44 protein-coding genes and 3 pseudogenes are annotated in these 49670 nt (G+C 73.6%); 25 read left to right on the top strand and 22 right to left on the bottom strand.

What is annotated here, in order from left to right; all coding sequences use genetic code 11:
- The coding region (locus ACFC02_RS21815; RefSeq protein ID WP_376359680.1) for a cellulose-binding protein at positions 1-1033 on the bottom strand (1033 nt) is incomplete at its 3' end.
- 414 nt (positions 1034-1447) lie between these two features.
- Positions 1448-2773, bottom strand: coding sequence for a radical SAM protein (locus ACFC02_RS21820; protein WP_376359683.1), 1326 nt, complete (start codon positions 2771-2773; stop codon positions 1448-1450).
- A gap of 278 nt (positions 2774-3051) precedes the next feature.
- Here ACFC02_RS21820 and ACFC02_RS21825 point away from each other — a divergent pair, with 278 nt between their 5' ends.
- The 3 genes from ACFC02_RS21825 (at position 3052) to ACFC02_RS21835 (ending at position 5860) form a co-directional block, all read left to right on the top strand.
- On the top strand, positions 3052-4320 hold the full coding sequence (locus ACFC02_RS21825) for an FAD-binding protein (RefSeq protein WP_376359686.1): 1269 nt from the start codon (positions 3052-3054) through the stop codon (positions 4318-4320).
- Positions 4321-4440: 120 nt separating this feature from the next.
- Complete coding sequence (locus tag ACFC02_RS21830) at positions 4441-5025, top strand: TetR/AcrR family transcriptional regulator (RefSeq protein WP_376359689.1); 585 nt, start codon at positions 4441-4443, stop codon at positions 5023-5025.
- A complete protein-coding gene (locus tag ACFC02_RS21835) occupies positions 5018-5860 on the top strand; it encodes an alpha/beta fold hydrolase (RefSeq protein WP_376359692.1) in 843 nt (280 codons plus the stop codon). The genes ACFC02_RS21830 and ACFC02_RS21835 overlap by 8 nt, the downstream gene beginning before the upstream one ends.
- Here the strand turns inward: ACFC02_RS21835 and ACFC02_RS21840 are convergent.
- From ACFC02_RS21840 to ACFC02_RS21850, 3 genes are all read right to left on the bottom strand, one after another.
- Positions 5830-6291 carry a hypothetical protein gene (locus tag ACFC02_RS21840; protein WP_376359695.1) on the bottom strand — a complete coding sequence of 154 codons (462 nt, stop codon included), beginning with the start codon at positions 6289-6291 and terminating at the stop codon, positions 5830-5832. The two genes, ACFC02_RS21835 and ACFC02_RS21840, sit on opposite strands and share 31 nt — an antisense overlap.
- A 113-nt stretch (positions 6292-6404) precedes the next feature.
- On the bottom strand, positions 6405-6773 hold the full coding sequence (locus ACFC02_RS21845; RefSeq protein WP_376359697.1) for a VOC family protein: 369 nt from the start codon (positions 6771-6773) through the stop codon (positions 6405-6407).
- Between the two features lie 70 nt (positions 6774-6843).
- Complete coding sequence (locus ACFC02_RS21850; RefSeq protein WP_376359700.1) at positions 6844-8571, bottom strand: alpha/beta hydrolase; 1728 nt, start codon at positions 8569-8571, stop codon at positions 6844-6846.
- A gap of 80 nt (positions 8572-8651) precedes the next feature.
- Here ACFC02_RS21850 and mmuM point away from each other — a divergent pair, with 80 nt between their 5' ends.
- Positions 8652-9590: a homocysteine S-methyltransferase gene (gene mmuM, locus ACFC02_RS21855; protein ID WP_376359703.1), complete on the top strand. Its 939-nt coding sequence runs from the start codon at positions 8652-8654 to the stop codon at positions 9588-9590.
- A gap of 22 nt (positions 9591-9612) precedes the next feature.
- Here the strand turns inward: mmuM and ACFC02_RS21860 are convergent, their stop codons facing one another.
- The 3 genes from ACFC02_RS21860 to ACFC02_RS21870 all read right to left on the bottom strand — a co-directional run bounded on the left by ACFC02_RS21860 (position 9613) and on the right by ACFC02_RS21870 (position 12628).
- Positions 9613-11256 carry a carboxylesterase/lipase family protein gene (locus tag ACFC02_RS21860; protein WP_376359706.1) on the bottom strand — a complete coding sequence of 548 codons (1644 nt, stop codon included), beginning with the start codon at positions 11254-11256 and terminating at the stop codon, positions 9613-9615.
- Positions 11257-11501: 245 nt separating this feature from the next.
- Positions 11502-11762, bottom strand: coding sequence for a hypothetical protein (locus tag ACFC02_RS21865; RefSeq protein WP_376359709.1), 261 nt, complete (start codon positions 11760-11762; stop codon positions 11502-11504).
- The gene (locus ACFC02_RS21870; RefSeq protein WP_376359712.1) at positions 11759-12628 is read right to left on the bottom strand and encodes an oxaloacetate decarboxylase; all 870 of its coding nucleotides are present in this window, start codon (positions 12626-12628) and stop codon (positions 11759-11761) included. The genes ACFC02_RS21865 and ACFC02_RS21870 overlap by 4 nt, the downstream gene beginning before the upstream one ends.
- A 267-nt stretch (positions 12629-12895) precedes the next feature.
- Here ACFC02_RS21870 and ACFC02_RS21875 point away from each other — a divergent pair, with 267 nt between their 5' ends.
- Positions 12896-13300, top strand: a complete 405-nt coding sequence (locus ACFC02_RS21875; protein ID WP_376359715.1) for a VOC family protein — start codon at positions 12896-12898, stop codon at positions 13298-13300.
- Here ACFC02_RS21875 and ACFC02_RS21880 read toward each other — a convergent pair.
- Positions 13280-13993 carry a helix-turn-helix domain-containing protein gene (locus ACFC02_RS21880; protein WP_376359718.1) on the bottom strand — a complete coding sequence of 238 codons (714 nt, stop codon included), beginning with the start codon at positions 13991-13993 and terminating at the stop codon, positions 13280-13282. The two genes, ACFC02_RS21875 and ACFC02_RS21880, sit on opposite strands and share 21 nt — an antisense overlap.
- Before the next feature lie 62 nt (positions 13994-14055).
- A complete protein-coding gene (locus ACFC02_RS21885) occupies positions 14056-15012 on the bottom strand; it encodes an AraC family transcriptional regulator (protein ID WP_376359721.1) in 957 nt (318 codons plus the stop codon).
- Positions 15013-15105: 93 nt separating this feature from the next.
- Here ACFC02_RS21885 and ACFC02_RS21890 point away from each other — a divergent pair, with 93 nt between their 5' ends.
- On the top strand, positions 15106-15984 hold the full coding sequence (locus ACFC02_RS21890) for an NmrA family NAD(P)-binding protein (protein WP_376359724.1): 879 nt from the start codon (positions 15106-15108) through the stop codon (positions 15982-15984).
- A gap of 25 nt (positions 15985-16009) precedes the next feature.
- Here the strand turns inward: ACFC02_RS21890 and ACFC02_RS21895 are convergent, their stop codons facing one another.
- Positions 16010-17224 carry a YihY/virulence factor BrkB family protein gene (locus ACFC02_RS21895; protein ID WP_376359727.1) on the bottom strand — a complete coding sequence of 405 codons (1215 nt, stop codon included), beginning with the start codon at positions 17222-17224 and terminating at the stop codon, positions 16010-16012.
- 155 nt (positions 17225-17379) lie between these two features.
- On the opposite strand from ACFC02_RS21895, the gene ACFC02_RS21900 reads away from it, so the two are divergent.
- From ACFC02_RS21900 to ACFC02_RS21910, 3 genes and pseudogenes are all read left to right on the top strand, one after another.
- Positions 17380-19020: an acyl-CoA dehydrogenase family protein gene (locus tag ACFC02_RS21900; protein ID WP_376359730.1), complete on the top strand. Its 1641-nt coding sequence runs from the start codon at positions 17380-17382 to the stop codon at positions 19018-19020.
- A 114-nt stretch (positions 19021-19134) separates the two neighbouring features.
- Positions 19135-20207: pseudogene (locus tag ACFC02_RS21905) on the top strand (GAF domain-containing protein); the annotation flags it as partial.
- Between the two features lie 373 nt (positions 20208-20580).
- On the top strand, positions 20581-21996 hold the full coding sequence (locus ACFC02_RS21910; RefSeq protein WP_376359732.1) for a hypothetical protein: 1416 nt from the start codon (positions 20581-20583) through the stop codon (positions 21994-21996).
- A gap of 22 nt (positions 21997-22018) precedes the next feature.
- Here the strand turns inward: ACFC02_RS21910 and ACFC02_RS21915 are convergent.
- A pseudogene (locus ACFC02_RS21915) lies at positions 22019-22555 on the bottom strand (transposase); the annotation flags it as partial.
- A gap of 80 nt (positions 22556-22635) precedes the next feature.
- Between ACFC02_RS21915 and ACFC02_RS21920 the strand changes: the two are divergent.
- The 12 genes from ACFC02_RS21920 (at position 22636) to ACFC02_RS21975 (ending at position 34276) form a co-directional block, all read left to right on the top strand.
- Positions 22636-23832: a hypothetical protein gene (locus ACFC02_RS21920; protein WP_376359735.1), complete on the top strand. Its 1197-nt coding sequence runs from the start codon at positions 22636-22638 to the stop codon at positions 23830-23832.
- Between the two features lie 205 nt (positions 23833-24037).
- A complete protein-coding gene (locus ACFC02_RS21925; RefSeq protein WP_376359738.1) occupies positions 24038-24610 on the top strand; it encodes a GNAT family N-acetyltransferase in 573 nt (190 codons plus the stop codon).
- Positions 24611-25027: 417 nt separating this feature from the next.
- A complete protein-coding gene (locus ACFC02_RS21930; protein WP_376359741.1) occupies positions 25028-26722 on the top strand; it encodes a nitrite/sulfite reductase in 1695 nt (564 codons plus the stop codon).
- A complete protein-coding gene (locus ACFC02_RS21935; RefSeq protein ID WP_376359744.1) occupies positions 26719-26904 on the top strand; it encodes a hypothetical protein in 186 nt (61 codons plus the stop codon). The genes ACFC02_RS21930 and ACFC02_RS21935 overlap by 4 nt, the downstream gene beginning before the upstream one ends.
- Positions 26901-27611: a phosphoadenylyl-sulfate reductase gene (locus ACFC02_RS21940; protein ID WP_376359747.1), complete on the top strand. Its 711-nt coding sequence runs from the start codon at positions 26901-26903 to the stop codon at positions 27609-27611. Before ACFC02_RS21935 ends, ACFC02_RS21940 begins: the two co-directional genes overlap by 4 nt.
- 26 nt (positions 27612-27637) lie before the next feature.
- A complete protein-coding gene (cysC, locus tag ACFC02_RS21945) occupies positions 27638-28174 on the top strand; it encodes an adenylyl-sulfate kinase (protein ID WP_376359801.1) in 537 nt (178 codons plus the stop codon).
- Positions 28171-29109: a sulfate adenylyltransferase subunit CysD gene (gene cysD, locus ACFC02_RS21950; RefSeq protein ID WP_376359750.1), complete on the top strand. Its 939-nt coding sequence runs from the start codon at positions 28171-28173 to the stop codon at positions 29107-29109. Before cysC ends, cysD begins: the two co-directional genes overlap by 4 nt.
- Positions 29110-29111: 2 nt before the next feature.
- On the top strand, positions 29112-30467 hold the full coding sequence (locus ACFC02_RS21955) for a sulfate adenylyltransferase subunit 1 (RefSeq protein ID WP_376359753.1): 1356 nt from the start codon (positions 29112-29114) through the stop codon (positions 30465-30467).
- A 226-nt stretch (positions 30468-30693) separates the two neighbouring features.
- A complete protein-coding gene (locus tag ACFC02_RS21960) occupies positions 30694-31806 on the top strand; it encodes an aliphatic sulfonate ABC transporter substrate-binding protein (RefSeq protein WP_376359756.1) in 1113 nt (370 codons plus the stop codon).
- Between the two features lie 42 nt (positions 31807-31848).
- The gene (locus ACFC02_RS21965) at positions 31849-32631 is read left to right on the top strand and encodes an ABC transporter ATP-binding protein (protein WP_376359759.1); all 783 of its coding nucleotides are present in this window, start codon (positions 31849-31851) and stop codon (positions 32629-32631) included.
- Complete coding sequence (locus ACFC02_RS21970) at positions 32618-33529, top strand: ABC transporter permease (RefSeq protein ID WP_376359762.1); 912 nt, start codon at positions 32618-32620, stop codon at positions 33527-33529. Before ACFC02_RS21965 ends, ACFC02_RS21970 begins: the two co-directional genes overlap by 14 nt.
- A gap of 6 nt (positions 33530-33535) precedes the next feature.
- Positions 33536-34276: a sirohydrochlorin chelatase gene (locus ACFC02_RS21975; protein ID WP_376359765.1), complete on the top strand. Its 741-nt coding sequence runs from the start codon at positions 33536-33538 to the stop codon at positions 34274-34276.
- A 33-nt stretch (positions 34277-34309) separates the two neighbouring features.
- On the opposite strand, the gene ACFC02_RS21980 is transcribed toward ACFC02_RS21975, so the two are convergent.
- Together ACFC02_RS21980 and ACFC02_RS21985 are read right to left on the bottom strand one after the other, a co-directional pair.
- Positions 34310-34957: a DsbA family protein gene (locus ACFC02_RS21980; RefSeq protein WP_376359768.1), complete on the bottom strand. Its 648-nt coding sequence runs from the start codon at positions 34955-34957 to the stop codon at positions 34310-34312.
- A gap of 43 nt (positions 34958-35000) precedes the next feature.
- A complete protein-coding gene (locus tag ACFC02_RS21985; RefSeq protein WP_376359771.1) occupies positions 35001-36020 on the bottom strand; it encodes a ketopantoate reductase family protein in 1020 nt (339 codons plus the stop codon).
- 81 nt (positions 36021-36101) lie between these two features.
- Here ACFC02_RS21985 and ACFC02_RS21990 point away from each other — a divergent pair, with 81 nt between their 5' ends.
- Positions 36102-36944 (top strand): aldo/keto reductase, encoded by an 843-nt coding sequence (locus ACFC02_RS21990; RefSeq protein WP_376359773.1) that lies wholly within the window; start codon positions 36102-36104, stop codon positions 36942-36944.
- Positions 36945-36995: 51 nt separating this feature from the next.
- Positions 36996-37973: a transglutaminase domain-containing protein gene (locus tag ACFC02_RS21995; protein ID WP_376359776.1), complete on the top strand. Its 978-nt coding sequence runs from the start codon at positions 36996-36998 to the stop codon at positions 37971-37973.
- Here ACFC02_RS21995 and ACFC02_RS22000 read toward each other — a convergent pair.
- The 5 genes and pseudogenes from ACFC02_RS22000 to ACFC02_RS22020 form a co-directional block, all read right to left on the bottom strand.
- Positions 37945-38490, bottom strand: a complete 546-nt coding sequence (locus ACFC02_RS22000) for a DUF1697 domain-containing protein (protein ID WP_376359779.1) — start codon at positions 38488-38490, stop codon at positions 37945-37947. The genes ACFC02_RS21995 and ACFC02_RS22000 overlap by 29 nt on opposite strands.
- Before the next feature lie 83 nt (positions 38491-38573).
- Positions 38574-39837: pseudogene (gene mgt / locus ACFC02_RS22005) on the bottom strand (macrolide-inactivating glycosyltransferase).
- On the bottom strand, positions 39834-41120 hold the full coding sequence (locus tag ACFC02_RS22010) for an ABC transporter substrate-binding protein (protein WP_376359782.1): 1287 nt from the start codon (positions 41118-41120) through the stop codon (positions 39834-39836). The pseudogene mgt and the gene ACFC02_RS22010 overlap by 4 nt, the downstream one beginning before the upstream one ends.
- Entirely contained in the window at positions 41120-41953 is an 834-nt protein-coding gene (locus tag ACFC02_RS22015) for a carbohydrate ABC transporter permease (RefSeq protein WP_376359784.1), read from the bottom strand. The genes ACFC02_RS22010 and ACFC02_RS22015 overlap by 1 nt, the downstream gene beginning before the upstream one ends.
- Positions 41950-42885, bottom strand: coding sequence for a carbohydrate ABC transporter permease (locus ACFC02_RS22020; RefSeq protein ID WP_376359787.1), 936 nt, complete (start codon positions 42883-42885; stop codon positions 41950-41952). Before ACFC02_RS22020 ends, ACFC02_RS22015 begins: the two co-directional genes overlap by 4 nt.
- A 150-nt stretch (positions 42886-43035) precedes the next feature.
- Between ACFC02_RS22020 and ACFC02_RS22025 the strand changes: the two genes are divergently transcribed.
- Positions 43036-43896, top strand: coding sequence for a phosphotransferase enzyme family protein (locus tag ACFC02_RS22025; RefSeq protein WP_376359790.1), 861 nt, complete (start codon positions 43036-43038; stop codon positions 43894-43896).
- A 75-nt stretch (positions 43897-43971) separates the two neighbouring features.
- On the opposite strand, the gene ACFC02_RS22030 is transcribed toward ACFC02_RS22025, so the two are convergent.
- Together ACFC02_RS22030 and ACFC02_RS22035 are read right to left on the bottom strand one after the other, a co-directional pair.
- On the bottom strand, positions 43972-44694 hold the full coding sequence (locus tag ACFC02_RS22030) for a 3'-5' exonuclease (protein WP_376359793.1): 723 nt from the start codon (positions 44692-44694) through the stop codon (positions 43972-43974).
- Between the two features lie 124 nt (positions 44695-44818).
- Positions 44819-46087 (bottom strand): SAV2148 family HEPN domain-containing protein, encoded by a 1269-nt coding sequence (locus tag ACFC02_RS22035; protein WP_376359804.1) that lies wholly within the window; start codon positions 46085-46087, stop codon positions 44819-44821.
- A gap of 540 nt (positions 46088-46627) precedes the next feature.
- On the opposite strand from ACFC02_RS22035, the gene glgX reads away from it, so the two are divergent.
- On the top strand, positions 46628-48745 hold the full coding sequence (gene glgX / locus ACFC02_RS22040; RefSeq protein WP_376359796.1) for a glycogen debranching protein GlgX: 2118 nt from the start codon (positions 46628-46630) through the stop codon (positions 48743-48745).
- Positions 48746-48794: 49 nt separating this feature from the next.
- Here glgX and ACFC02_RS22045 read toward each other — a convergent pair.
- A partial coding sequence (locus ACFC02_RS22045; protein WP_376359799.1) for an MFS transporter occupies positions 48795-49670 on the bottom strand: 876 nt, incomplete at its 5' end.

Raw genomic sequence — 49670 nt, forward strand, 5'->3', positions numbered from 1 at the left:
GGCCGGGGGCCGGGGCCCCGCCGGCCGGTGACGGGCCGATCGAGGAGTCGGCGACCGCCTGCCGGTCCGCGTCGCCGTGCCCGGCGTCGCCTCCCTCACCACCGAACGGCATCAGCGACACGGTCAGGGCCAGCACCGAGAGCGCGACCGCGGTGACGAGCAGGCCGCCGCGCACGAGCCGTGCCCGCCCGGCGCCCTCTTCCGCGGGCTCGCGCCGCCCGGGGCCGGCCGCGGGCCTGCGCGCGCCGACGCGCACCTCGGCGGCCCGGCGGCGGCGCTCCAGGTAGGCGAGGCCGCCCCAGCCGAGCACGCCACCGGCCAGCGCGGCGGGCAGGGTGCCCGCGTGCGGGCGCAGGCAGGCGGCGGCCTGCGCGCACGGCACGCAGGTGGCGAGGTGCCGGGAGAGGTCCTCGGGGGTCTGCACGGGCGGCTCCGAACGGGTGACCGCGTCCAGCAGCCGGACGTAGCCCCGGCACTCCGTGTCCATCGGCGTGTCCAGGCGGTTGCGCCGGCACCGGTCCCGGAACAGGGCGCGTACCTGCTCCAGTTCCTCCGACACCGTGGCCGGGTCGAGCCCGAGCCTGCGGGCCACGACGACCAGTGGCAGCGCCTCGACCTCGGCCAGCCACAGCAGGGCCGCGTCCGCCTCCTGGAGGTCGCGCAGCGCGCGCAGTGCCGGCGGGCGCTGGAGCGGCGGGCCCGGATAGCGGGCCGCCTGCGGGGAGTTGAGCCAGAGCCGCAGGTCGGGGTCGAGCCGGTCACCGAGCCCGGCGGCCTCCCAGGCCGCGGCGGTGGTGCGCACCGCGGTCAGCATCAGCGGCAGCGCGGGCAGCCGGGGCGTACGGCGGCCCCGGGCCGCGCCGGCGCCCGCGGCGCGCACCTCGCGCAGGCCGAGCGCGAACGCCTCCCTGGCCAGTTCCCCGGCCGCCGGGGAACCCGCGGTGCACAGGTCGGCGTAGGAGAGCACCGCGTCCCAGTACTCGGCCGGCAGCACGGTCTCGGCGGCGTCCTGGGGGCTCGGCTGGTCGGGCATGGGACTCCTGCGTGCACGGAGGAGGGGCAACCGGCCCGGGGCGGAGCGGAGTTGGGGCGGTTCGCGGCGAAGCGCGAGCTTTTCACGTTCCCGGCACGACTGACAAGGCGCGCAACCGCGCGCCGTGACGCGCGGCGCGGCTTCGGCCCGCGGTGTGGTACGGACCGCAGCCGCCTCCCGTTTCAGAGTCACCGGGCACCGGCTGACCCAGGCCCCGCGCAGACAGCGCCACCCGATCGAGGCCCCGCTCGGACCCCCAGCGCCACCTGACCGAGGTCCGGCCGACCCCCGGCGCCATCTCACCGAGGCCGCGCTCGGGCCCCGGCGTCACCTGACCCAGGTCCCGCCTGACCCCCGGCACCACCTGGCCCAGGTCCCGCCTGACCCCCGGCACCTCCAGCGCCCCGGCCCCGCTCAGACTCCTTCGCCGGCCTCCTCCCGCGCGGGCAGGCTGTCCATGAACGAGCTGACCGAGAAGACGGCGCGGCCGGGTCCGGGCGGGCCGTAGCCGGGGGGCGAGGAGAGACCGAAGTCGTCCATGGTGGCGCGGTAGGCCTCCAGGAGCCGGATGTGGTACTCCAGCGGCGCGCCCTGCGGGTTGGCCTTGCCGAGCGGGGTGGTGGGCTCGGGGCACCAGGTGGTGAAGCGGGGCGTGATGCCGTGCGACATGAAGAAGCGCAGGCCCTCGGTGGTGGAGGCGATGGCCTCGTCGACGGTGGTGAAGCCGAACGGCTCGGCCATCTCGACGCCCGCCACGAAGTTCGGGATCACGTTGCGCGCGCCGAAGATGTCGGCGGAGTCGAGGATGCGCTTGTGCCACTCGTCCCGGCCGACGTAGCGCTCCTTGCCGGGGCAGTACAGCTCGAACAGGCGGCGGTCCCACACCTCGAAGTTGGGGTGGTAGATCTGCACGCCGTAGTCCTTGAACCGCTGCACGTCGTCCTTGGGCAGCGCCTGCGCGACGACCTTGCCGATCCAGCGGCCCGGGAAGCGCTCCTCGATGGCCTTGGCGTAGTGGCCGTAGAAGTCGGCCTCGTCGCGGCCCGCCACCTTCGACGTGATCGCGCCGCCGGTGAGGGTGTAGGCGGTGGACGCCTTCTGGGTGTCGTACCGGTCGATGATCTCCAGCGCCTCCAGCACCTCCTCGACGTCCTTGACGCCGGTGTAGGGCCGGCCGGCCGCCTTGTGCTGGCGCCAGTTGTGGTTGATGTCGCAGTACTGGCACTCCTCCTTGGCGCCGAAGTACTGGCAGACCCGGAAGACGGTGAGGTAGATCAGGTAGCCCCACTGGATGGTGGGCGCCACCTCCATCACGGACTTCCCGTTGGCGAGGGTGTGCCGGTAGTACTCCGGCATGGGCGGCACGCCGACGTCGGCGATCCGCTTGCCGTCGAGGTAGAGCCCGAGCAGGCCGTCGCCGTCGGCGGCGACCCGGTAGGGCGAGGCGGGATTCACCCGTACGGAGACGACGGTGCGCCTCAGGTCGTACGGTCCCCCCGTGAGGATGATCTCCTCGGGCGGGCGGCGCAGCGCGGCCTCGCCCAGCTCCGGGAGCGTGCCGTGGTCGAAGGAGAAGATGAAGTACGACTTGGGTTTCACCTCCCCGCCCTCGTTGTCGCTGAGAGCGGAGGGGTCGAAGGCCACACCGCCTCGCAGCAGGTCCTCCTTGAAGACCGCTTCCCTCGGCACGTGCGGGAAGCGGTCCATCAGATCCTCGACCAGCGCGGTACGGCTGCCCATCCCGTCTCTCCTCCTGGCTCGTACGTACGACTCCTCACGGTATGCCCCCGCGCCGGGGCGGAGTGTGCCGGGTCCCCCCTGACGAGGCCCACCGGCCGAGAGGGCCCACGGGAGCCCGCCAGGGCCCACCCGGGCCCACCGGGAGCCCATCGGCCGGGCACCCGGCCGACCTGCACCCCCGGGCTAATTAGTATTGTCAATTGACAAATACCGTGGCACCGTCGGCACCGGACAGGCCCCCGCTCCGGTCGGGCCTCGACCGCGGGAGGGACGACACGATGACCAAGGCCAGGACCGGCGCCGCGACCGACGCCGTGACCAACTGGGCGGGCAACATCACCTACACGGCCGCCCAGGTGTGCCGGCCGGAGTCGGCCGACGCCCTGCGGGCGCTCGTCGCCCGGAGCGCGAAGGTGCGCGCCCTGGGCAGCGGGCACTCCTTCAACACGATCGCCGACCCGGGCGCCGGCGGCGTCCTGCTCTCGTCGGCGGCCCTGCCGGCCGAGGTGGAGGTGGACACGGCGGCCCGTACCGTCCGGGTCGGTGGCGGCGTGCGGTACGCGGAACTGGCCCGACAGGTGCACGCGCACGGGCTGGCGCTGCCCAACATGGCCTCGCTGCCGCACATCTCGGTGGCCGGGTCGGTGGCGACCGGCACCCACGGCTCGGGAGTGACCAACGGGCCGCTCGCCGCGGCCGTGCGCGAGGTCGAACTGGTCACCGCGGACGGCTCCACCGTGCGGATCGGCCGGGCCGACGCCCGCTTCGGCGGGGCCGTGACCTCCCTCGGTGCGCTCGGCGTCGTCACCGCGCTCACGCTCGACCTGGAGCCGGCCTTCGAGGTGGAGCAGCACCTGTTCACCGAACTCCCGCTGGACGGGCTCGACTTCGAGACCGTGGCCGGGGCCGCGTACAGCGTCAGCCTGTTCACCGACTGGCGGGACGCGGGTTTCCGGCAGGTGTGGCTCAAGCGGCGCACCGACCAGCCGTTGCCCGGCTTCCCGTGGGCCGTGCCCGCCAAGGTGGCGCTCCATCCGGTGCCGGGCATGCCCGCGGAGAACTGCACCGAGCAGTTCGGCGCGCCGGGGCCCTGGCACGAGCGGCTGCCGCACTTCCGGGCGGAGTTCACGCCGAGCAGCGGCGCCGAACTCCAGTCGGAGTACCTGCTGCCGCGCGGCGACGCCCTGGCGGCCCTGCACGCCGTCGACGCGATCCGGCGGGCGCTCTCCCCCGTGCTCCAGATCTGCGAGGTGCGCACCGTCGCCGCCGACGAGCAGTGGCTGAGCCCGAGCCACGGACGGGACACGGTGGCCCTGCACTTCACCTGGGTCGAGGACACCGCGGCGGTGCTGCCGGCCGTGCGGCGCCTGGAGGAGGCGCTGGAGCCCTTCGGCCCGCGACCGCACTGGGGCAAGGTGTTCACCGTCCCGGCCGTCGTGCTGCGCGGCCGCTATCCGCGGCTGGACGACTTCCGCGCGCTGGCGCGCGAGCTGGACCCCGCCGGGAAGTTCACCAACGCCTTCGTCGGGGACCTGCTCGCCCGCTGACGACCGCGTCGCCGCCCGCCACCCCTTGATTCCTGCCCTCTCCAGGAGCCATCCTAGAGCCTCTAGGAAACTGGAGCCTCCAGGACCGGAGTCTCCAGGGAACGAGGGGACGGGGACCGCATGGCCCGAGCCGGACTCACCGCGGACCGCATCGTCGCTGCGGCGGCCGAACTCGCCGACGAGGCGGGGCTCGACGGTGTCAGCCTCTCCGCGCTGGCCCGGCGCTTCGGCGTCCGGGACGCGAGTCTGTACTCGCACGTCAGGAGCGTCCAGGACCTGCGCACCCGGCTCGCCCTGCTGGCCGGCGGGGAGATGATCGACGCGATCGCCTCCGCAGTGGCGGGCCGGGCCGGGAAGGACGCGCTGGCCGCGTTCGCCGGCGCCTACCGGCAGTACGCGCACCGGCACCCCGGCCGCTACGCCGCCACCCGGCTGCGCGTGGATGCGGCCCTCGTCACCGACTCCTCCGCCCTGCGGCGCACCACCGAGATCACCTTCGGGATGCTCCGCGCCTACGGCCTCGACGAACCCGACCTCACCGACGCCGTCCGGCTGCTGCGCAGCACCTTCGACGGCTTCTGCGCGCTGGAGGCGGTCGGCGGCTTCAACGCGGCGCGGGACGTGGACGCGTCCTGGGACAAGGCCGTCGAGGCCCTGCACACCGCCCTGACCCACTGGCCCCGGGAGCACCCGCACCATGACTGACCTGTACTACGACGTCCAGGGCACCGGCCCCGTCCTGCTCGTCCTGCCCGGCGGCGCCGGACACCCCATGGGACTGGAGGCGATGACGGCCCGGCTCGCGCGGCACTTCACCGTCGTCACCTACGACCCGCTCGGCCTCGCCCACGGGCGCCTCGGGCAGCCCGTCGCCGACCAGCGGGTCCAGGACTGGGCAGACGGGGCGCGCCGGGTCCTCGACGCGGTGCTGCCCGAGGGCGAGTCGGCGTACGCGCTGGGCACCAGTGCGGGCGGCGTGGTGGCGCTCGACCTGCTGGCCCGGCACGCGGAGCGGCTGCGGCACGTCGTCGCGCACGAGCCGCCCTGCGTGGGGGTGCTGCCGGACGGGGCCCGGCAGCGGACCGGGATGCGCGAGGTGCACTCCGTCTACCGCGCGGCGGGCCCGCAGGCCGCGGGTGCCCGCCTGGCCGCCCTGCTGGCGGAGCGGGAGCCGGGCCCCGCCACGGAGGGCGGGCCCCTGTCCCGTCAGGAGGAACTGTCCTCCCCCATGGCCCTCTTCCTCGCCCACGTGCTGGTGCCGTTCACCGAGTACGTCCCGCCCCTGCCGGCACCCGAGGCGGGTGCCGGTACGCGGGAGGGGTCGGCCGTGCTCACGCTGGCCGCGGGCGACGACCCGCACAGCCGGCTGCTGCACCGCACGGCCACCTGCCTCGCCCAGCGGCTGGGCGCGGACTTCGCCCGCTTCCCCGGCGGGCACATCGGCGCCGTCGAGCGGCCGGAGGCGTTCGCGGACCGGCTCGCGGAGGTGTTCGGCCGGTCCGCGGCGGATCAGGACAAGTCCCCCACCGCGTCCGCGTAGTAGGTGGACCCGGCCAGGTGGCGGGCGAGTTCGCGAAAGCTCCAGCCCTCGCCCGGGGAGCGGTCGAGTTGCTCGTCGGTGAGCGCGTCCAGCCGGTTGGCCCAGATCCGGGCCAGCCGGGTGAGGCGGCTGCGGGCCTCGTCGAGGTCCTGTGCGGTGAAAGGCGCGAGGTCGGCCTCGGTCGTGATCGCTGAGGCGTGCCAGTGGTCGGGCCGCGGGGTCTCGCCCGCCAGCCGCGCCTCCAGCTCCGCGAGGTGGTCGATCATGTGGTCGGCGACCCGGCGGACCGCCTTGTGCGGGGTGTAGACCCGGTCGTCGACGTGGGCGGGCGTGCCGTCCCAGGCGGTCCAGGTGGCGGCCAGGTCCAGCACGTGGTCGACCATGGCGGTCACCGCGGCGGCGGCCGTGTCGCGGGTGGTGGTTTCGATCATGCGGCCACGCTAGGGGCCGGTCCGTTCGGTACCGGCCGAAGTGTTCCGGTGCTCGGTGGGGGCGCGGGGCGCGCGGAACGGGGCATCCGGCGGACGCGCTTCCCGCGCGCCGTTCAGTTCGCGCGCTCGGCGGCGCTCCGCTCCACGCAGAACTCGTTGCCCTCCGGGTCCGCGAGCACCGCCCAGCCGGTGCCGTCGGGCCGGCGGCGGTCGTCGACGAGCGTGGCGCCGAGGCCGAGCAGCCGTTCGACCTCCTCGTCCCGGGTGCGGTCCTGCGGCTGGAGGTCGACGTGCACGCGGTTCTTGACCGTCTTGGCGTCCGGCACGGTGACGAAGAGCAGCCCCGCGCCCTCGATCAGCGCCTCCTCGTCACCCGGGCGGTCCTCCTCCTGCAGCGGCAGGTCCAGGACCCGCGACCAGAAGCTGCCCAGGCAGTAGGCGTCGGAGCAGTCGATCGTCACATGGCGGATCTTCGAAGTCATGCGCGCGATCCTGCCAGGCGGCCGGGCACGCCGGACGGGTTTTCGGCGGCCCCCGGCGTGCGGTGCCGGGTCAGGAGCACGTCGTGCCCCGCGCCGGCGGCGTGCCGTCGAGGAGGTAGGTGTCGACGGCCCCGGTCGCGCAGTCGTCGTAGGGGTAGGTTCCGTGGCCCTCGGCCCGTACGGTCAGCAGGACGCCGACCTTCGCGCCCAGCTCGGCCGCCATGCGCTCGCCGCCCGCGTACGGCGTCGTCGGGTCACCGGTACCCGCGACGACGAGGATCGGGGAGGCGCCGTAGGCGCGGACGTCGGGGGCGGCCCGCTCGCCCTTGACCGGCCAGTCGTAGCAGAGGTAGACGGCCGAGGACCAGGCTTCGCCGAAGACGGGCGAGGCCGCCTCGATCCGCTTGACCATGTCCTCGGCCTCGGTGAATCCGGGGCGGCTGGAGGAGTCGGCGCAGGTGATCGCGACGTAGGCGGACACGCTGTTGTCGTCCGGCGCCGCGGTGCCGGCGCCGGACTCGGCGCCGGTGCTGGTGCCGGCGTCGATGCCGGTGCCGGTGCGGGCACCGGTCAGGCGCTTGGCCCGGGCTCCCGGGGCGTGGTCGTAGGCCTCGCGCATCAGCGCGTTGCCGGTGCCCCGCCGCATGACCTCGTCGAGGGCCTTCACCAGCGGCTCCCAGCCGTCCTCGCCGAGGTCCAGGTGGTTGGAGATGGCGTGCGCGGCGAGGTCCGCGTCCAGTTCCTCGCCGCCGTCGGTGCGGGCGGGCTTGTCCCGGAGCCGGTCCAGCAGCGCGGTGACGCGCCGGTCGGCCTGCTCGGGGGCGCTGCCGGTGGGGCAGTCGTCGTACGTCCGCGCGCAGTGCCGCGCGAAGCGGTCGAAGGCGCTCTGGACGGCCTTGACCTGGCTCAGCTCCTCCTGGAGGCGGTCCTGCGTGGGGTCGACGGGGGCTTCGAGGACGGTTCTGCCCACGTTCTTCGGGAACAGGTGGGCGTAGACGCCGCCGAGTTCGGTGCCGTAGGAGATGCCGAAGTAGTTCAGCTTCCCGTCCCCGAGGAGGTAGCGCAGCAGGTCCAGGTCGCGGGCCGTCTGCGAGGTGGTGACGTACGGCAGGATCCGGCCGGAGTACTTCTCGCAGGCGTCGCCGCTCTCGAACTCCGTCCTGCCGCAGCGCACGGGGGCGCTCCGGCCGACGCCGCGCGGGTCGAAGCCGACCAGGTCGTAGCGCTCGCCCAGCTTGGTGTAGTCGTCCGCGTACTCGGGCAGGCCGGTGACGCCCGACTCGCCGGGGCCGCCGAAGTCGAAGACGAGCGAGCCGATCCGCTCGTGGTCCGCTCCGGTGGCGCGCTTGCGGATCAGGGCGACGTCGATGGTGCCGCGGCCGGGCCGCCGGTGGTCCAGGGGCGCCTTCATCGTGGCGCACTGCCAGCCGCCGCCCTTCCCGTGCGCGGGGGACGGCGCGGGGCAGGGTGCCCAGCGCAGCCGCTGGCCGGTGGTGAAGGCGGCGGGCAGTCCCGGGGGCGGGCTCGGCGCCTTGGCCCCGGTCCGGTGGCCCGCCCCGGACGCACCCGGGCCCGAGCCCGGATCGGACGCGCCCCCGACGTCGCATCCGGTCCCCGCGGTCAGGGCCAGCACGACGGCGAGGACCGGCAGCCAGGCGGCGGCGCGGCGGCGCGGCGCGGCGGACCCGACGGGCCCGGCCGGCCGCGCGTCCTGCGAACGTGCCGGCGCCCCCCGCCTCCTGCGCCGGACCGCCGTCCGCGCTCCGTCCGGTACGAGCCGTTCCCCGATCCCCACCATTGCGGCAGGCTATCGAACGGCGGAAGGCGCCCGGTGGCGGGACGGCCCGCGGCCGGCCGCCGCTCGGTTAGCGTCGTGGCATGACGTACGGCTCAGGTGACGCGGCCTCCCCCCGGCTCGCCCAGGCGCTGGCCGCCGGGCCGGTCGTGCTCGACGGCGGCCTGTCCAACCAGCTCGAATCGGCCGGTCACGACCTCGGGGACGAACTGTGGTCGGCCCGGCTGCTGGCCGAACGGCCCGAGGCGGTCACCGAGGCGCACCTGGCCTACGTCGAGGCGGGAGCGGACGTGGTGATCACCGCCAGTTACCAGGCGACGTTCGAGGGGCTGGCGCGGCGCGGCTCTCGCCGTGCGGAGGCCGCCGCGCTCATCGCGTCCAGCGTCGGCCTGGCCCGCCGGGCCGTGGGGCGGGCCAGGGCGAAGGGCGTCACGCGTCCGCTGTGGGTGGCGGCCTCGGCCGGTCCCTACGGTGCGATGCTCGCGGACGGTTCGGAGTACCGGGGGCGTTACGGGCTCACCGTCGACGAGCTGGAGCGCTTCCACCGGCCCCGCCTGGAGGTGCTGGCGGCCGCCCGGCCCGACGTGCTCGCCCTGGAGACGGTCCCGGACACCGACGAGGCCAGGGCCCTGCTGCGCGCCGTGCGGGGCCTGGGCGTGCCGGCCTGGCTGTCGTACACGGCCGACGGTCCGCGCACCCGGGCCGGACAGCCGCTGCAGGAGGCGTTCGCACTGGCGGCGGACGCGGACGAGGTGATCGCGGTGGGCGTGAACTGCTGCGCCCCCGGGGACGTGGAGGCGGCCGTCGCGACGGCCGCCCGGGTGACCGGCAAGCCGGTCGTGGCCTACCCCAACAGCGGTGAGGTCTGGGACGCCCGGTCCCGTTCCTGGACCGGGCGTCCCACCCTCACCCCGGCCCAGGTCGACCGGTGGCGCACCCGCGGTGCCCGCCTGATCGGCGGCTGCTGCCGGGTCGGCCCGGCGACGATCAAGGAGATCGCCCGCGTTCTGGCGGCGGAGTAGGCGACCGGGCCGACCGGACGGGTCAGGTGCGCCGCACTCCGCCGGAGCGGCGCAGGCGCCGTATCACCTTGCGCAGTTCCGCGCCCCGGGCCGCGGAGGTGCCGCCCGGCGGCGCGGGCGGCCGCGGGAGCGGGGTGGGCTCGGGAACGGACCGGCGGGCCGGGGCGCCCGGCGTCATGGGGGTGTCCACAGGGGCCGGTGCGGCCGGGGTGTCCCACAGGGCGAGTTCCGCGTCCCGCGGGCCGTACGCGGTGTGCGGCGGGCCGTCGCCGAAGACGCGGACCGGGTGCGCCGCCTCCCAGGCCTCCCAGCCGGGGTCGCCGTCGGCGGCGAAGCGGACCCAGGCGGCGTGCAGGGCGTCGGCCAGCTCCTGCGGGGCGCCCTCGCCCGCGAGCCGGCGCGCGTCCGGCACGTCTCCGGTGTCGAAGACGAAGCCGAGTTCGAGGGCGTGGCAGGAGCCGAGGCCGGGCAGGAGCGAGGGCCACGCGAACTCGTACACGTACGCGGAGCCGGGGCGGGCGTCGGCCAGCCGGTGCAGGGGGCGGCGCAGCAGGTGGTCGGTGACCAGCTGGCCGACGGTCTCGGCGGCCCCGGCCCGGGGGTGCAGGCAACGGTAACCGCGAACCACCTCGTGCCCGCAGTGGCAGCGGGCCATGGCGCCGGCCAGGGCGACCGGGCCGAGCCGGTCGACGCGCTCCAGGAGACCGCCGGGCACCAGCCACAGCCGGTACTCGTCACGGGTCCAGCCCATGAGCAGGTCGGCGCCGCGGGCGGCCTCCCCGGCCACCAGCGCCTCCAGCGGGTCGCGGGGCACGAGGTCGCCGTCGACGACGATGCCGAAGGCGGGGCCGCCGAGGACCGGGCTGCTGAGCCGGCCGACCTCGGCCTGGGTGCGCAGCAGCAGGTCGCGGTCGACGGCGGCGAAGGCCTCGGCGGTGGCCGGCACCTTCAGCCGGGTCGCCATGCGGCGGACCATCCGCCGTACCTTGGCGCGGTCGGCGGCCTCGGGCGGGCCGCTCTGCAGCACGGCCCGCCGGAAGAGTCCCTGGGCCTGCGGAGCGGCGATCAGGGCGCCGACGCTGATGGCGCCGGCCGACTGGCCGCACAGGGTGATCCGGCCGGGGTCTCCGCCGAAGGCCCCGATCGCCTCGTGGACCCAGCGCAGCGCGGCGAGCTGGTCGCGCAGGCCGGGGTTGGCGGGTGCGTCCGGGAACAGTCCGTAGCCCTCCACGCCCAGCCGGTAGTTGACGGAGACGAGGACGACGCCGTCCCGGGCGAAGGAACGGCCCTCGTACACCGGCACGGCCGACGAGCCGCGGGTCAGGGCTCCGCCGTGCAGCCACACCAGGACGGGCAGCCGGGCGCGGGGGCTCGGGTCGGGCGTCCAGACGTTGAGGTTGAGGCAGTCGTCGCCGGGCACGGACGGATCGGACAGGTACTGGGAGAAGGCCTCGGAGTACGGCGGCTTCGGCGCGGTCGGCCCGTAGGCGCCCGCGTCCCGCACGCCGTCCCACGGCTCGGGCGGCTGGGGCGGACGGAACCGGCGGGGGCCGAAGGGGGGCGCCGCGTACGGGATGCCGCGGAAGGCGGCCACCCCGTCTTCACAGCGTCCACGCACCGTCCCGTACGGCGTTCTGATGAGGGGGGTCGTCCGGTCCGCCGTCATGTGCCCACCAGCCCTTCGGCGCGCTCGCTGCACTCCGCTCGCGCCCGGACCGCCGCACACGAGCCCCGGTAACTCAAGAGCACCACACCGCCGCGCGGTATTCCGGCGGTGGAGTCCGGCTCGGGGCCGTTCGGCGTACGCGGAGCCGGATCCCGCGCGGTGGGCCGGGACGCCCGCACCGGGCGCCGCGTTCGCGCGGCGCCCGGTGCGAGTGGGAGGGGAAGGGCGGGGGGTGGACGGAGGGGTCAGCCGCCGTCCTCCTCACCGGCGCGGGAGGCGCCCACGAGGGCTTCGACGACGTCGACGGCGCTGCCGTCGTGGTCGCTGCCTGCGGTGCCGCGGCCGGTCTGGAGGTTCGCCGTGCGGTCGACTTCGAGGATCGAGTCGGCGTGCGAGTTGTCGAGGACCGTGATGAAGCTGCCGGCCGCCGCCGCGGGCGCGGAAGCCGCCACGAGGGCCGCCGCGAGGGCGGCCGCCGTGCGCGGCCGGGGCGGGCGGGCGCTCACGCGCCCACACCCGCGCCCGCGCGCTCGGGCCGCCGGTGGGCCATGTTGCGCTCCAGCAGGCTGGTAGCCGCCCGCACGCCCACGCCACTGGCCGCGTCCACCTCGGGCAGCCGGCCGTCCGCGCGCCGCAGTTCCGCGAGCGCGGTGTCCATCGCCTCGTGCGCGGCGAACAGGCACGGGGTGCTGTAGATCGCGACGTCCACGCCCAGTTCGGACAGCTCGCTCAGCGAGAGCCGCGGCGACTTGCCGCCGGCGATCTGGTTGAACAGCAGCGGCTTGCCGCCCACCACCTCGCGCACCCGGCGGATCCAGTCCACGCTGCGGATGCCGTCGACGAGGATCACGTCGGCGTCGGTGGCCGCGAGCGCCTTGGCCCGGTGCAGGATGTCGGCCTCGTCGGTGGCGTCGGTACGGGCCACGACGACCAGATCCTGCCGGGTGGCCAGCACCTGCTCCAGCTTGGCGAGGTACTCGTCGAGCGGCAGCACCTGCTTGCCGTCGGCGTGCCCGCAGCGGCGGGGCCGCTTCTGGTCCTCCAGGATGACCCCGGAGGCGCCGATGCGCTCCAGCCCCTCCACCACGTGGCAGGCGACCTCGGGGTCGACGTAGCCGTCGTCGATGTCCACCAGCAGGTGGTGCGCGGGGAAGGCGCCCCGCAGCCGCTGGACGAACGCCACCATGTCCGGCCAGGCGATGAACCCGATGTCCGGCAGCCCGTAGTAGGACGCGGCGAACCCGAATCCGGAGACGAACATGCCGTCGTAGTGCTCGGCGGCGATCGACGCCGAGTACATGTCGTAGACACCGATCAGCGGGGTGGTCCCCGGCCCGGCGACCTGTTCGCGCAGCTTCTTGCCGTAGGTCAACGTGACTCCTCTGGTGGGGGGTTCGGGCGCACACGGCGCCCAGAGGGGCAGCTGTGCCGGTGGTCGGCCAGATGCGGTCCTTTGCCGAGACAAAAGGTTCCCTAGACCATGCCGAGATCGATACTTGAGACGCCCTTTACTCACCCGTACGGCGGAACGCCTTCACCGGAGAAACGTCACTGATCGGCGTGTCGGGGCACCGGGGCGACGCGGCGGCTGTCCGTTTTCTTCAAGACCACCGGCCGGGTCCGTGCCTACCGTGGCCGCATGACTCCACGATTCGCCGTGGTCGGGCTGGTCACCTCCGACCTGGCCGCCTCGCTCGCCTTCTACCGCCGCCTCGGGCTCGTCTTCCCCGACGGTGCCGAACGACAGCCGCACGTCGAGGCCGAGTTGCCCGGCGGCCTGACCCTCGCGCTGGACACCGAGGACACCGTCCGCTCCTTCCACCCCGGGTGGCGGCCACCGGCCGGGGGCGGCCGGACGGCGCTGGCCTTCCACTGCGGCACACCGGCCGAGGTGGACTCCCTCTACGAGGATCTGGTCGGCGCGGGCCACCACGGGGAACTGAAGCCGTGGGACGCGTTCTGGGGGATGCGGTACGCGGTCGTGCACGACCCGGACGGCAACGGCGTCGACCTGTTCGCGCCACTACCCGCCGAGGCGCAGTAGCTCACCGAGCGTCCTGCCGCACAACGCCCGTACGTCCCGGGACAGGTGGGCCTGGTCGGCGTAACCGGCCCGGACCGCCGTCTGCGCGAACGGCACCCCGCCGCGGGCCAGCGCGAGGGCCCGCTGCATCCGCAGCACCCGGGCCAGCGTCTTGGGTCCGTAGCCGAAGGCGGCCAGGGAGCGGCGGTGCAGCAGGCGGGCGCCGAGCCCGAGTTCGTCGGCGGTCGCGGCGACCGGTCGGCCCGCCTCCAGGGCCGCGACCAGGTGCCGCAGCAGCGGGTCCGGCCCTTTGGCCCGCTCCGCCCGCTCCAGGGCCGCCTCCTCCAGGACGGCGGCCGGGTCCCGCGCCGTCTCCAGGCGGGCGCGCAGCCGCCGCACCGCGGGGGCGGGCCACAGGTCGGCCAGGTCGACCCGCCGGTCGCGCACCTCGTGCGCGGGCACGCCGAGACAGGCGGGCGCGGTGCCGGGGAAGAACCGCAGGCCCGCCCAGTGGGCGGGTGGCCCACCGGGGGCGTACGCCCGCGTGTCGGGCCCGGCGACCAGCAGCCGGCCCTCGCTCCACAGCAGGTCCATGCAGCCGTCGGGCAGGACGAGCCCCGCCCCGGCCCCGCCGGCCCGCGGGGCCTTCGCCCACACCACCGCGCCGGGCAGCCGGGCGGCCCGTTCGGCGTACCCGCCCGGTGCCGTGGCCACGTGGGCGGGGTCCGTCCGGGCCCCGCCCACACGGTCCGCCGTGCCCGGTCCGCTCGCCCCGCTCACTCCGCTCGGCCGCCGTGGTGCGCCGCCCGCGTCCGGTGTTCCTGCGGGCTGACGCCGTAGGAGCGCTTGAAGGCGGTGGAGAGCGCGAAGGCGCTGCCGTAGCCGACCTGGCGGGCGACGGCGGCGATGGTCTCGTCGGTGTCACGCAGCCGGTCGGCGGCCAGGGCCAGCCGCCAGTTCGTGAGGTACGTCATCGGCGGCTCCCCCACCAGCGCGGTGAAGCGGCGGGCCAGCGCGGCCCGGGAGACCCCGGCCCCGGCGGCGAGGGCGGCGACGGTCCACGGGTGCGCCGGGTCGTCCTGGACCAGGCGCAGCACCGGGCCGACGACCGGGTCCGCGAGCGCCCCGTACCAGGCGGGCGCCGCCGCGTCCGGCCGGGCGAACCAGGCCCGCAGCGCCGCGATGACCAGCAGGTCGAGGAGGCGGTCGAGGACGACCTCCTGCCCCGGTGCCTCCCGTACGATCTCCTCGGCCAGCAGCGGCGTGAGCGGGCACTGCCACACGTCGGAGGTCAGCGTGAGCAGCGGCGGCAGCGCGTCCAGCAGGCGGTTGCTGATCTCGCCCTTCATGGGGTACGTCCCGATCAGCATCACCGTCCCGCCGTCGAGCCGGTCGCCCCAGGTGCGCACGCCGAGGTCCATGGAGCCGTTCAGGGAGCGGCCGTCGGGGTAGCTGCACTCGCCGCCCGGCAGTATCAGCGCCTGCGGGGCCGTACCGGGGTCGTCGGCGCAGGTGTACGGGTCGGGGCCGCGCGCGATGGCCAGGTCGCCGGGGCCGATCCGCACCTTCTCCCCGTCGTCGGACACGATCCAGGCGTCGCCGCGGGCCATCAGCATCACCGTGAGCGGGGCCTCGTCCTCCACGCGTACCGCCCACGGCGCATCGAGGCAGGCGCGGATCATGAAGGCGCCGCGCGCGCGTGGGCCCTCCAGGAGACCTGCGAGTGCGTCCATGAAGACAGCGTAGACGCGGGCTGGACGCGCGCTTATGCGCGTGCGCGGATCAACGATGGTTCCCCTACGGGGCACGGCGGTTGACTGCTTTCCATGACACAGGACACGCGAGAGACGCAGGGCACGCGGACCGGCGGGCAGGCGGCGCCGGCGATGACGGTGGTGGTGACCGGTGCGTCGGGCCGTACGGGGAGCAGGGTCGCCGCGGCGGCCTCGGCGGCGGGGCTGACGGTGCGGGCGGCGTCCCGGGCGCGGGGCTTCGACTGGCGGGACGCGACGACGTGGGCGCCGGTACTGCGCGGCGCGGACGCGGCCTACCTCGTGTACCCCTCGGACGTCGGCGCGCCGGACGCGGCGGACACGGTCGGGCGGCTCGCCCGCGAGGCGGTCGCGCTCGGCGTGCGGCGGCTGGTGCTGCTGTCGGCGCGGGGCGAGGAGCAGGCGCTGCCCACCGAGAAGGCGCTGCGCGCGTCGGGGGCGTGCTGGACGGTGGTGCGGGCCGCGTGGTTCGCGCAGAACCTCAGCGAGGGGCCGCTGGTGGAGGAGCTGCGACAGAGCGGCGAACTGGTGTTCCCGGCCGGGGACGTGCGCGAGCCGTTCGTCGACGTGCGGGACGTCGCGGACGTCGTGGTGGCCGCGCTGACCTCGGGCGACCGGTACGCCGGCCAGGTGATCGAGGTGTCCGGGCCGCGGCTGCTGACGTTCGGCGAGGCGGTCGCGGAAGCCTCCGCGGCGGCGGGGCGCGCGCTGGCGTACCGACCGGTGCCGGTGCGGGCGTACGGGCAGGCGCTGGCCGGGTTCGGGGTGCCGGCCGAGGAGGCGGAGTTCCTGGTCGAACTGTTCGGGACGCTGCTGGACGGGCGGAACTCCTACCTGTCCGACGGGGTGCGGCAGGTGCTCGGACGCGAGCCCCGGGACTTCGCCGGCTTCGCGCGGGAGGCGGCGGCGGCCGGAGTGTGGAAGGAGTCCTGACGCTCGGTCCGGCGCCCGGCGGCACTCACGCGTCGGGCCCCGATCCGTTCCGGTTCTCCTTCGGCTCCTCCTTGTGCGGGCCGCCGCGCGCCTGGGCGCTCTTCGCATGGGCCCGCAGGCGTGCGGTCACGTCCTCGGGGGGCAGGAAACGCGACCAGCGCTCGGGGAACTCCGACGGCATGTCGGCGCAGTCCGTGCCGTCGTCGGCGTCGTCGAAGTCGTCGAAGGCGCCCGGGGCCGCCCCCCGGACGGCGGCGGCCCGCGCGACGTACTCGGCGATCTGCGCCTCGCGCACCCGTTCGTTGGCGGCACGCGCCGCGGCGGTCGCGGCGGCCGGCCAGACCCGGTCGATGGCGGCGTTGACCGCGGCCCCCACGAGCACCGCGAACGCGGACACACCGATCCACAGCAGCACGGCGACCGGCGCGGCCAGCGAGCCGTAGATGGTGGGGCCCTCGACGGTGCTGGTCAGGTAGATGCGCAGCACGAAACTGCACACCACCCACATGGCCAGGGCGACCAGCGCGCCGGGCACGTCCTCGATCCACGGGGAGCGCACGGGCACGGACACGTGGTAGAGCGTGGTCAGGAAGGCGACGGACAGCACGATGACGACCGGCCAGTACAGCACCTGCACGACGGTCGTCGACCACGGCACGACGCGGACCACCGCGTCCGGTCCCGCCACCATCAGCGGCAGCGCGACGGAGCCGATCAGCAGCGCGACCACGAAGAGCAGGAAGGCCATCAGCCGGGTCCTGACGATGCCGCGCACGCCGTCGAGGCCGTACATCACGGTGATGGTGTCGATGAAGACGTTCACCGCGCGCGAGCCCGACCAGAGCGCGAACACGAACCCGATGGAGACGATGTCCGGCCGGCCGCCCTGCATCACGTCCCGCAGGATCGGCTGGGTGATCTCCTTGACGCCCTGGTCGGACAGGACCGTCCGGGAGGCGTCCATGATGTTGCGCTCCAGACTGGCGATGGTGTGCGCGCCGGTCCAGGAGTCGACGTAGAAGAGCAGGGCGATGAGGCTCAGCAGCAGCGGCGGCACGGAGAGCAGGGTGAAGAACGCGGCCTCGGCGGCGAGGCCGAGGATGCGGTACTCCATGCACGAATTGACGGTGTCCTTGAGCAGCAGCCAGGCGGTCCTGCGCTTGGAGACGTTCCGGTAGAGGGCACGGGCCCGGTGGAAGCGGCCGGTCGGCCTGTCGGGGGATTCGCTGGCTGGCTGCACGACCCAAAGGTATCCCTGTCCTGCCCTGTCGCCCTCATCACCGGGGCATCACGGAGATCGCCGTCCACCGGGGCGGCACGGGAGCACCGCCGCCGCCCTGGGATCGGCGGTGCCGGTGTGGTGGCGGGTGCCGCGGCGCGGGTAGGTTCCGTGCCATGGCAGCCAGCACTCACTCCGTGACCAACCAGGTGCCCCCGCTGGTCGGCTACGACGTCTTCGCCGCCGACCGGGCGCTGACCGAGGCGGTCGCACGGCACGTCGACGCCGGATCCGGCCTGCTCGACGAGGTCCGCGGCGAGCTGTCCGCGCTCGGGCGGGCCGCGGGCTCGGCCCAGCTCCAGGAGTGGGGCGCGCAGGCGAACGAGAACCCGCCCCGGCTGCGCACCCACGACCGCTACGGCCACCGGATCGACGAAGTCGACTTCCACCCGGCCTGGCACCGGCTGCTCGGCAAGGGCGTCTCGGCCGGTCTCACCGCCGCCTGGACCCGCCCGGCCGGCCACGTGCGGCGCGCGGCGGGCTTCCTCGTGTGGACGCAGGTCGAGGCAGGCAACGGCTGCCCGCTCTCCATGACCCACGCGGCGGTGCCCGCCCTGCGCGCCGACCCGGAACTGGCGGCCGAGTGGGAGCCCCGGCTGACGTCCATGGTCTACGACCGGGAGCTGCGGCCCGCGCACCTGAAGGCCGGCGCCCTGTTCGGGATGGGCATGACGGAGAAGCAGGGCGGCAGCGACGTACGGGCGAACACCACGGCCGCGCGGCCGCTCGCCGAGGACGGCACGTACGAGCTGACCGGGCACAAGTGGTTCTGCTCGGCGCCGATGTCGGACGGCTTCCTGGTCCTCGCCCAGGCCCCGGGCGGGCTGACCTGCTTCCTCGTCCCGCGCGTGCTGGCGGACGGCACCCGCAACGTGTTCCTGATCCAGCGGCTGAAGGACAAACTGGGCAATCGGTCGAACGCCTCGGCGGAGGTCGAGTTCGCCGGGACGTGGGCGCGCCGGGTCGGTGAGGAGGGGCGCGGGGTGCGCACCATCATCGAGATGGTGGCGGCGACCCGGCTGGACTGCGCGCTCGGCTCGGCGGGGCTGATGCGGCAGGCCGTGGCGCAGGCGGTGCACCACTGCGCCCACCGGGAGGCGTTCGGCGGGCCGCTCCTGGACAAGCCGCTGATGCGCAACGTCCTCGCCGATCTGGCCCTGGAGTCGGAGGCGGCGACCACGCTGGTGCTGCGGCTCGCGGCGGCCTGGGACGACGGCGGCGAGCAGGAGCGCGCGCTGCTGCGGATCGCGGTGCCGGCCGCCAAGTACTGGGTGACCAAACGCTGCGCGCCACTCGTGGTGGAGGCCGCGGAGTGCCTGGGCGGCAACGGGTACGTCGAGGAGTCCGGGCTGCCCCGCCTGGTGCGGGAGTCGCCGCTCAACTCCGTCTGGGAGGGCGCGGGCAACGTCCAGGCCCTCGACGTGCTGCGCGCGCTGCGCCGCGAGCCGCAGGCACTCGACGCCTATCTGCGGGAGGTGGGCCTGGCCCGCGGTGCCGACCACCGGCTCGACGCCGCGATCAAGGACCTGCTCACCGAACTCGCCGACCTGGAGGGCGTCGAAGCGCGCGCCCGCCGCCTGGTGGAGCGGCTGGCGCTGGTCCTCCAGGGCGCGCTGCTGGTGCGCCACGCGCCGCCCGAGGTCGCCGACGTCTTCTGCGCCTCCCGGCTGGGCGGCGACCACGGCGCCGCCTTCGGCACCCTGCCGCACACCCTGGACCTGGCGTCGCTGGTGGAACGCGCCCGTCCGATGCCCTGAGGCGCCCCGAGAGGTCCTGAGAGGCGGCGCTGCGCGTGGGCGGAGGCCGGGCGCCGGCTCGCCGGGCGACCGGTGAACGGGCGCCGATCCGCCGAGTGGCCGATGGCCGGGCGCGCGCTGCGGCACGTCCTGCCGGTGCTGCGCGAGAGGCTGCTGTCGGTCACGGACGCGGCGCGGCACATCGTGGTGGTCGCCGACGAGGACGGCGGGTGCTGTGGCGCGAGGGGCACGCGTCGGTGCCGCGCACGGCCGACGGGCTCGGGTCCGAGCTCGGCGCCGACTGGCGGGAGGACGTCGTCGGCACCAACGGGGTCGGCACTCCGGCGGTGGTGCGCCGACCCGTACAGGTCTTCGCCTCGGAGCACTTCGTGCGCTCGCACACCACCTGGACCCGCACCGGGGCGCCCGTCACCGATCCGCGCGACGGCCGGCTGATCGGTGTGGTGGACGTCAGTGGGCCGCTGGAGAGCATGCACCCCACCACGCCGGCCCGGGTGGACTCGGTGGCCACACTGGCCGAGGCCGGGCTGCGGGAGATGCGCCTGGCCGCGCCGGAACGGCTGCGCGCGGTGGCCGCTTCGGTGCCGGCCCGGTTGCGCGGCCCGGCCGCGGTGGTGGACCGGGACGGCTGGACGGCAGCGGCGACCGGAATGCCGTACCCCGCGCGGATCGCCCTGCCCGCGTCCTGTGCACCCGGCCGGCGTCGGCTGCCGGCGGTCGGGCTGTGCCCGCTGGGGCCGCTGGCCGGCGGCTGGCTGCTGGCTGCTGGCTGCTGCGGGCGGGCGGGCGAGGAGGCCGCCCCACCTGGCGACACTGGCATCGTCCCGGACCTGTCCCGTCCGCGCCGCTGGCCGGTCGCCGTCTCGGGCGGCGCCGGCACCTGGGCACGCGAACCGAGCCCGCGCCACGCGGAACACCTGTGCCTCCTCGCCGTGCACCGGGCCGGCCGCAGCGCCGCCGACCTGACCGTGGAGGTGTTCGGGGACCCGTCCCGCACGGTCACCGTCCGGGCGGCGATGTCGCGCGTACGCCGGTCCTTGGGGCCGCTGCTCGAACACCGGCCGTACCGCTTCCGCGAGGACGCCGAGGTCCAGGTGCTGCTCCCGGCCGACCCCCGCGACCTGCTGCCGCAGTCGGCGGCCCCGTCGGTGCGCCGGGGGCGGCCGGCGCCGTCCACCGTGCCCTGAAGAGGCCGGCCACCGTGCCATGAGGAGACCGCGCCTTGAAGGCACCGTGCCCTGAAGCACCGCGCCTCGAAGCACCGCGCATCGAAGGGGAGGGAGCGCACGAGGGGAGCGCGCGCGAAAGCCGCTGTGCGCCAGTTCCTCGGGCCGCGCGCCCCAGGTACGCGGAGGGCGCGCCCCAGGCGAGCGGGCCGCGCGACCTCGCATCTCACCCACGTTTACAGGGTCTTCGCCATACGGCGCGCCCAACTGCCGTAGCATCACCGTGGGTCGCCCCATCCGCTCCTTGCTCAACGCTCGGATCGCGCGGCGCAGTTGACCCGCCCGGCCGGCGGGCGTCCCGGAGGCGGGCCGAGCCCTGGACCAAGGGGGTTGGATGAGGCAACGCGGGCGACACCGTCGGCGCAGGCGGGGCAGGGCGCTGCGCGCGGTCCTGGCCGGGGCCGGACTGGCGCTGACCGCCACCGCCACCCTGATCAGCGCCTCGCAGGCCACGGTCACCGACGACCCCGGCGCTCTCCAGCCGCTCACCTCGGCCGCCGAACTGGGCGGACTGAAACTCACCGAACAACCCGTACCCGCCCGCTCCCTGGACCGGCTCGCCGCGTCCATGGGCCGCCCGGTCGACGCCGGTACGGTGCTGAGCGACACCGACCGCAACCTGCGCGACGCCGCCGACTGCACGGGCGAGGAGAAGAAGGCCCTGCCCGTCGAACCGGCGGCCACCCGCGCCTACTGCTGGGACACCGAGGATGCGGCCACCCAGGCGTGGCGCCCGGAGTCCGTGGCCGCCTCGGGGGACGCCGGGGGCGACGGCCGCTGGGGCACGCACCGGCTGCTCCTCTCCGGCTGGACCCACCGCGGCGACGACACCGGGCGGGGGCGGCTGGCGCGGGTGGCGTTCGTGGACGCCGACGACCCGGCCCGCCTCACCTACACCTGGGCGCTGCTGACCGTCCCGGTCGCCGACGGACGCGACTACCGGGCGCTCGCGTCCCGCGTCTCGGGCATGGTCCGGTACCAGGACAAACTGCTCGTGACCACCTCGGACGGCGAGCGCGACGCGCTGTACGTCTACGACCTGCGCCGCATCCAGCGGGCCACCGTCGCCGGCGACGCGGTCGGCCGGGTCCCGGGCGGCTGGTCCGCGCACGGCTACCGCTGGGTCCTCCCGGCAGTCGCCTCCTACCGCCCGGCGGAGGGCAGCTGCGCCCGGACGGCGGACGCGGGCGGCACGGGCAGGGCCGCGAGCGGTTCGGGCACCACGTCCGCGGCAGACCGTACGTCCGGCCCGGACGGTGCCGCACCCCCCTGTCCCACCGGCCTCTCCCTCGACGCCAGTTCCGTGCCGGACAGCCTGGTCGCGAGCGAGACGGCGGCCGCGGACGGCGACCGCCACACCCGCCTGTGGCGCTACCCCTTCAGCACGGATCCCGCGCGCGCCGGACTCCTGGCCGCGGACTCCTCCGGGACCGTGACGGCGGGCGAGGCGTACGAGACCGAGGCGAACGGCGTACGGGGCGTGCTCTCGCACCGCACGGGCCCCTCCGGCCACACCGACTGGTACCTGGGCCGGACGGCCGGGAAGCGGGGCGGGCACGGCACGCTGTGGCGGCAGGACGTGAACGGCGCCGAGGCCACGGAGTGCGGGGCGTCGGGCGACACGCACCGCTGCTGGGGCGACGGCACCGGTTCCCTGTCCTACGTGCCGCAGACCGGCGAACTGTGGTCCGTCTCCGGACGCACGCTGTTCGCCTTACCCCTGTCCTCCCTCGAACACGAACTGCACTAGAAGACTCATGGACGAGCCAGGCGACGGCGCGTTGGACCGGTGGTCGCCGGCGCCGGTAGTCCGCTTGCCGGTCGGGGTCGGTGACGGCCTTGTGGCGGGCAGCCGCGAGCAGGTCGTGAGGGGAGCGGATGGTCAGGATGCGGCCTGACTCGGCTTCGGTGCACCGCTCACGCAGGGGGCATCCGGTGCACAGTTCCCGAAGGCTGCCTTGCGCTGGTTGTGCCGCTCCCCAGGGGTCGACAGGGCAACGGTGTGTTCCCGGGGGCAGGTGAGCGTGGCGACGGCGGTGTCGATGGCGAAGTCGTCCAGGGTGAAGCCGCCGGGGACAGCTGCCTCGTAGCGGAGCGGGTGTGAAAAACAGCCGGCGGCCTGCTGCTTCGGCCGTGCCGTAGGAGTGCTGCAATCGGGCCCGGGGCACGTCGTCCAGGCCTGCCGAAAGGTCGCTCGTCACAGCATCCGGTCCCGGCTCACACGAGTTCGGCTTCGGCATTCCACTGCGGCCGCGCCCGACGTCGTGAAGACTGAGTGAAGTTCCTGTGCGGCGAGTGGTGTTACCCATGGGAACTCTCCGAGCGCGACGTGACACAGCACCATCACAGTGCCATTCCGAGGAAGTCCACGAGACGAGGAACGCGCGTCATGAGCATCGGCATCAGAGCCCTGTGGTCCGCGGGCGCCGCCACCATCGCCCTGGCCACCGCCTGCACCCTCACGCTGACCACGGCCGGCAGCGCGTCGGCCGACACCGGCCCGACGGCCAACGCGGCCGCCGACCTGCCCCTCCCGCCCGGCGCCACCTCGAGCTACCCCGCAGCAATCAACGGCAACGGGGTGATCGTCGGCCACACCGCCGGTCCCGGCAACCAGATGTCTCCGGTCCGTTGGAACCCGGACCTCAGCCCCACTACACTCCCGCTGCTGCCCGGGGACCCGATGGGCTACGTCGAGGCCGTCAGCGACGACGGCACCGCCGCCGGCTGGTCGGGGAGCCACACGGTGCGCTGGGCGCCCGACGGCACGGTCACCCGACTGCAGCCGCTGCCCGGCGACACCAGCACCGTCTTCCGCGCGATGAGCCGCACCGGTATCGCGGTGGGAGAGTCCGCGCTCGGCGGGACCTACCACGCAGTGAAGTGGCGCCCGGACGGCCAGGCCGTCCAGCTCGCTCCGCTCAAGGGTGACACCCTCACCTTCGCCCTCTCGGTCAACAGCTCGGGCACGGTCGCCGGCGTCTCCTTCTCGGACTACAACGCCTACCACCCCGTGAAGTGGGACCCGGACGGCAATCCCGTCCCGCTCGACCCGGCCTCGGCCTACTCCACCGCATGGGTCGTCCGGATCAACGACGCCGGCACCGTGCTCGCGCGGGGGGCCGTGCCGACCGGTGGCACGATCGCCCAGTCCCACTCCGTGACGTGGGGCGCCGACGGCACCGTCACGGACCTGGGCCCGCGCTCCAACGCGAACGACATCAACGCTTCGGGCACCGTCGTCGGTCGGCAGCTCGGAGCGGACAACATCGACTACACCGCGACGAGTTGGAGCCCCGACGGCACCGCCACGGCGATCGGCTCCGCGTACGAGTACACCACGGCCGTCGCCGTCAACGACGCCGGTGTCTCCGTCGGGTACACGGGGGCCAAGGTCCCGTCCGACCAGCACCGCTTCGCCCTCCGCTACGAGGCCGACGGGAGCCTGACCGAACTGAACGTGACACCGCAGGGCAGCAACTCCTACGCCACGTCCATCAACAGCGCCGGCGTGGCCGTCGGCGTCCGGATCGCCTTCCCGGCACCGGGAAGTTCCACGAGCACCGCGGTGATCTGGCGGCCGTAGCCCCGCCCACCCGTCCGGGGCCCGCGCACGCGGGGCGGACCCCGGGCAGTTCGCCACCTACCGGGGCGGCGGGCCCGCCGCCCCCGAAGCAGCCGCCGGTCGGGCCGCCCGGACCCGACACGGCCCTCGACCAGCACAAGCCCCTCGGTCGACCGCACCCCGCCTCGATCGACAGGAACCCCGGCCGGATGATTCCCTGGCCGGCATGACGAACATCGCCGTGACCACCTGGTCCCTGGAGCAGAGCGCCCCGGCCGACCTCCTGCCGGCCACCGCGCCCGAGGGGGACGTCCGGGTCGTCCGCTCCGAGGTGCCCTCGCCCGAGTTCAACCGGTTCCTGTACGCGTCGGTGGGCGGCGACATCCGCTGGACGGACCGGCTCGGCTGGTCGTACGCCCGGTGGGGTGCGTACCTGGAGCGTCCCGGGGTCGAGACGTGGGTGGCGTACGACCGGGGCACGCCCGCGGGATACGTCGAACTGGAGGCGCAGGACGACGGGGTGGTCGAGATCGTCTACTTCGGGCTGATCCCCGCCTTCCGCGGCCGGCGGATCGGCGGGTACCTGCTGTCGTACGGGGCCGCCCGCGCCTGGGACCTCGCCGACCGCTGGCCGGATCTCGCGCCGACGAAGCGGGTGTGGCTGCACACGTGCAGCAAGGACGGCGAGCACGCGATGGACAACTACCGGCGCCGCGGGTTCAAGCTCTTCGACACCAAGGTCGAGGAGGAGGCGGAGGTGGCCACTCCGGGTCCTTGGCCCGGCGCCTTCCCGGCCTGATCCGCCCGACGCCTCCCCGGCCCGCTCCGGGCGGCGCCTCCCCGCCTGTTCCGAGCGGGGGCAACCGCTTTCCCCTACCTGCCCGACGACACCCTTGTCCCGCATCCCGGGACAAGGGTGTCCGCACTTTGGACAAAGGTGGACTGTGTCCAGATCGCCGTGCCACGCTGCGGTCATGTCTGGAACTGGAACCGCCTTGGTGAGCCGACGGCACGTCGACCACGGCCGCATGTCCAGCGCCATCTGTCCGGCGAGCTGACTCGCCCGCAGTGGCCTGAGGCCACGGGCACAGCACCACCCGGATCTTCTGTCTCCCCTTCTCCGCGCAACGACGCGCCCGCCTGCCTGTCTGCCCATGCGCCCGCATCCGCGCAGGTCAGAGCCGCATACCCTGCTGTCCCGAAGGACGTATCGACCATGGCCGCCGCCTCTTCGCAGAACTCCGTCGCGCCCCGCCGCAAGGTGAGCCGTCACCGTGGCGAGGGACAGTGGGCCGTGGGGCACCTGACCCCGCTCAACGGCAACGAACAGCTCAAGAAGGACGACGACGGTCTCAATGTGCGGACACGCATTGAGACGATCTACTCCAAGCGCGGTTTCCACGCCATCGACCCCAATGACCTGCGGGGACGTTTCCGCTGGTGGGGTCTGTACACCCAGCGGCGCCCCGGGATCGACGGCGGCCGCACCGGCCTGCTGGAGCCCGAGGAGCTGGAGGACGAGTACTTCATGATGCGCGTCCGCATCACGGGCGGACGGCTCACCACCGAGCAACTGCGGGCGATCGGCGAGGTCTCGGAGACGTACGCGCGGGGCACCGCCGACATCACCGACCGGCAGAACATCCAGTTCCACTGGGTGCGCATCGAGGACGTGCCCGCCATCTGGGAACGCCTTGAGTCGGTCGGCCTGTCCACCACCGAGGCGTGCGGCGACTGCCCGCGCGGCATGCTCGGCTCCCCGGTCGCGGGCGTCGCCGAGGACGAGATCATCGACGGCTCGGCCGCGCTGGACGAGATCGCCCGCCGCTTCATCGGCGACCCGCGCTTCTCCAACCTGCCGCGCAAGTTCAAGACGGCCGTCTCCGGCTCCCCGCTCCTCGACGTGGCGCACGAGATCAACGACATCTCCTTCGTCGGCGTGGTCCACCCCGAACACGGCCCCGGTTTCGACCTGTGGGTCGGCGGCGGCCTGTCCACCAACCCCCGGTTCGGCGTGCGGCTGGGCGCCTGGGTGCCGGAGGCCGAGGTGCCGGACGTCTGGGAGGGCGTCACCTCGATCTTCCGGGACTACGGCTACCGGCGGCTGCGCAACCGGGCCCGGCTGAAGTTCCTGGTCGCCGACTGGGGCGCGGAGAAGTTCCGCCAGGTACTGGAGGACGAGTACCTGAACCGCAAGCTGATCGACGGCCCCGCGCCCGAGATGCCCGCGCAGGCCTGGCGCGACCACATCGGCGTGCACCGGCAGAAGGACGGCCGCTTCTACGTCGGTTTCGCCCCGCGCGTGGGCCGGATGGACGGCTCGCTGCTCACCAAGGTCGCCGCGCTGGCCGAGGAGCACGGCTCGGGACGGGTCTCCACCACCGTCGAGCAGAAGATGATCGTCCTGGACGTCCCCGAGGACCGGGTCGACTCGCTGGTCGACGGCCTGGAGGCGCTGGATCTGAGGGTCACCCCGTCCCCGTTCCGGCGCGGCACGATGGCCTGCACCGGCATCGAGTTCTGCAAGCTCGCGATCGTCGAGACCAAGGACCGCGGCAGCGATCTCATCGACGAACTGGAGCGCCGGCTGCCCGACTTCGACGAGCCGGTCACCATCAACATCAACGGCTGCCCGAACGCCTGCGCCCGCATCCAGACCGCGGACATCGGTCTCAAGGGCCAGCTGGTCACCGACGCCGACGGCAACCAGGTCGGCGGCTACCAGGTCCACCTGGGCGGCGCCCTCGGTCTCGAGCCGTCCTTCGGCCGCAAGGTCCGCGGCCTGAAGGTGACCTCCGACGAACTGCCCGACTACATCGAGCGGCTCCTCACGCGCTTCCAGGCGGAGCGCGAGGACGGCGAGCGCTTCGCCGTCTGGGCGGCGCGGGCGTCGGACGAGGCGCTGTCGTGAGCGAGCGTGCGGCGCCGTTCTACTGCCCCTACTGCGGCGAGGAGGACCTGCGCCCGGGTGAGGAGGGCCACGGAGTGTGGGAGTGCGCGGCGTGCAACCGGGGCTTCCAGCTGAAGTTCCGCGGGCTGCTGGCCCGTGGGCTCCGGCAGACGGGCGACGACGGAGGGGACGAGCAGACATGACGGCGACTCAGCAGGATCGCTCCGCCGAGGAGTTGAAGGAGCTGGCCGAGCAGGCCGGCCGCGACCTGGAGGACGTCTCCGCGCTGGAGATCCTCCAGTGGGCGGCCGACACCTTCGGCAAGCGGTTCTGCGTGACCTCCTCCATGGAGGACGCGGTGGTCGCCCACCTCGCCTCCCGCGCGATGCCCGGCGTGGACGTGGTGTTCCTCGACACCGGCTACCACTTCCCGGAGACCATCGGTACCCGCGACGCCGTCGAGGCCGTGATGGACGTCAACGTCATCACCTTGACCCCGCGGCAGACGGTGGCCGAGCAGGACGCCGAGTACGGCCCGAAACTGCACGACCGCGACCCCGACCTGTGCTGCGCGCTGCGCAAGGTGCGACCGCTCCAGGAAGGCCTGACCGGCTACCGGGCGTGGGCCACCGGACTGCGCCGCGACGAGTCCCCGACCCGGGCGAACACCCCGGTCGTCGGCTGGGACGAGAAGCGGCAGAAGGTCAAGATCTCCCCGATCGCCCGCTGGACGCAGGACGACGTGGACGCCTACGTCAGCGAACACGGCGTCCTCACCAACCCGCTGCTGACGGACGGCTACGGCTCCGTCGGCTGCGCGCCCTGCACCCGCCGCCTGCTGGAGGGCGAGGACGCGCGGGCCGGGCGCTGGGCGGGCCGTGCCAAGACCGAGTGCGGGTTGCACGGCTGACCATGACAGACATACAGGAGAACCACGTGACGACCGGAGCCACCGTCTGGCTCACGGGTCTGCCGAGCGCCGGCAAGACCACCATCGCGCACGAGCTGGCGGGCCGGCTCCGCGAGGAGGGCCACCGCGTCGAGGTGCTCGACGGCGACGAGATCCGCGAGTTCATCTCGGCGGGCCTCGGCTTCAGCCGCGAGGACCGGCACACCAACGTGCAGCGGATCGGCTTCGTCGCCGAACTGCTCGCCCGCAACGGCGTCCTCGCGCTGGTCCCGGTGATCGCGCCGTACGCGGACAGCCGGGAGGCGGTCCGCAAGCGGCACGAGGAGAACGGCACGGCGTACGTCGAGGTGCACGTCGCCACCCCGGTCGAGGTGTGCTCGGTGCGCGACGTGAAGGGCCTGTACGCCAAGCAGGCCGCGGGCGAACTGACCGGCCTGACGGGCGTCGACGACCCGTACGAGGAGCCCGCGACGCCGGATCTGCGGATCGAGTCGCAGCACCAGAGCGTGCAGGAGTCCGCGGCGTCGGTGTACGCGCTGCTCAGCGAAAGGGGACTGGCATGACGACGACCGTCGCCGAGGTCGGGGAGGGCACGGCGGGACCGTACGCCCTGACGCACCTGGACGCGCTGGAGTCCGAGGCGGTGCACATCTTCCGCGAGGTGGCGGGCGAGTTCGAGAACCCGGTGATCCTCTTCTCCGGGGGCAAGGACTCGATCCTGATGCTGCACCTGGCGCTGAAGGCGTTCGCGCCCGCGCCGGTGCCGTTCGCCCTGCTGCACGTGGACACCGGGCACAACTTCCCCGAGGTGCTGCAGTACCGGGACCGGACGGTGGACAAGCACGGGCTGCGCCTGCACGTCGCCTCCGTGCAGGACTACATCGACCGGGGCGTCCTCAAGGAGCGCGCGGACGGCACCCGCAATCCGCTGCAGACGCTGCCGCTGACGGAGAAGATCCAGGCGGAGAAGTTCGACGCGGTCTTCGGCGGCGGGCGCCGCGACGAGGAGAAGGCCCGCGCCAAGGAGCGGGTGTTCTCGCTGCGCGACGAGTTCTCCCAGTGGGACCCGCGCCGCCAGCGCCCCGAGCTGTGGAACCTGTACAACGGCCGGCACGCGCCCGGCGAGCACGTCCGCGTCTTCCCGCTGTCCAACTGGACCGAGCTGGACGTGTGGCAGTACATCGCCCGGGAGGGCATCGAGCTGCCGGCGATCTACTTCGCGCACGAGCGTGAGGTCTTCGCGCGGGCCGGCATGTGGCTGACCGCGGGCGAGTGGGGCGGCCCCCGCGAGGGCGAGACCGTGGAGAAGCGGCAGGTCCGCTACCGCACGGTCGGGGACATGTCCTGCACCGGGGCGGTCGACTCCGACGCCGACACCATCGAGAAGGTGATCACGGAGATCGCCGCCTCCCGCCTCACCGAGCGCGGTGCCACCCGCGCCGACGACAAGCTCTCCGAGGCCGCGATGGAAGACCGCAAGCGCGAGGGGTACTTCTAACCATGACCAGCACCACCGAACCCACCGAGCCGCTGTCGGTCGAGCAGCTGTCGGAGACGACCCTGCTGCGGTTCGCCACCGCCGGGTCCGTCGACGACGGCAAGTCCACCCTCGTCGGCCGGCTGCTGCACGACTCCAAGTCGGTCCTCACCGACCAGCTGGAGGCCGTGGAGCGCGCCTCGGCCGGCCGCGGTCAGGACGCCCCGGACCTGGCGCTGCTCACCGACGGCCTGCGGGCCGAGCGCGAGCAGGGCATCACCATCGACGTGGCCTACCGCTACTTCGCGACCGCGCGCCGCCGGTTCATCCTCGCCGACACCCCCGGCCACGTGCAGTACACGCGGAACATGGTCACCGGCGCCTCCACCGCCGAGCTGACGGTGATCCTGGTCGACGCCCGCAACGGCGTCGTGGAGCAGACCCGCCGGCACGCCGCGATCGCCGCGCTGCTGCGGGTGCCGCACGTGGTCCTCGCCGTCAACAAGATGGACCTGGTCGGCTACCGGGAGCCGGTGTTCGCGGCGATCGCCGAGGAGTTCACGGCGTACGCCACCGAGCTGGGCGTCCCGGAGGTCACCGCGATCCCGATCTCGGCGCTCGCCGGTGACAACGTGGTGGAACCGTCCTCGGTGATGGACTGGTACGGCGGCCCGACCGTCCTGGAGCACCTGGAGACGGTCCCGGTCAGCCACGACCTGGCGCACTGCCACGCGCGGCTGCCCGTGCAGTACGTGATCCGTCCGCGCACCGCCGAGCACCCGGATTACCGCGGGTACGCCGGTCAGATCGCGGCGGGTTCCTTCCGCGTCGGGGAGGAGGTCACCGTGCTGCCCTCCGGCCGCACCTCGCGGATCTCCGGCATCGACCTGCTCGGCGTGCCGGTCGACGCGGCCTGGACGACCCAGTCGGTCACCGTGCTGCTGGAGGACGACATCGACGTCTCGCGCGGCGACCTGATCGTGCCGAGCGCGGACGCGCCGGCGACCACCCAGGACGTGGAGGCGACCGTCTGCCACGTCGCCGACGCCCCGCTGACGGTCGGCCACCGGGTGCTGCTCAAGCACGGCACCCGCACGGTCAAGGCGATCGTCAAGGACATCCCGTCCCGGCTCACCCTGGACGACCTGTCCCTGCACCCGCACCCGGGGCAGCTCGTCGCCAACGACATCGGCCGGGTGAAGATCCGCACCGCGGAGCCGCTGCCGGCCGACTCGTACGCCGACTCGCGCCGTACCGGCTCGTTCATCCTCATCGACCCCTCCGACGGCACCACGCTGACCGCGGGCATGGTCGGCGAGTCGTTCGCCGCGCCGGACCCGGTCAAGGGTGACGCCGACGAGGACGGCTGGGACTTCTGACCATGAACTCCTGCGATTTCTACTCGATGTTCGCCAAGGAGGGCGGCCGGGTCGGCAGCGGTGCCCTCGGCAGCGGACAGGGCGGGGTGGCCCGATGTGTGCGCTGACGTACGCGCACCGCATGCGCGCCCTCACCCCCCGCCTGCGCAGTAGACGAAGACCTGCCGACCTCCCGGCCACGACCTGAGAGACCGTGACCGCCGGGCCAACGAGAGGAACACCTCCCGTGCCTGCCATCCGCTCCACCGCCCTGCGCCGCGGCCTCGCCGTGGCCGCCGCGCTTCCCCTGCTCACGCTCGCCGCCTGCGGCTACGGATCGAACGCCAAGGACGACTCCGCCGACCAGAAGATAGCCGCCGGCGCCCAGAAGACCGACGGCCTCGACTCCGTCAAGATCGGCTACTTCGGCAACGTCACCCACGCCACCGCCCTGGTGGGCGTGCAGAAGGGCTTCTTCCAGAAGTCCCTGGGGGCGACCAAGGCCAAGTACCAGGTCTTCAACGCCGGGCCGTCCGAGATCGAGGCCCTGAACTCCGGCTCCATCGACATCGGCTGGATCGGCCCGTCCCCGGCGATCAACGGATACACCAAGTCGGACGGCAAGAACCTGCGGATCATCGCCGGTTCGGCGTCCGGCGGGGTCAAGCTCGTGGTGAACCCGGCGAAGATCAAGTCGCTGAAGGACGTCAAGGGCAAGAAGATCGCCACGCCCCAGCTGGGCAACACCCAGGACGTGGCGTTCCTCAACTGGATCGCCGAGCAGGGCTGGAAGGTCGACGCGCAGAGCGGCAAGGGCGACGTGTCGGTGGTCCGCACCGACAACAAGGTCACCCCGGACGCCTACAAGTCGGGTTCCGTCGACGGCGCCTGGGTGCCGGAGCCGACCGCGTCCAAGCTGGTCGCCGAGGGTGCCAAGGTGCTGCTCGACGAGTCCGCGCTGTGGCCGGACAAGAAGTTCGTCATCACCAACGTCATCGTCTCGCAGAAGTTCCTCAAGGCCCACCCCAAGGCGGTCGAGGCCGTCCTGAAGGCGTCCGTCGAGACAAACAAGTGGATCAACGCCAACCCGGACCAGGCGAAGGAGGCCGCCAACAGGCAACTGGCGGTCGACTCCGGCAAGGCCCTGCCGGCCGACGTGCTCGACCCGGCGTGGAAGTCCATCAGGATCACCGACGACCCGCTGGCCGCGACCCTGAACACCGAGGCCGGGCACGCCGTCAAGGCCGGCCTGCTCCAGCAGCCGAAGCTGGACGGCATCTACGACCTCTCCCTCCTGAACAAGGTCCTGAAGGCGGAGGGCAGGCCCACTGTCAGCGACGCCGGTCTCGGCGCCCGGTAGAGCCTCAGACCCTGAACGAAGAGTTCCCAGGAGGTGACGACCATGGCCACGACCACCCTCGCCAAGGCCCCCGAGGCCGTCGAGCACGCGGCACGCCTTGAGAACGTCTCGAAGTCCTTCGCGGCTCCGGGCGGGCAGCAACTCGTCCTGGACGACATCACCCTCGATGTCGCTCCGGGCGAGTTCGTCACCCTCCTGGGGGCCTCGGGGTGCGGCAAGTCCACGCTGCTGAACCTGGTGGCGGGCCTTGACCGCCCGAGCGCCGGCGCCATCACCACGGACGGCCGCCCCGCGCTGATGTTCCAGGAGCACGCGCTGTTCCCGTGGCTGACGGCGGGCAAGAACATCGAACTCGCCCTGCGGCTGCGGGGCGTGCCGAAGCAGGACCGCCGCGGCAGGGCCGAGGAACTGCTCGAACTGGTCCGGCTGAAGGGCGCGTACGGCAAGCGCGTGCACGAACTGTCGGGCGGCATGCGCCAGCGCGTGGCGATGGCCCGCGCGCTCGCACAGGAGAGCAACCTGCTGCTGATGGACGAGCCGTTCGCGGCGCTGGACGCCATCACCCGCGACGTCCTGCACGACGAGCTGACCCGGATCTGGCAGGAGACCGGTGTCTCGGTCCTGTTCGTGACGCACAACGTGCGCGAGGCGGTACGGCTCGCGCAGCGCGTGGTGCTGCTGTCCTCGCGGCCGGGGCGGGTGGCCCGTCAGTGGACCGTGGACATCCCGCAGCCGCGTCGCATCGAGGACGCGCCCGTCGCGGAACTGTCCCTGGAGATCACCGAAGTACTGCGTGGGGAGATCCGCCGCCATGGCCAGCACTGAGACGACGTCGGCGCAGGACGCCGAAGCCGGCGGCCGGGACGCGGGCCTGGGGGGCGTGGAGGCGGGACTCGACGCGCTGGAGGTCACCCAGAGCGGCCGTACGCCCTTCCGGAAGACCTTCGTCGACAAGATCCTGCCGCCGGTGACGGCCGCCGTGGTGGTCCTGCTGCTGTGGCAGGCGCTGATCACCTTCCACGTGGTGGACGACCCGACGAAGCTGCCCTCGCCCGCCGACGTGGGCCGCGAGTTCAAGGACGCCTGGCTCCAGGGCACGCTCTTCGGCTTCATCTGGACGTCCGTCTCGCGCGGCCTGCTGGGCTTCCTGTTCGCGCTGGCCATCGGCACCCCGCTGGGCCTGCTGGTGGCCCGGGTGAAGTTCGTGCGGGCCGCCATCGGACCGGTGCTGTCGGGGCTCCAGTCGCTGCCGTCGGTGGCGTGGGTGCCGCCCGCGGTGATCTGGCTGGGCCTGGACAACTCGATGATGTACGCGGTGATCCTGCTCGGCGCGGTGCCGTCCATCGCCAACGGCCTGGTCTCCGGCATCGACCAGGTGCCGCCGCTGTTCCTGCGGGCGGGCCGCACGATGGGCGCGACGGGCGTGCGCGGGGCCTGGCACATCGTGCTGCCGGCCGCGCTGCCCGGCTACCTCGCCGGTCTGAAGCAGGGCTGGGCCTTCTCCTGGCGCTCGCTGATGGCCGCGGAGATCATCGCCTCCTCGCCCGACCTGGGCATCGGCCTGGGCGCGCTGCTGGAGAACGGCCGCAACGCCAGCTCGATGTCCATGGTGTTCCAGGCCATCGTCCTCATCCTGTTCGTCGGCATCGCCATCGACCTGCTGATCTTCAGTCCGCTGGAGCGGTGGGTGCTGCGCAGCCGCGGCCTCTTCGTGAAGAGCTGAACGCCCGTGTCCCAGCAGCCCGTCCTCCTGGTCGTCGCGCACGGCAGCCGCGATCCGCGGCATGCCGCGACCGTGCACGCCCTGGTGCGGCGGGTGCGGGCCGTGCGTCCGCAGCTGCGGGTGGAGACCGGCTTCCTGGACTTCGACGTGCCGTCCGTGCCGGGCGTGCTGGAGACCCTGGCCGCCGACGGGGTCCGGGACGTGGTGGCGCTGCCGCTGCTGCTGACCCGCGCCTTCCACGCCAAGACGGACATCCCGGCGGTGCTGCGCCAGGCACCGCCGGGGCTGCGGATCCGGCAGGCCGACGTGCTGGGGCCCTCGCCGCTGCTGACGGCGGCCCTGGAACGCCGGCTGCACGAGGCGGGACTGACTCCCGCCGACAAGTCCTCGACCGGGGTCGTCCTGGCCTCGGCGGGGTCCTCCGACCCGGAGGCGATCGCAGTGATCGCCGACATCGCGCGGGAGTGGTGGCGTACCGGTTGGTGCGCCGTGCGGCCTGCGTTCGCCTCCGCATCCCTTCCCCGCACCGAGGACGCGGTGCGGGAACTGCGGGAGCTGGGCTGTGCGCGGGTGGCGGTCGCACCGTACGTCCTGGCTCCTGGCTTCCTGCCGGACCGCATCGCCCGCGGCGCGGCCGGGGCGGACGTGCTCGCCGATGTGCTCGGCCCGGCGCCCGAGGTCGCGAGGGTGCTGCTCGAACGGTACGAGGCGGCACGGCTGCCACTGGCCGCGGCCCTCGGCGCCTGACGCGGGTGCGGGCCGGGGCGGCCCGGGCTCCGTTCAGTCGAAGCGCAGCGTTCCCGTGCGGGTGCGCTTGAGTTCGAAGAAGTCCGGATGTCCGGCCAGGACCCGGAAGCTGTCGAAGAGCCTGGCCGCCTCGGCGCCCCGGGGAACCGCCCGCAGGACGGGTCCGAACCACACCGTTTTGTCGACGTGGATCGTCGGCGTCCCCACGTACCCGCCCGACTCCGCTTCGGCGCCGGCCTCGTGACTGCGGCGCACGGCGTCGTCGTACGCCGGGTCGTGGGCCGCGCCCGCCAGGTCGGCGAAGAGCCCGAGTTCGGCGAGGGCGCCGGTGACGACCGCGTCGAAGTCCGTCTCCTCGCGCTCGTGGATGCGGGTGCCGAAGGCGGTGTACAGGTCGCGCAGCACCTTCTCGTCGCCGTACCGCTCGGCGGCGGCCACGGCCACGCGCACCAGGCCGATCGACTTGTCGACCAGTTCGCGGTACCAGTCGGGCAGTTCGTTGCCCGTGTTGTGCAGGAACAGGCTCATCACGTGGAACCGGAGGTCGAGCGGGCGTTCGCGCTCGACCTCCAGCAGCCAGCGTGAGGTGATCCAGGCGAAGGGGCAGGCGGGGTCGAAGTAGAAGTCGACCCGGGTGGGGGCCGCGGTGTCCGGATCGGTATGTGTACGGGTACTGGTCATGCCCTGGACGCTAGTGGCCCATCGGCGCACGATCACGGCCCAATCAGCGGCTGTTTTCCTGCTCCACCTCGTCGGCCAGCCGGACCAGTTCCGCCACCGGCAGCGACCCGGCGGCCCGGCCCTGTCGGGCGAAGGAGTTGGCGAGGCGTTGCAGCAGTTCGTTCAGCGGTGCGGGTACGCCGTGCAGCCGCCCCAGGAGCACGATCTCGCCGTTGAGGTGGTCGGCCTCGATGGTGCCGGTGCCGCGTGTGAGGGACTGCCACGAGGAGCCGCCGCCGCGCGGCGCGCCGGGCAGCGGAACCAGGGTGATCTTGTCGCCGCGCAGAGTGCTCTGCTCCTCCGCACTCGCGTACGCGATGCCCGCCGCCGCGAGCACGGCCTCGCCCTCGGCGCGCACCCTGGCGTACAGGGCCACGGCCTCCTCGCTCACCAGGGGGCCGCTGACGGCCTCCATCGCGTTGGCGAGGTTGCCGAGCAGCTTGGCGTACTGCCAGCGGCTCACGTCGGGCACGACCGGCGCCTCGAAGTGCGCCGACTCCAGGTCGGCGGCGATCCGCCGCAGGGTGTCGTCGGTGCCGTGCGGGTAGCGGCCCAGGTGCAGCATGCCGGTGAGCGGGGTGCCCGCGGCGGAGACGGCGCCCGGCTCGACGTGCGTGGCGGGCAGCCACACGCAGACGCCGTAGACCCGGCGGAAGCCGCGCAGCGCGAGCCGCTGCCCCTCCACCCCGTTCTGCGCGCACAGCAGCGGCAGCCGCTGTGCCGCCGTGCCGCCGCCCTCGACGGGCGCCGGCCCCCAGGCCGCGAGCGCCGCCTGGGTGTCCTGCGTCTTGACGGCCAGGACGAGCACGTCGTCGGCGCGCAGCGGGCCCAGCTCCGCGGGCCCCTCGACGGCGGGCAGGTCGAGCACCGCCTCGCCCTGCGGGACTCTCAGCCGCAGCCCGTGCGCGCGCAGCGCCGCGAGGTGCGCGCCGCGTGCCACCAGCACCACCTCGCGCCCGCTCTGCGCGAGCCGCCCCCCGACCGCACCGCCGACCGCCCCTGCCCCGATGATGACGTAGCGCATGGGAGCAGCCTCCCATGCGCCGCTCACGGCCCGTCGACAGCCCCCGCAGACCCGAAGCTCCCCCGAGACCCAGGAGTTCACGTGCAGCCCCGGCAGACCTTCACACTCGGCGGTGACCTGCCCGTACGCCGCCTCGGCTACGGCACCGCCCAGCTCACCGGCCCCGGCTACTGGGGCCCGCGCGGTGCCACCGAGGACGCGGTGGCGGTGCTGCGGCGGGCGGTGGAGCGCGGGGTGAGCCTGATCGACACCGCCGACAACTACGGTCCTCACCTCGCGGAGGAGTTGGTGGCCGAGGCGCTGCACCCCTACCCGGAGGGGGTGGTCGTCGCCACCAAGGGCGGGGTGGTGCGCACCGGGGACGACGCCTGGCACGTGGACGGGCGGCCGGCCTCGCTGCGGGCGATGTGCGAGGCGAGCCTGCGCCGGCTGCGGCGCGAGCGGATCGACCTGTACCAGCTGCACCGGCTGGATCCGGCCGTGCCGATGGCCGAACAGCTGGGCACGCTCGCGCAGTTGCGCACCGAGGGGAAGATCCGGCACATCGGCCTGGACACCGTCACCGCCGAACAGCTCTCGGCCGCGCTGGAGCTGACGGAGGTGGTTTCGGTGCAGAACCGCTACCACCTGCTCGACCGCGCCAGTGAGCCGCTGCTGCGGCTGTGCGAGGAGCGCGGTATCGCCTTCCTGCCGTGGTTCCCGCTGGGCAACGGCGAGTTGGCCGGGCACCCGGTGTGTGCCGCGATCGCCGCCGGGCACGGGGCGTCCCCGGCGCAGATCGCCCTGGCCTGGCTGCTGCACCACTCCCCCGTGCTCTGCCCGACGCCCGGCACGGGCACGCTCGCCCACCTGGAGGAGAACCTGGAGGCGGCCGAAGTGCTGCTGTCGCCCGACGAGCTGTCCAGGCTGGACGCCCTGGTGTGACGTGCCCCCCGCCTTGACCCTGCCCCAGGGTCAAGGCCGAGGGTCGCGTCCATGGACGACAAGGACGGCATGGGCGGCACGGACGGCATTGACGGCATTGACGGCACGGACAGCGTGGGCGGCACAGACGGCATTGACGGCACGGACGGCGTGGGCGGCCTGGACGACTGCCACCTGAGACAGACGCCGTACAGCGATCCGGGGGACCTCGACGTCAGCGGGCTGCCGCGCGATCCCGGCCTGCTCGCGGGAATCGTGCGGGACCTGGTCATCCACCGGGGCGAGGGCGAGCGCTTCGGCTACGCCATCCCCCAAGACCGGCTGCACCAGGACGCCGAGTCCCGGTACGTCCGCGAGATCCTGCGCCTGCTGCGCGAACGCGCCGGCACGCCGCTCACCGTGCGCCGGCCGCCCGGGACGCGGTTCGTGGGCACCTGCCGCGACTTCGCCCTGCTGCACTGCTCGCTGCTGCGGGCCACGGGGACGCCCGCCCGCGTCCGCTGCGGCTTCGCGACGTACTTCGAGGGCGGCGACCATGCCGACCACTGGGTCACCGAGTTCCGTACCCCGCAAGGGGATCGGCGGCTCGCCGACGCTCAGCTGCACCACACGTACGGCGGCCTGGACTTCGATCCGACCGACGTGCCGCGCGACCGCTTCCTCGTGGCCGCGGACGCCTGGCGGGCCTGCCGGACGGGGCGGGCCGACCCGCGGCGGTTCGGCGTGATCGGGCTGGAGGGGATCGCCGGACTGTGGTTCGTCGGCGCCGGCGTGCTGCGCGACCTGGCCGCGCTGAACGGCGTCGAGCTGCTGCCCTGGGACTCCTGGGGCCGCGAGATCTCGGACGACGCCTCGCTCACCGAGGACGACATCGCCCTGGTGGACCGGGTCGCCGCCGCCCGGACCGATGCGGAGCTGCGGCGGCTCTACAAGGAGGATCCGCGCCTGACCGTCCCGGAGGTGATCACCTCGTACACCACGCACACCGGCGTGCGGAAGGTCACCCTGCCGTCATCTCCACCAGCTTGAGGACCGTGTTCCAGTTCCGGGTCGTGGCGATCAGACCCTTGGGCGCGGGGCGCCTGGCCAGTTGCTCGGCGAGCCGGGAGCGGCCGAGTCCGTCCGGCGCGTACAGGTAGAGCGCCCGGTCGCCGAGGCGGAACTCCTCGGGCAGGTGGGCGGCCCGGTCGATCCGCGCGTAGCGGGCCGGGTCGGCGGGGGCCGACAGGTAGGTGACGTGGAGCTGCCGGGGCTCCAGGTCGGCGGCCGGGAAGGGGCAGGCGTCGGCGACGGCCCGCAGATAGGCGTGGTCGCGCACGATGACGTCCACGGTGAGGCCGAAGCGCTGCTCGATCGCGGCGGCGAGTTTTGCCGCGATCGACTCCTCGTCACCGTGCCCGGTGGTGAAGACGGCCTGGCCGCTCTGGAGGTAGGTGCGGACGTCGTCGTACCCGGTCTCCTGCATCAGCGCGCGCAGCGCGGCCATGGGGAGCTTCCTGTTGCCGCCCACGTTGATCCCGCGCAGCAGCGCCGCATACGTCGTCATCCGTCCACCTTAGAACGCCGGGCCGCCGTCCGGCCGGTCCGCCGTCCTGCCGGGCCACCGGGCGGGCGGCCGGACCGTCGCCGTCACGCCGTCCGGGCCGCCCTGGCCGCCGCCAGTTCCGCCTCGATCAGGTCGGCCGCGCGGCGCGTGCCGCCCTCCTGTGCCATCTCGGCCCGGATGTCCGTCAGCCGCCGTGCCACCTCTGGGTCGTCGACCAGGGCGAGGGCGGCGGTGCGCAGCGCCTCGGCGGTGGCCTCCTCGGTGTCCAGGCGCCGGGCGACGCCGAGCCCCTGGAGCATGTCCGCGTTGCCGAACTGGTCGACGGCCTGCGGGACGGCGATCATCGGCGTCGCGGTCGCGAGCCCCTCCTGGCTGCCGCCGGCCCCGGCGTGCGTGACGAACAGGTCGGCCTGCTGGAGGACGGCCAACTGCGGTACCCACGACCGTACTTCCACGTTCGTCGGCACGTCGCCCAGCTCGGCGGCGTCGACGTGCCGGCCGATCTGGAGCACCAGGTGCCAGCCGGGCAGGTCGCCGAACGCCTCGACGCACGCCCGGTAGAACGCCGGCCGCTTGGTGAAGGAGGACCCTAGCGAGACGAGGACGACCTTCTCGGCGCCGGCGGGCCGCTGCCAGTCGCCCTCGGCGGTGCGGTCGCCCTGGCAGGCGCCGACGAAGGTGTAGACCGTCTCGTCCACCCGGTCGGCGTTGGGCTGGAGCGCCTTCGGGATCAGCACCAGGGAGCGGGCCGGGTGACCGGCGAACACGTCGGGGTGGTCGGTGATCCCGTTCTCCTCCAGCCAGGCGCGGTAGCGGGCGTAGTAGGCCTGGCCGCGCTCGGTCTTCAGCGGCTCCTCCCACATCGGCTCGGCGATCTCCTGCTCGTACCCCTTCCAGGCGACCAGGTTCGGCGAGAGCGAGATGACGGGTACGCCCCAGCGGCGGCCGAGGACGCGGGCCTGGTAGGAGGTGATGTCGTGCAGGACGAGCTCGGGCTCGTCGCCCTCGTAGGCCTCGGTGAGCTGCGGGAGGGCCTGCATGGCGTCGGCGAGGAAGGGCTCGACGTTGTCGAGGAGCGTCGTCCCCCAGACCTCCGGGTCGGCGTCGGGTCCGGGCAGGGTGCTGTTCCACAGCTTGGGTTCGGCGCCGGTCTCGGCGACCTTCTCGGCGAACAGCGGCGGGATCGCGTACGTGACCCGGTGCCCCCGGGCGACCAGTTCGCGGATCACCTCCAGGCTGGGGTTGACGTGGCCGTGCAAGGCGGCGGAGAACATGGCGATGTGGGCGGGAGCGGTCATGCACCCGACCTCAGGCGAGACGAGACGTCTCGTACAACGCGTTTTTCAGCGCTGGTAGCGGGCCAGGACGAGGTTGCCGTCCTTCTCCAGGCGTTCCCGCAGTTCGTCGAGGCCGATCGCTCCGCTGTAGTACTCCTGGAACGCCGGGGTGGCCACCTTGTCCTTCCACTCGGGATACCCCCGCACGGACTGCGCGGGTGCGCTGCGCAGGCCGGCGGCGAGGGCCGTGCCGGTGGCCCAGCCGTACGCCGTCCGGTGCAGGGCGGGGGCCTGCAGCGCGCGGGTGCCGGTGGGCAGCATCCAGTCCCCGAGGGCCAGGCGCACCATGTTCTCCGGCTGGAGGAGGAAGTCGAGGAACGCGGCGGCCTCCTTCTTGTGGGGGCTGTCCTCGGCGATCGACAGGGTCTGCGGGCTGACTCCCTGGGCGAGTCCGTCGGCTCCGGCCGGGGCGGGCAGCACCTGCCAGGCGAAGCCCTTGGGCGCCTGCTGCCGGATCTGCTGCCGGTAGGAGAACCCGAGCGGCACCATCGCGTACTTGCCGGCGAAGAAGCCGGGCAGGGTGTCGGAGCCGCCGCTGCCCAGGGTGGAGGGGGAGGCGCTGTGGTCGGTGCCGACCTGCTCGCGCAGGGTGCGCGGCACCACCTGGTCGGCGGCCTCGAACCGGACGGTGACCCGGCCGTCGGGGCCGCGGTGGAACAGGCGCCCGCCGGCGGACAGCGACAGGTTCAGCGTGGCGGAGACGGGTTCCTTCAGCGGCCAGGCCACCCCGTGTCCGCCCCCGCCGCTCAGCCGCTTGCTCGCCTGCCGGAACTCGTCCCAGCTCCAGGGCCGGGCGGGCGTCGGAATCCGCACGCCCGACTCCTCCAGCAGCCGCGTGTTGGCGATCAGCACCCGCGGCTCCTGGAGGAACGGCACGCCGTAGATCCCGTGCCCGAAGGTGGTCGTCTCCCAACTGCGGTGCGGTATGTCGGACTTCAGCCGTGCGGGCAGCAGTCCGGTCAGGTCGGCGAGGTAGCCGCCGTAGGCGAAGTCGGCGAGGTCGTCGGAGGCGTCGTGGATGATGTCCGGCGCCTCACCGCCCTCGAAGGAGGTCAGCAACTGGTCGTGGACGCTGTCCCAGCTGCCCTGGACGTACTCGACCCGTACGTCGGGGTGGGCGGCATTCCACTCCCGCACCAGTTCCTTGTTGACCGCCACGGACTCCTGCTGCCAGGCCAGGGACTGGAAGCGCAGGGTGATCCGGCCGTGGCCACCGCCCCCTCCACCGCCCGCGCAGCCGGCGAGCACAACGGTGAGGACCAGGGCGAGGATCCAGGAGGGCCGGCCGCGCATCAGCTCTTCACCGCCCCGGCGAGCATGCCGCCCGTGATCCGCCGCTGGATGAGGGCGAAGACCAGCAGCGAGGGCAGTGTGGCCAGCAAGGCCGCCGCCGCGAGCGGGCCGAGGTCGGCGACGCCCTCGGCACCGATGAAGTGGGTGAGGACGACCGGCAGGGTCTGCTTCTCCGGTGTCTTGAGCAGGACCAGCGCGAAGAAGAACTCGTTCCACGCGGTGACGAACGCGAACAGGGCGGTCGCCACGATCCCCGGGGCGAGCAGCGGCGCCGTCACCGAGACCAGCGTCCGCAGCCGCCCGGCGCCGTCGACGGCCGCCGCCTCCTCCAGCTCGGCCGGCACGGCGCGGACGTACCCGGTGAGCATCCACAGCGCGAACGGCAGCGACCACACCACGTAGACCAGCACCAGCCCGGCGAGGGAGTCTATCAGCCTCAGATTCTTCAGCACCAGGAAGAGCGGGATGATCAGCAGCACGAAGGGGAAGGCCTGGCTGACCACGACCCATCCGGTGGCCGCCCTGGTGAGCCAGGAGCGGCGCCGGGCCATGACGAACGCCATCGGCGTGCCGATCAGCACGGCGATCACCGCGGCACCGAGCGCGGCCAGCAGGGAGTTGAGGGCGGCGTGCAGCAGCGGCTGTTCGTCGAAGGCCTGCCGGAAGTTGGCGAGGGTGGGGTGGCGGGGGACCCAGGTGGGGTGCAGGTCCGCCAGTTCGCGCGGCGGTTTGAACGCCGTGGACAGGAGCCAGAGCAGCGGGAAGGCCAGGAAGACGAGATAGGCGAGCAGCGCGGCGTACTGGCCCGCGCGGGCGCGGGGCGAGGTCCTCACCTGCGCTCACCTCCCCGGAGCCGGCCGGCGAGGAAGACGGCCAGCAGGATCGAGACGACGGCGACCAGGACGCAGCCCATCGCCGCCGCGTACCCGAACTGCCCGTAGCGGAAGGCCTCCTCGTAGGCGAAGAGCGTGGGCAGCCGGGTCCGGCCGCCGGGACCGCCGCCCGTCAGCACGTAGACCAGGGCGAAGGAGTTGAGGTTCCAGATGAGGTTGAGCGCGGTGATGGCGAGGGCGACCGGTCTGAGGGCGGGCCAGGTGACCGTGCGGAAGCGGCGCCAGGCCCCGGCGCCGTCGACCGCGGCGGCCTCGTGCAGTTCGCGCGGGGTGTTCTGCAGCCCGGCGAGCAGGGCGACGGTGGTCTGCGGCATCCCCGCCCACACTCCGGCGACGACGACGGCCGGCAGCGCGGTCGCGAGTGAGCCGAGCCAGTCGCGGCCGTCGCCGAGGCCGAGGTCGCGCAGGGTTTCGTTGAGGATGCCCGCGTCCGGGTTGTAGACGAGCCGCCACATGATGCCGACGACGACCTCGGGCATCGCCCAGGGGATGATGGCGAGCGCCCGGGCCAGCGGGCGCAGCCGCAGGTTCTGGTCGAGCAGCAGGGCGAGGCCGAGCGCGAGCAGGAACTGCGGCACCGTGACCCCGACGGCCCACACCAGGCCGGCGCGGAAGGACTCCCAGAACAGCGTGTCGTGCGCGAGGTCCTGGAAGTTGAGGGTGCCGGTCCACCGGGTGGGGTCCGTCCGCCCGGACTGGGCGTCGGTGAACGCGAGCAGGACGCCGTACAGCAGCGGACCGACGCTGAGCACCAGGACGGGGACGAGCGCGGGCAGCACCAGGAACCAGGCGCCGGGGTCGTGACCGCGCCGGGGCAGGCCCGGACCGGGCACGCGGCGCGCCGGCCTCCTCACCTCGGTCAGCGATGTCACGTCTCATCAACCCTCTGCGCGGCGGGGACGGGCCTGGTCATGGTCGTGAAGGCGCCGCTTCCCGTCAAGAGACCGCGCACACGCTCCCACCTGTGCGAATGCGAGACTGGCCGACGCACAGCGGGAAATCGGCGGACAGGGAGGCGGACGATGGACGAGGCACGGGCGCGCGAGGTGCTGGCGGGGACGGTGCCGGGGCCGACGGCGGCGGAGGCACGGCTGCTGGCGCTGGGTGAGAACGCCGTGTTCGCCGCCGGTGACCTGGTCGTCAAGGTGGGCCGCGACGCCGAACTCCTCGACCGCGCGCGCCGCGAACTGGACATCGCCGCCTGGCTGGCGCGCACCGGTGTGCCCGCGGTCCGGGCGGCGGAGCCCGAGGCGCTGCTCGTCGAGGGCCACCCGGTGACCGTGTGGCACCGGCTGCCCGATGCGGTACGCCCGGCCGAGCCGCGTGACCTCGCGGAACTGCTCCGTGCCGTCCATGCGCTGCCCTCCCCCTCCTTCCCGCTGCCGCCCCGCGAACTGCTGGGCGGCGTGGAACGCTGGCTGCGGCTGGCCGGTGACGCGATCGACCCGGCCGACGCGGCGTACCTGCGCGAGCGCCGCGACGGCTTCGCGACGGCCGCCGCCGCCCTCACCCCGCACCTGCCGCCGGGCCCGATCCACGGGGACGCGCTCCCCCGCAACGTGCACGTCGGCCCGGACGGGCCGGTCCTGGTCGACCTGGAGACCTTCTCCGCCGACCTGCGCGAGCACGACCTGGTGGTGATGGCCCTGTCCCGGGACCGCTACGGCCTGCCCGCCGAGGCCTACGACTCCTTCGTCTCCGTCTACGGCTGGGACGTACGGGACTGGGCGGGCTGCTCGGTGCTGCGCGGTGCCCGGGAGACGGCCAGCTGTGCCTGGGTCGCCCAGCACGCCCCGAGCAACCCCAAGGCGCTGGCCGAGTTCGAACGCCGGGTGGCGTCCCTGCGGGACGGCGACGAGACGGTGCGCTGGTACCCCTTCTGACCGGCCCTCCCCCCGCTCTGCGCCCGCTCTCCCCTCGCGCCGCTCCTCCCCGCGCGGGCGTTCGGCCGTCGGCCGTCAGACCGTCTCGTCCGCCGGCTGCCGCAGGGGCCACGTTCCGTCGACCGTCGCGGCCGTGTCGCCCTTGCGGCGCAGGAAACCCTGGAAGTCCGCCGCCCAGGCGGCATACCACTCGATCTGGCGGCGGTGCAGCTCCGCCGGACCGAGGGCAGCGACCTTGGGGTGGCGGCCGGCTATCGCGCCGGCCAGCCGGGCCGCCGCGAGCGCGTCGGCCGCGGCGTCGTGGGCGGAGTCGAGGACGACGCCGTACTCCGTGCAGACCGCCTGGAGGGTGCGCTTGCCGCGCCGGTAGCGCTCGACCGCGCGGTCGATGGTGTACGGGTCGACGACCGGGCCGGGTTCGGCGCCGCCCAGGCGCTCGCTCAGCGACGGCAGCCCGTACCTGCGCAGTTCGGCGGAGAGCAGGGTCAGGTCGAAGGCCGCGTTGTAGGCGACGACCGGTACGCCCGTCTTCCAGTATCCGGTCAGCACGTCGGCGATGGCGTCCGCGACCCGGTCGGCGGGGTGGCCCTCGGCGGCGGCCCGCTCGTTGCTGATCCCGTGCACGGCGACCGCGTCCGCCGGGATCGGGACGCCGGGATCGGCCAGCCACTCCCGGCGTCCCAGCGGCTCGCCCGCCCTGACCTCGATCACGGCTCCCGTGACGATGCGCGCCTCGTGCGGATCGGTCCCGGTCGTCTCCAGGTCGAACCCGATCAGCAGCTCCTGGTGCCAGCCCATGGCGGCCCCCCTTCTCGGTGGTGCTTCCCCCAGTGGTCCCCACCTTCGCATGCGCCACTGACAATCCGAGGGCCGCGTTCCGCTTTCGCGGGCGGCTTCGGGCGTTCCTGTTGTCTCAGGCGGGTCAGGACACCGGACGCGAATCCGCCCACATCATCTCGAACTCCTCGCGATAGGCGGAGAAGAGTCCCCCTTCGTCCACCTCATCCGACTTGACCACCTTGCTCCCGTTGCGCAGGACGAGCACCGGCGCCTCCATGCCCCGGCTGCGCCTCAGGTGGGACTGGACGACCGCGATGCCGTCGGATCCGTCGCCGTCCACCAGATAGGCGGTCAGGCGCGGCGTCTCGTCGTAGACCTGGATCTCGAAGGCGTCCGGGTCGCGCAGCCGGGAGCGGACCCGCCGCATGTGCAGGATGCTCATCTCCACCGACCGGCTCAGCTCGCCGCGCTTGAGCCCGAGTTCCCGCTCGCGCCGCTTGACCGCGCTGGAGGCGGGGTTGAGGAACAGCAGCCGCACCCGGCAGCCGGACTCGGCCAGGCGTACCAGGCGGCGGCCGGAGAAGTTCTGCACCAGCAGGTTCAGGCCGATGCCGATGGCGTCCAGGCGGCGGGCGCCGCCGAAGATGTCCTCGGCCGGGAACTGGCGCAGCAGCCGCACCCGGTCCGGGTGCACGGCGACCACGTCCGCGTACCGGTCGCCGACCAGGTCCTCGACCGCGTCGACCGGCAGCCGCCGCGCGGAGGGCACGTCCCCGCCGGTGCCGAGGATCTCCAGGAGGCGTGCGGAGGCCCGCTCGGCCTGGTTGAGCACGGCCTCCGACAGGGCCCGGTTGCGTGAGACGACGTTCCGGGTCACCTCCAGCTCGTCGAGGGCGAGTTCGACGTCGCGGCGCTCGTCGAGGTAGGGCTCGAAGCAGGGCCAGTGCTGCACCATCAGCTCGCGCAGCTGGGGCAGGGTGAGGAAGCTGACGACATTGTCGTCGGCCGGGTCGAGCAGGTAACCCTTGCGGCGGCTGACCTCGCGGACGGCGACCGCGCGCTGCACCCACTCCTGTCCGGCGGGTCCGGCGGCGGCGACCACCCAGTCGTCGCCGTGGACGGGTTCGTAGACGGGCCGCAGCACCGCCGAGACGACGGCGCGCAGCCGCTGTTCGACGAGGTTCAGCCAGATGTAGGCCCGGCCGGCCCGCTGGGCGCGGGTGCGCACCTCGCGCCAGGCGTCGGCGTCCCAGTCCAGCTCCGGGCCGATGGCACCCGCGTCCATCGGCCGGGCCAGGGACACCGCGCCGGGCGGGACGTCTGCGGAGTTCCCCTCGTGACCCTCGTCACCAGGGGGAAGCTCCAGGCCTCCCGAGCCCACCCGTGCACCGCCTTCCGCTCCCCCGAGCATCCCCATCCCAACGATCAAGGAAGGGTACTCCGGGAGCGGTGCGCGGTGCAGCCGGATGGACAGCTCCTTTCCCAACTTCCCCCGGTCCCTCTCGCGTTCCGCCCGGACCGGTCCGCACAGTGAGCGAGATCATGGCGCGTCGACGCCCCAGCGGCGGGCGCCGCCGGCCCTTCGGGCGCGAGGCGCGGTCTCTCGGGCGCGAGGCGCGGGCACGTCGCGTCGGGCCACGGTCACTCCGCACCCGCGCCGCGCACACTTCACCACCGGACCGCGCACTTTCCGTACCCGCGCCGCGGAAGCTTCACCACCGGAACGCGCACATTCCGCACCCGCGCCGCGGAAGCTTCAGGACCGGCCCGAGGAGATTCCACGGCCGGCCGGCGAGACCCCGCCTACGGGCCGGGCCCCATTCGAACGCCTTCGGACAGGACCCGGCGGACGACGCACCCACGCCGAAGTCGTACGTGGCGACCTCACTTTCGGGGACACTCGGGGCCAGGGCGCCACCCCCGGCGCCGTACACCTGAGAGAGTCGTGTCCATGCAGGTCTGGCCTGGAGAGGCGTATCCGCTCGGCGCCACGTACGACGGCGCCGGCACCAACTTCGCGGTCTTCACGGAGGCCGCGGACCGAGTAGAGCTGTGTCTGCTGCACGACGACGGCTCGGAGACGGCGGTGGAACTGCGGGAGAGCGACGCGTTCGTCCGGCACGCCTACGTGCCCGGTGTCATGCCGGGGCAGCGGTACGGGTTCCGTGCGCACGGCCCGTACGCCCCGGAGCGCGGGCTGCGCTGCAATTCCGCGAAGCTGCTCCTCGATCCGTACGCGCGTGCGATCAGCGGCTCCGTCCGGTGGGGCGAGGAGGTCTACGGCTACCACTTCGACGACCCCGGCCGGCGCAACGACCTCGACTCCGCCCCGCACACCATGACCTCGGTCGTGGTGAACCCGTACTTCGACTGGGGCGACGACCGGCCGCCCAGGCGCGGCTACCACGAGACGGTGATCTACGAGGCGCACGTCAAGGGCCTCACCATGCGCCACCCCGGTCTGCCCGAGGAACTGCGCGGCACCTACGCGGCCCTGGCCCACCCGGCGGTCATCGAACACCTGACCGAACTGGGGGTGACCGCCCTGGAGCTGATGCCCGTACACCAGTTCGTGAACGACCACCGTCTGGTGGACATGGGCCTGAACAACTACTGGGGCTACAACACGATCGGTTTCTTCGCCCCGCACAACGCCTACACCTCGTGGGGGGACCGCGGCCAGCAGGTCCTGGAGTTCAAGTCGGCGGTCAGGGCACTGCACGAGGCCGGGATCGAGGTCATCCTCGACGTGGTCTACAACCACACAGCCGAGGGCAACCACCTCGGCCCGACGCTGTCCTTCAAGGGCCTCGACAACCCGCAGTACTACCGGCTCGCGGACGACCCCCGCTACTACACGGACACCACCGGCACCGGGAACTCCCTGCTGATGCGGTCCCCGCACGTCCTCCAGCTGATCATGGACTCGCTGCGGTACTGGGTCACCGAGATGCACGTGGACGGCTTCCGCTTCGACCTGGCGGCAACGCTGGCACGGCAGTTCCACGAGGTGGACCGGCTGTCGTCGTTCTTCGACCTGGTGCAGCAGGACCCGGTGGTCTCCCAGGTGAAGCTGATCGCCGAACCGTGGGACGTCGGCGAGGGCGGCTACCAGGTGGGGAACTTCCCGCCGCTGTGGACGGAGTGGAACGGCAAGTGCCGCGACACCGTGCGGGACCTGTGGCGGGGCGAGCCGCGGACGCTCGCGGAGTTCGCCTCCCGGCTGACCGGCTCCTCCGACCTCTACCAGGACGACGGCCGCCGGCCGCTGGCCTCGATCAACTTCGTGACCTGCCACGACGGCTTCACCTTGCACGACCTGGTGTCCTACAACGACAAGCACAACGCGGCCAACGGCGAGGACAACCGGGACGGCGAGAGCCACAACCGCTCCTGGAACTGCGGCGCGGAGGGCCCCACGGACGATCCCGGCGTCCTGGAGCTGCGGGCGCGTCAGATGCGCAACTTCGTCTCCACCCTGATGCTGTCCCAGGGCGTGCCGATGATCAGTCACGGCGACGAGTTCGCCCGCACCCAGCGGGGCAACAACAACGCCTACTGCCAGGACAACGCGCTGGCCTGGGTGCACTGGCCGGAGCCGGGCGAGCACGGCAGCGACCTCCTGGAGTTCGTGCGGGCGATGGCCCGGCTGCGCAAGGAGCACCCGGTCTTCCGCCGGCGCCGCTTCTTCCACGGGCGGCCGGTGGAGGGCACCCACGACGAGCTGTCCGACATCGCCTGGTTCACCCCCGAGGGCAAGGAGATGACCCAGCAGGACTGGGACTCGGCGCGCGCCTCCGCGCTGACCGTGTTCCTCAACGGCAACGCGATCTCCGAACCCGGCCAGCGCGGGGAGCGGATCAGCGACGACTCCTTCCTGCTGCTGTTCAACGCCGCGCCGAAGGCCCTCGACTTCGTCGTCCCCATCGATCACGGACGCCAGTGGCAGGTGGTCGTGGACACCGCCCGCACCGCCCCGGTCCCGCCCGGCACCGGCCGCGGGGCGCAGGCCGGCGACCGGCTCACCCTCGAGGACCGCAGCATGGTCGTCCTGCAGCGCCCCGCCTAGGGCGTGTTTCGAAAGTCCCGCCGGTTCATGTTCGGGCCGGGCCGGCGCCTCAGCCGGCCGTGCCGGCGCGGTCGTCGGTGGGCACGCGCGCGTGCGGGGTGCTCGCGAGGTCCCCGGCGTCGGCCGCGGGGCGTGCCGTCAGGGCGAGCACGGCGGCCAGACCGGCGGCGGTGCTCGCCACGGCGAAGGCCGCGCCCGGACCGCGCGCATCGGCCAGCCGCCCGCAGACGGCGACGGCGAGCGCCTGCCCGGCGACGATCGCGCTCGTCGCGTACGCCATCGCCTCGGCGAGCCGGGACGCCGGCACCACCCGCTCGGTGAGCCCGAACACGGTGACCAGGTGCGGGGCGTACGCCACTCCGAGCACGGTCACCACGGCGTACAGGCCGGTCAGGGTGTGCGTGCCCAGCAGCGGCAGGGAGAGCGCGAAAGCCGCCGCCGTGGCCGCCCGCCAGCGGGCCCGCAGTCCGAAGCGGGCGGGGACGGCCGCCATGGAGAGCCCGGCGACCGCGCTCATCACACCCATGGCGGCGTACACGAGCCCGGCCTGGTCCTCCTGCCCCAGTTGCCCGGTGAGCGCCGTGATCCCCGCCTGGCAGGCGCCGAACATCGCCCCCTGGAGGGCGAGCGCGGCCCGCAGCGCGTGCACGGAACGGGGCATGCGGGGGCGGTGGACGCCCGCGCCGCGCACCGCACGCGCGCGCGTGGCGGGCGGATGCCCGACGACGGGCCCGGGGGCGCCCTCGGTGGCGGGACCGTGCGCGGTGGCGGAGCCGCCCTCCGTGGCGGGACCGTCCTCGGTGGCGGAGCCGTACGCGGAACCGGGGCCGTGCGCGGTGACCGGGCCGTGCGCGGTGGCGTCGGCGGGCGCGGTGGCCGGGCCGTGCGCGGTGGCCGGGCCGTGCGCGGTGGCCGGGCCGTGCGC

The organism is Streptomyces sp. NPDC056160 (genome assembly GCF_042268205.1).
Classification (GTDB): Bacteria; Actinomycetota; Actinomycetes; order Streptomycetales; family Streptomycetaceae; genus Streptomyces.

What these genes read in the sequence shown, in the direction of transcription:
- ACFC02_RS21835 (WP_376359692.1), top strand. Translation starts at nt 5,018, where the DNA reads ATGACTGACCTGTACTACGACGTCCAGGGCACCGGCCCCGTCCTGCTC.
- ACFC02_RS21995 (WP_376359776.1), top strand. Translation starts at nt 36,996, where the DNA reads ATGGACGACAAGGACGGCATGGGCGGCACGGACGGCATTGACGGCATT.
- ACFC02_RS22035 (WP_376359804.1), bottom strand. Translation starts at nt 46,087, where the DNA reads ATGCTCGGGGGAGCGGAAGGCGGTGCACGGGTGGGCTCGGGAGGCCTG.
- ACFC02_RS21920 (WP_376359735.1), top strand. Translation starts at nt 22,636, where the DNA reads ATGAGCATCGGCATCAGAGCCCTGTGGTCCGCGGGCGCCGCCACCATC.
- ACFC02_RS21930 (WP_376359741.1), top strand. Translation starts at nt 25,028, where the DNA reads ATGGCCGCCGCCTCTTCGCAGAACTCCGTCGCGCCCCGCCGCAAGGTG.
- ACFC02_RS21965 (WP_376359759.1), top strand. Translation starts at nt 31,849, where the DNA reads ATGGCCACGACCACCCTCGCCAAGGCCCCCGAGGCCGTCGAGCACGCG.
- ACFC02_RS21955 (WP_376359753.1), top strand. Translation starts at nt 29,112, where the DNA reads ATGACCAGCACCACCGAACCCACCGAGCCGCTGTCGGTCGAGCAGCTG.
- ACFC02_RS21830 (WP_376359689.1), top strand. Translation starts at nt 4,441, where the DNA reads ATGGCCCGAGCCGGACTCACCGCGGACCGCATCGTCGCTGCGGCGGCC.
- glgX (WP_376359796.1), top strand. Translation starts at nt 46,628, where the DNA reads ATGCAGGTCTGGCCTGGAGAGGCGTATCCGCTCGGCGCCACGTACGAC.
- ACFC02_RS22000 (WP_376359779.1), bottom strand. Translation starts at nt 38,490, where the DNA reads ATGACGACGTATGCGGCGCTGCTGCGCGGGATCAACGTGGGCGGCAAC.
- ACFC02_RS21860 (WP_376359706.1), bottom strand. Translation starts at nt 11,256, where the DNA reads ATGACGGCGGACCGGACGACCCCCCTCATCAGAACGCCGTACGGGACG.
- ACFC02_RS21845 (WP_376359697.1), bottom strand. Translation starts at nt 6,773, where the DNA reads ATGACTTCGAAGATCCGCCATGTGACGATCGACTGCTCCGACGCCTAC.
- mmuM (WP_376359703.1), top strand. Translation starts at nt 8,652, where the DNA reads ATGACGTACGGCTCAGGTGACGCGGCCTCCCCCCGGCTCGCCCAGGCG.
- ACFC02_RS21875 (WP_376359715.1), top strand. Translation starts at nt 12,896, where the DNA reads ATGACTCCACGATTCGCCGTGGTCGGGCTGGTCACCTCCGACCTGGCC.
- ACFC02_RS21980 (WP_376359768.1), bottom strand. Translation starts at nt 34,957, where the DNA reads ATGACCAGTACCCGTACACATACCGATCCGGACACCGCGGCCCCCACC.
- ACFC02_RS21910 (WP_376359732.1), top strand. Translation starts at nt 20,581, where the DNA reads ATGAGGCAACGCGGGCGACACCGTCGGCGCAGGCGGGGCAGGGCGCTG.
- ACFC02_RS21840 (WP_376359695.1), bottom strand. Translation starts at nt 6,291, where the DNA reads ATGATCGAAACCACCACCCGCGACACGGCCGCCGCCGCGGTGACCGCC.
- ACFC02_RS21885 (WP_376359721.1), bottom strand. Translation starts at nt 15,012, where the DNA reads ATGGACGCACTCGCAGGTCTCCTGGAGGGCCCACGCGCGCGCGGCGCC.
- ACFC02_RS22030 (WP_376359793.1), bottom strand. Translation starts at nt 44,694, where the DNA reads ATGGGCTGGCACCAGGAGCTGCTGATCGGGTTCGACCTGGAGACGACC.
- ACFC02_RS21850 (WP_376359700.1), bottom strand. Translation starts at nt 8,571, where the DNA reads ATGGTGGGGATCGGGGAACGGCTCGTACCGGACGGAGCGCGGACGGCG.
- ACFC02_RS22025 (WP_376359790.1), top strand. Translation starts at nt 43,036, where the DNA reads ATGGACGAGGCACGGGCGCGCGAGGTGCTGGCGGGGACGGTGCCGGGG.
- cysD (WP_376359750.1), top strand. Translation starts at nt 28,171, where the DNA reads ATGACGACGACCGTCGCCGAGGTCGGGGAGGGCACGGCGGGACCGTAC.
- ACFC02_RS22010 (WP_376359782.1), bottom strand. Translation starts at nt 41,120, where the DNA reads ATGCGCGGCCGGCCCTCCTGGATCCTCGCCCTGGTCCTCACCGTTGTG.
- ACFC02_RS21925 (WP_376359738.1), top strand. Translation starts at nt 24,038, where the DNA reads ATGACGAACATCGCCGTGACCACCTGGTCCCTGGAGCAGAGCGCCCCG.
- ACFC02_RS21820 (WP_376359683.1), bottom strand. Translation starts at nt 2,773, where the DNA reads ATGGGCAGCCGTACCGCGCTGGTCGAGGATCTGATGGACCGCTTCCCG.
- ACFC02_RS21890 (WP_376359724.1), top strand. Translation starts at nt 15,106, where the DNA reads ATGACACAGGACACGCGAGAGACGCAGGGCACGCGGACCGGCGGGCAG.
- ACFC02_RS21900 (WP_376359730.1), top strand. Translation starts at nt 17,380, where the DNA reads ATGGCAGCCAGCACTCACTCCGTGACCAACCAGGTGCCCCCGCTGGTC.
- ACFC02_RS21985 (WP_376359771.1), bottom strand. Translation starts at nt 36,020, where the DNA reads ATGCGCTACGTCATCATCGGGGCAGGGGCGGTCGGCGGTGCGGTCGGG.
- ACFC02_RS21940 (WP_376359747.1), top strand. Translation starts at nt 26,901, where the DNA reads ATGACGGCGACTCAGCAGGATCGCTCCGCCGAGGAGTTGAAGGAGCTG.
- ACFC02_RS21825 (WP_376359686.1), top strand. Translation starts at nt 3,052, where the DNA reads ATGACCAAGGCCAGGACCGGCGCCGCGACCGACGCCGTGACCAACTGG.
- ACFC02_RS21970 (WP_376359762.1), top strand. Translation starts at nt 32,618, where the DNA reads ATGGCCAGCACTGAGACGACGTCGGCGCAGGACGCCGAAGCCGGCGGC.